The following is a 57671-nucleotide window of genomic DNA, read 5'->3' as shown; positions in this document are numbered from 1 at the left end:
GGAGGGCGTCGCGCCGCGGCGCTCTGTATCCGACGGGACTGCAATCCGCCCTGCGCGACACGCGCGACACACGGGAGCGCGGCCGTCGTCGCAACGCAACAGCGGTTGCGCGGAGCAACGCCGGCGCCTCGGAGACGCGCGAAACCCGGTTTCCGGTCAGCCCGAGCGCTGGCCCGGCGCTTGAAAGGCTGGGGCGCGGACCATGGCGGACGCGCGTGCGATCTTCGAGACGAGCCGGGCGCTCCAGCGGCTGCTGCAGGAAGAGCTCTCCGTTCTCCCCATCTCGGCGGCCCAGATCCGCGTCGAGTCGCTCGATCTGCTCCCGGATCCGGTCCCACCGCCCCGGATCACGATCTTCCTCTTCAACCTCCACGAGAACCCCTACCTCATGAACCAGCCGCCCGCGAGACGCGCGAGGGCCACAGGGCAGGAGGACATCGTGCAGCCGCCCCTGGCGATCGATCTTGATTACATGATCTGCGCCTGGGCCGCGACCGCGGATGAGGAGCAGCAGCTGCTCGGAGACGTCCTGCGCGTGCTGAACGACGCCTCGGAGCTCACGGCTCAGCAGCTCGGCCCCGCTTGGGAGCGGGGCGAGGCGGTGGAGATCGCGCTCGTGAATCCCCCCATCGAGGATCAGGCCAGGATCTGGTCGGCCTTCGGGTTCAAGCGCTTCAAGCTGGCCCTCTATTACCGGGCCCGCAGCGTGCCTATCGCGTCGCGCCGGTCGACCCGCGAACCGCTCACGCGCGAGCGGCGCATCCGCGCGGAGGTCAAGTGATGCCTTACCTCGGCTTCCGAATCCGCGATTACTCGACCGGGGCACCGCTCGGAGACGAGCCGGCCCTCGCGGTGCTCGTGCCCAGGCAGGACAGCGGGCTCCCGCCCGCCGATGCGGCGCCGCCGCCCCCGTCGGTGACGGCGACCGAGCCGAGGTTCTTCGCGACCACCCGCAACAGGAGCGGCGACGTCGTCGTACTCGACGTGCCTCCCGGCATCCATCGGGTCGAGATCCGCGCCGCCGGCTACGTGCCTCGCCGCGCCCGAGCGCGATCGCCCGGATCGTGGCCGATCTGCGTGCACCTGCAGCGGAGCGTCGAGTACCGCTTCGCCGTGGACGACACCCTCATCCTCGGCACGGTCGTGCGCAGTTCGGGAGTGCAGGGCGCGGGACTTCATGTCAGGCTCGTCGACCCGGATTCCGCGGTGCCGAGCCACCGAGTGCCGGTCGACGCGCACGGACGATACGTCATCTACGTCCCCGAGAAGCGGTCTCGGAGCGCGATCAGGCTGGCTGTCGCGCACGCATCCGGCGTCGCGCACGTCGAGGTGAAGGACGTCGTTCCGCGCAGGACTCACGTGGCGCCGCTCATCGTGGTGCCCTGAAGGAGCAATATGCCTGAATATCTCGCGCCTGGTGTCTACGTTGAAGAACAGCCTGGCCCGCGCGTCATCGAGGGCGTGTCCACGAGCACTGTGGGCCTCGTAGGGATGACCGAGCGCGGCCCCGTCGGCGGCCCGCCGATCCTCATCACGAGCTTCGGCGAGTTCGAGCGGCGTTTCGGCAGCTACCTGAGCCCGAGGGAGAACGAGCGCGGCCTCCACGGCTACCTCCCGCTGGCCATCCGCCATTTCTTCGATAACGGCGGCAAACGCGCGTTCGTCATCCGGGGATTCAACTGGGCTTCGGACAGGAGCAACGATTACCGACGTCTGACGCTCGGCACCGGCGCCGTCGCCCGCCTCCGCGCCTCCGCGCCGAAGGGCGCAACGCGGGTCTACCTGACGTCGCTGCGCGGGTACGCAGCGGATAGCGGGCGAGTCCTGCCCGACGCGGCGCGGACCGGCGACGACGCCGGCATCCGGATCGCCGCGGCCGACCCGAGTGCGGGCGTCGTGGATCTCGCCGCGCCGCTCGGGGAGGATCTGCGGGTCGAGAGTGCCTTCGTCAGGCTGACGGGGGACATCGGGGCGAGCGCGACGACCCTCTACGCGCGCGAGCCAGGCGTGTGGGGCGAGAAGGTGCGCGTCCAGATCCGCCCCGTGAGCGGACCGCGTGTGGCGGTGAAAGGCCCGCTCACGACAGGCGAGGGCGGTCCCCGGCTCCGCGTGGCGTCGGCGGCGAACTTCTATCCCGGCGCCGCCATCGAGATCACCTCGGCGCCCGCGGGCGCGGGGGGCGCGGCGAGGCCGGGCGGCGCAGTGACGATGAGGTACGCCACCGTCCGCCGCATCGACGGCGACACGCTGATCCTCGAGCCGATCGAGGGGGACCTCAACATCGCGGAGGGCGCGAAGATCACGGCGGCAGTCGCGGAGATCGAGATCCTCGTGTCGTGGCGCACCGAGCTCGAGCGGTTCCGCGGCTCGTGGTGGCACATGGATCCAACGCAGGATCCGCCGTTCGGGATGACCCCCGCGCAGCGGGACGAGTTCAACACGACCCGCTCGGCGTGGTGGGCGCTCCAGAAGCGCTCGCGGCTCGTGATGCTCACGCCCCCGGCGTCCGAGGACACGCCGCAGTCCGACCAGATCCCAGCGCCGGCCTACGACCCACGCAACCCGATGGCGTCGCACCCGACCACCGCGACCGGCGCCGCCGAGCCCCTCGCGCCAGCCGCGGACGCCACCGGCCAGCCGGGCGCTGCCGGCCAGGCGGACAGGCTCCCGACGGACGTCGATTATATCGGCGAGCCCGCCGGCAAGAACCGCACGGGCATCGCCGCGCTCGCCCTGGAGGAGGAGATCGCCGTCGTCTGCGTGCCCGGCGTCACGAGTACGAGCGTCGAGGCCGCGCTCGTCCAGCACGCCGAGCTGCTCAAGTACCGTGTCGCCGTGCTCGATGGACCGAAGGACGCGGACATCGCGGCGATCCGCGAGCTCCGCGGCAACTTCGACTCGTCCTACGCCGCCCTGTACTTCCCCTGGGTGCAGGTCATGGACCCGCGCTCAGGCGATTCGATCCTCGCGCCGCCGAGCGGAATCGTCCTCGGCGTCTACGCCCGCAATGACGCGGAGCGGGGGGTGCACAAGGCGCCGGCCAACGAGATCGCCCGCGGCGCGACCGGCCTCGCCGCGCAGGTCACCCAGGGAGACCAGGAGATCTTGAACCCCGAGGGGATCAACGCCTTGCGCGACTTCCGCGCGCAGGAGCGCGGCATCCGCATCTGGGGCGCGCGCACGCTCTCGAGCGATCCGCAGTGGAAGTACCTCAACGTGCGCCGCCTGTTCGCCTTCCTCGAGCGTTCGATCGAGCGGGGGACGCAATGGGTTGTGTTCGAGCCGAACGGGCCCGATCTCTGGGGCCAGGTGAAGCGCACCGTGGAGACCTTCCTCGACGCCCGGTGGCGTGAGGGCGCGTTGCTCGGCGCGCGGGCCGAGGACGCTTATTTCGTGAAGGTCGACCGCTCCACCATGTCGGACGAGGACATCGCGAACGGGCGGCTCGTCTGCGTGATCGGCGTCGCTCCGAGCCGACCTGCGGAGTTCGTGATCTTCCGCATCGGCCAGTTCACGGCCACCGCACCTGCGACCTAGCCAAGAGGGGGGATGGGAACATGCCGACGAGGGCGCCTTTCAACGCATTCAATTTCAAGGTCGAGATCCAGGGCGGCGGCGCGTCCGTCACGGGAGGTTTCTCCGAGGTGAGCGGGCTCGAGACCGAGCAGGACGTCGTCGAGTACCGGAGCGGAGACATGAAGCCCGATGATACGCAGAAGATCCCGGGGCTCTCCAAGAAGCCGAACCTCGTGCTGCGGCGCGGGGTGCTCAAGATGGGGCTCTCCGATCTCTTCAGCTGGCGCAGGCGGGTGATCGAGGGCCTCACGGAGGCCGACCGCACGGGGGCTTCCGTGACGATCCAGCTCATGGACGAGAAGGGCACCGCCCCCGTGACGACCTGGAAGCTCATGCGGGCGTGGCCAGTCAAATGGTCCGGGCCCACCCTGACGGCGAACCGCAGCGAGACGGCCGTGGAGTCGCTCGAGATCGCCTACGAAGAGATCCAGCCCGGTTGACGTATGCGCGCCCCGGGAATCGAGTTCGTTGGACCGGCGCGAGCGCCTGACCTCTCGCTCGCGCTGCGGGCCGATATCGCCGGCTTCGCCGGGATCTTCGAGCGCGGCCCGGTGCTGGTGCCGCTTCGTGTCGAAGACTGGGGGGAGTATCGCGCGATGTACGGCGGGTTCGTCCCGATCCCCGGCACCCCGGGGCGCCAGGCCCTCTCGCCGCTCGCCCTGCACGGCTTCTTCCAGAACGGCGGCGGGCCGTGTGTGCTGTTCCGTCTCGCCTCCCCGCGGATGCGGGCGGCGACCGCCGCGCTCACCGATCCGGCGACCGGCCGCCGGGTCGACCTCGGGGCCTCATCCCCCGGCGCCTGGGCCAACGGCGTGACCCTGCGCGTGCCGCTCACGGTGCGGCGGCGCGCGCGCCGGCTCGGGGGGCTGCCGCTGCCCCCGTCGAGCGGCTTCCAGGCCGGGGACCTCGTGCGCATCACCGGGGCCGACGGGCGCACGGCGACGGGCCTGCTCGCCGAGGCGCCGTACGGGCAGGGCCTCACCCTCCCGGAGGCACGGCCGCCGCGGCCGCCGCTGCTCGTCGAGCGCCTCAACGACCTCGTCGACGTCACCATCGAGGGCGCGGGCGTGCGCGAGCGCTTCCGGAACCTCTCGCTCCTGCCGACGGACCCGCGCTACCTCTGGCGCTTCTTCGCGGTGCGCCGGCCGCTGTCCTTCTGGTGGACGCCGGCCATCCCGCCCTCCTGGCAGCCGATCGCCCCCGACCTCGCGCGGGCGCTCGCCTTCCAGGGGCCCGCGGCGTCGGCGCTCGTCCGCAGCGAGCTCCCGGCGCCGGACGAGCTCCCTTCCGCGGAGGACCCGGCCGAGGCGCCGCTGGGTCGCGTGGGGCGCAACGAGCTCGTCGCAGTGCTCTCCAGGGGGCGCGACGACCTCGGGGGCGTCGACGCGCCCGCGTTCCTCGCCGCGTTCGAGGCGCTCGCTCTCCACCCGGCGCCGAGCATCGTCTGCGCGCCCGAGCTGATGCTGCCGCTCGCGCCGGGCCAGCCGGCGTGCCCCGATGACCGGCGGCCTGACGTGCGGCTCGAGCCCGAGCCGCCGCCACCCCCTCCCTGCGCGCCGCGCCGTGCCCCGCCGCCCCGGCGGCACGCGCAGGCGGTGACGCGGCCGCGGCCGCCGTACCGGCCCGTGCAGGCGGCCAGCCAACGCGTCCTCCTCGCCGGAGGCCTCTTCCGCGCCGGAGAGGCCGAGCCCGGCGGCTCCGACGCGCCGGAGCCCGCCTCGGGGCTGCCCGGCTACGGCGCCGCCGTGGCCGAGCTCCAGCGGGCGCTCGTGGCCGCGCTGGCCGGCACCGCCGACGGACGCGAGCGGATCGCCCTGCTCGATCCAGAGCCCGGCATGGCGGTGTTCGACGCGATCGACCGGGCCAAGGCGCTCGAGGACGTGCTGCTCGCGATCGAGCAGGGCAGAGACGCGCGCACCGGCGGGCTCGGGACGCTGCTCTACCCGTGGATCCGCATCCTCGATCCGCTCGCACCGGGGCGCCTCAGCGCGCTCGTGCCGCCGTCGGGGCACGTCGCCGGGCTGCTCGCGCGGAGGACGCGCCAGGGCGGCCCGGCGGCCCGCTTCGCCAACGAGCGCCTCGAGGGCGCGATCACGGTCGAGCGGCCGCTGCTCGAGGGCGACCGGGCCGATCTCAACGATTTCGGGGTCACCGCGATCCGGGTCATCGCCGGCCGCGGGGTCGTCGTCTTCGGCGAGCGCACGATGCGGACAAGCCCCGGGCCTGACCGTTACGCGCCTGGGGCACGCGTGCTCGCGTTCCTGCGGCGCGTGCTCCGGGTCGTGGGCGAGCGGCTGGCGTTCGAGCCGAACGACGATCTGCTCCGGGCGCGCGCGCGGGTCGCGCTCCACTCGGCCTTGCGCGAGCTCTTCGCGCAGGGCGCCTTCGCGGGCGCCTCGCCGGTCGAGGCCTATGCCGTCCGCTGCGACGCGGTGCTCAACCCGCCCGAGTCGGTCGCGGCGGGGCGGCTCATCGCCGAGGTGGACGTGGCGCTGGCCGTGCCGCTCGAGTTCTTGACCATCCGCGTCGCGCTGTCGCGTGACGCAGCGGAGATCCTCGACGACGTCGGGGCGCCCGGAGACCGTCATGCCTGAGCTGCTCACCGCGTTCCGTTTCCGGGTCGTGCTCGAGGGTGCAGGCGCCGCCGCCGGCGGCTTTGCCGAGTGCTCGGGCCTCGAGGTGGAGCACGAGCTCTTCGAGTACGCCGAGGGCGGCCAGAACCGCTTCGTGCACAGGCTGCCCACGCGCCTGCGCCCTGCCGACCTCGTCCTCCGCCGGGGCCTCGTGCCGGTCACGAGCGACCTCTGGACCTGGATCGAGGCGATCGGCGCTGGCAACTACCAGCGGCGCGGCGGGGAGATCCGGGTGTACTCGGCCGACAGGACGAAGTCGCAGGCGTGGCGCTTCGAGCGCGGGATCCCGGTCCGCTGGTCGGGGCCCGCGCTGTCCGCGACCCAGAGCGCGGTGGCCATGGAGTCGCTCACCATCGCCCACGAGGGGCTGCTGCGCGTGGGCTGACCCGCGACGAGGAGGGGGAAACCGTGCCGCTCATCATCGGAGACATCGACGCGCGCATCGAGCTCGACGGCGAAGCCGCAGCTCCGCACCGGCCCGGCCACGCGACGCCCACGACCGAGGACGACGCCGCCCAGCTCCGGCGGCGCTCGGCGGAGCGCTTCGCGCGTGAGCGGAAGATCAACCAGCGCGACCCGCGCCGCCTCGGGGGGGAGTGATGCCGGCCCCGCGAACCCTCACGAAGATGCGCATCACGACGAACACGTCGTTTCTGCCCATCAACGTGCTCTTCAACCCGACGGAGTACACGATCGCGCAGTCGAACCAGTACGCCGAGATCGGCGTCCCTGGGCTCGAGGCGCCGATCCTCCAGTTCGTGCGGGGCAACAGCGAGGATCTCTCGCTGGAGCTGCTCGTCGACACGACCGACGGGCGGGGGCAACGAGACGCGCGCGGGCCCGCGGACCAGCTCATGGAGCTCGCGCGCGTCGACCCGGAGCTGCACGCGCCGCCGGTGTGCACGTTCTCGTGGGGCGGCGAGGTCCTGAGGGGGGTGGTCGCATCGGCGAACCGGCAGTTTGTCCTCTTCGATCCGGACGGCACGCCGCGCCGGATCCGGGTCACGCTCAGCGTGAAGCGCTACCGGACGCTCGCGGAGCAGATCGGCGACATGAGCCGGCGGTCGCCCGACCGGACGCGCACGGTGCTCGTGCGCGAGGGCGACACGCTGCCGGCGATCGCGGCCCACGCCTACGGCGACGCGACGCTGTGGCGGCCGATCGCGGGGCACAACCGCATCGCCGATCCCGCGCGGCTCACGCCGGGCCAGGTGCTCGAGGTGCCCCCGATCGAGCCGCCCGCGGCGCGGCCGGTCGGCCCGGGGGGGAGCTGACGTGCCGCCGCCGATCGGTCGCTCGCAGCGTGGCCGGCCGGGCCGAGCGGCGCCGGGCCGAGCAGCGCCGGGCCGGGGGGTGCGGTGCCGGACGGAGCCGAAACCGAAGCCGGGTGGCGGGACGCTGACCGTCCCGGATCTCGGGCCGGAGGGGTGGCCGGACACCTCGTTTTACGTGCCGCGCTACCGGGTGCTGATCAACGGCCGGGAGCTGCACGCGGCCGGCTCGGATTTCTTGAGCGTCGAGGTGTCCGACAGCATCTCGGAGCTCTCCGGCTTCACGCTCGTGCTCAACAACTGGGACGACGGCGACGGGCGGAGGCGACCCGGCTTCAAGTACACGGAGGATTTCGCCGCGATCCGCCCTGGCAGCCGCGTCGAGATCGAGATGGGGTATGCGGACGGGCCCCCGATGGAGCTCTTGATGACGGGGGTAATCACCGCGCTGGATCCGAATTTTCCCGCGTCGGGCGCCCCCACCATCACCGTCCGCGGGCTCGATCGGCTGCACGAGATGCGCAACCAGCCGAAGAACGTGTCCTGGAACGTGAACGACGCTGACATCGCGACGGCGATCGCCGGGAGCTACGGCATGAGGGCGCGGGTGGACAGGACGCTCGACACCGGCGAGCGGTTGCCGAAGCCCGACGGGGTCGTCCCGCAGCAGAACATGGATGATCTCGCGTTCTTGGTCGAGCGTGCCAGACGCATCAACTTCGAGGTCTACGCATGCTGCGACGAGCTCTGCTTCGTTCAGTCGCGCGAGGGGCAGGACGCCGTGGCGCTGCGGCTCGAGTGGGGCACGTCGCTCGTGTCGTTCTCGCCCACGCTCACCTTCGCCAAGCAGATCTCCGAGGTGACCGTGCGCGCGTGGCACCCGTACTCGGGTGAGCTCATCGAGGTCACCGAGCGAAGGCTCGACGCGGAAGAGGTGCCTCCAGGCAAGCGTCCGGCGAACGCTCTGCTCCGGGAGCTCTTTCAGCAGAGCAAACAGGAGATCATCACGTCCGAGGGCGTGCTCTCCGAGGCCGACGCGAGGGCGCTGGCGCACTCCGTGCTTGAGAGATCGAGCGACGCGTTTCTGACCGGGACTGCGCACACCGTCGGCATCCCGCTGCTCCGCGCCGGCAGGAACGTGGAGCTGACGGGGCTCGGGAAGATCTTCGACGGCAAGTACTACATCACCGAATCGACCCACACGATCGACGAGGGCGGTTATCAGACCACGATCCACGTGAGAAAGGCATACGTGTGATGCAGAGCGACAAGCAGCTCGGGGTGACAATCGGCACCGTCGTCGATCGAAATGATCCGCAGAATATCGGCCGCGTGATGGTCAGTTATCCGACGCACGCAAACATGAAGACCGACTGGACGCGCGTGATGGTCCCCTACGGGGGCGCAGGTCGTGGGTTCAAGGCGATCCCGGAGGTGGGGGACGAGGTGGTCGTCGGCTTCGAGCAGGGTAACAGCATGCGCCCGATCGTCCTCGGCTCGGTCTACTCGCAGAAGAACCGGCCGCCCATGCAGGACGACCTCGACGTGCGCGTGCTCCAGTCGCCCAGAGGGCACCGGATCACCCTGGCCGACGCGCCGCGGGACGGGAAGATCACGCTCGAGAGCGGCGATGTCCGCCTCGGGGGCGCAAACGCGCTGAAACCCGCGGTGCTCGGCGATGCGCTGAATCGGCTCTTGACTCAGCTCTTGAATCAGCTCGCCCTTCACACACACGGATCCGCTGCGGGGCCGACGACGCCGCCGGTGAACGCTCTTGCCTTCACGGGACAAATAAGCGGGCTCGCGTCGCTTCTCTCCCAGATCGTGAAGCTCGAGAGGTGATGCGGATGCTGCGCAGGGAGCTCGGGCGCGGCTGGGCCTTCCCGATCCGGCTGGATCGGTGGGGGCGGTTCGCGATGGTCGAGGGGCAAGAGGATGTGGAGGAGGCGATCCGCATCATCCTGGGCACGAGGCTCGGCGAGCGCGTCATGCTCGCGCCGTTCGGCTCCGAGGTGCCGTCGCTCCTCTTCGAGCCGAGCACCGCGGCCACCGCGGCGCGCATCCAATCGGCCATCCGGGGCGCGCTCGCCCGCTGGGAGCCGCGCATCGACGTGCTGGACGTCGCCGTGGAGCCCGATCCCGAGGTGGAGACGCGGCTCATCGCGTCGCTGTCGTACCGGCTCCGCGAGGTCAACGCCGTGATGAACATGGTCTATCCGCTCTATCTGCACGAAGGCCCGGAGGGGCCCTGAATCATGCCCTTCGCCCTCAAGAACCTCGACGACCGCTCGTACGAAGACCTCTTCGCCGAGCTCCGCCGCCGGATCCCCGCCTACCTGCCGGAGTGGACCGACCATAACGAGAGCGACCCGGGCATCACCCTGCTCCAGCTCTTCGCCTGGCTCATGGAGACGGCGATCTTCCGGCTGAACCAAGCGCCCGACGAGCGGATGTACGCCGCGTTCCTCAACCTCGTCGGCGTCGGCCCCGCGCCGGCACGCTCGGCCGAGGCGATCGTGGCGCTCGCGATGCGCCCCGGCGCCGCGCCCGTCGAGCGCGCTGCCCACGAGGTGGCCTTCGTCGCGGAGGGCGCGGCGGACGGCGACGAGGACGTCCGCTTCGAGGCCGAGGCCGACGTGTCGCTGATCGGCGCGGCGCTCGGCGCGGTGCTCGTCGACGACGGCATGAGCCCGTCGCGGGCCGACGCGACCGAGGCGAACCGGCGGGGCGACGCGCCCTATGCGCCGTTCGGAGAGGCCGAGGGCGCGGGGCGCGCGCTCTACCTCGGGCTCGACGCGGCGGCCCCGGGGCGCGCGCCGGAGATCACCGGGCGGTTCGACAAGGCGGAGCTGCGCCTGTTCGTGCGGGTCGAGGAGGAGGCCGGGAGCCTCCTCGGCACGACGGCGCCGGGGCCGGCGACCTCGGCGCAGCCGGGCGGCGCGCGTCTCGATCTGCTCGAAGGCGGCGTTGTGTGGGAGGGCAGGGTCGGCCCGGGATCGTGGGAGCGGCTCGAGGTGGCAGGTGACGAGACGCGCGGTCTGCGCCGCAGCGGGCTCGTGCGCGTCGCGCTGACGCGCCGGCTCCAGCCCGGCGTCGAGGTGGGCGACCTCGAGGGCCGCGCGCGGATCTGGATCCGCGCGGTCCCCGCGGCGCCGGGCGCCCCCGCGCCGCTCCGGATCCGCTGGCTCGCGATCAACGCGCTGCGCGTCCGGCAGTGGCGCACGATCGTCCGCGAGCTGCTCCAGCCGGGGAGCGACGGGACACCGAACCAGGTCCGCTTCGTGCGCAGCCCCCCGATCCTTCTCGACCCCGAGCGCCCGCCCGAGGTCGAGGTGGAGGAGCCCACCGGCGAAGGCGGCGAGGGCGGCGGCGAGCGCGCGTTCCGGCCCTGGCACCTCGTGGACAACCTGGCGACGCGGCGGCCGGACGGCGGCGGCGACGTCGCACCGGAGGGCCACCCGCTGCGGGTCTTCCGCGTGCACGAGGATCGCACGGGCATCGCGTTCGGCGACGGAATCGACGGCCTCATCCCGCCGCACGGGCCGAACAACCTGCGCATCACCTACCGGTCGGGCGGCGGGGCGGTCGGCAACGGGGCGCGGCTGCGGCTCGCGCCGGGCGTGGACCTGCCGGGGCTCGCGGCGCGCGAGCCGGAGCAGCGCGAGCCCGCCTCGGGCGGGGCGGACGAGGAGCCGGCGGACGAGGCGCGCGCGCGGGCGCCGGCGCGCCTGCACGCCCTGGAGCGCGCGGTGACGCCGGCCGACTTCGAGACGCTGGCCGTGGATCGCGCGGGCGTGGCCCGGGCCGTCGCGCTGAGCCGCCGCCACCCGCTGGACCCGCGCGCGCCGGTCACCGGGGCGCTCACGCTGGTGGTCGTGCCGCCGCGCGCGGGCGACGACCCCGCGCCCGCGCCGACCCAGGACTTCCTCGACCGGGTCGCCGCCGCGCTCGAGCCCTACCGCGTCGTCACCACCGAGCTGTTCGTGGTGGGGCCGCGCTACCGTCGCGTCGACGTCACCGTAGAGATCGAGGTGGCACGCGAGGCCGACGCGGCGCCGGCGCGCGAAGCGGTGGCAGCGCGCTTGAGGGGCTACCTCGACCCGATCACCGGCGGGTACGAGGGCACGGGTTGGCCCCTCGGCGCCCCGATCGCGCAGGGCGAGCTGCGCGAGATCATCCACGGCGCGCCGGGGGTCGCCTCGATCCGGTGCCTCTCCGTGGCGCTCGACGGCGTCCAGCTGCCGCCGTGCGAGGACTTCCCCCTCGGCTCGCCGCTCGCCATGGCGACGTCGGGCGAGCACGTGGTGCACGTCCGCGCGCCGGAGCGGCGGAGGTAGGCCATGGGTCCGTACGGCGTCGCGGCAGCGCGCTTCTTCCACCTCGACGGCTGGAACGGGTGGCGCTTCGCCCGAAGCGCGGCCCCGCGGGGGGTCGTGTTCGATCGCCGCGGCCTGCACCTGCCGCCGGCAGGGCTGCCGCCCGGGGTGCTGGTGCGGCCGGGCCGCGCCGAGCCGCGCGGGCTCGCCTTCGACGCGGCCGGGGCGCCGAGCGCGGGGGCGGAGGGCGGTCGAGGCCTGTGCCTCGTCGCGGGGCGCGCGGAGCCGCCGCCGTCGTGCTGGGGGATGCCGGACGGCGCGGAGCACCGGATCGGCGGGATCGCGGCCGACGCCCGGGGGCGGATGTTCCTGTCGCTGCCGGACGCCGGCGAAGTGCGGATCGTGCGCGTGTCCCCGCCAGGCGAGATCGCGCGCTTGCCGGTGGGTCGCCCCGGCGGGCTCGCGCTCGACGGGCGCGGCAGGTTATTCGTGCTCGACCTCGCGGAGGGCCCCGGTTGCGCGCGCGCGGGCGCGGCGAGCGGCGCGGGCGTCGAGGTCGTCGCGGTGTGCGGCGCGGAGGGCGACGCCATCGCCGCCGCGGGCGACGGCCTCGTCGCCGTGGTCCGGGCCGGCGACGCGCGGCTGCGGTTCGGCCGCGGCGGCGCGTCGCTCGCCGAGATCGACCTGGGCCGCCCGGCGCTGCCCGCCGTCGCCTTCGATCGGGCCCACCTCGCGACCGGCGACGAGGCGTTCCTTTTCATCGGCGATCTTCGCTCGGGCCGGATCGTGCGCTGGCACGTGCGGGGGAGCAAGGCTGTGCCCACGGCCTGGAGCGCGGCCGTCGATGCGTGGAGCGCGCTGGCCTACCGCGGCGGCGCGCTGTTCGGGCTCGGGGCAGGCTCCGCGGTCCGCCCGGTGACGCTCGAGGCGGACGGGTTTCATGCGCGCGAGGGCCGCGTGGTGCTCGGTCCGCTCGATGCCGGGCTGCCCGAGACCGAGTGGCACCGGGTAACGGCGCTCGTGGAGCCGTCCCCCTCGGCCGCGAGCGGCGTGCGGGTGGAGGTCCTCGCCGTCGACGAGCCGGACGACGGCGAGGCCTGGGACCTCATCGCCGAGGACAACGACCCGCGCTGGACGAAAGCCGCGGAGCTCGTCGCGCCCGCACCCGGGCGCCCGGCCGAGCTCGCGCTGCGCGGCGCGCGCGGCCGGTGCGCCTGGGTGCGGCTGACGCTCCACGGCGACGGGCGGCGCACGCCGTATGTCCGGTGGGTCCGCGTCGAGCATCCGCGCGCGTCGTACCTGCGTTACCTGCCCGCGATCTATTCCGAGGATCCGCTCGGCCGCGACCTGACCGCGCGGTTCCTGTCGCTGTTCGAGGCCGCGGAGGTGGATCTCGGCGCGTCGATCGCACGCCTTGGCCGGCTGTTCGCGCCGCTCTCGGCCGATCCCGGCTGGCTCCCGTGGCTGGCCGAGCGCCTCGGCGTGGAGCTCGACCCCGCGTGGCCCATCCCGCAGCAGCGGGCGGTGCTCGCGGCGGCGATGCGTGTCCACCGTCGGCGCGGCACGCGCGCGGCGCTGGAGGAGGTGCTGGGGTGGTACGCGGGTCCAGGCGTCCGCGTGGTCGAGGCGGGGCAGCGCGGCGCTGCGTTCCTGCTCGGCGGTGCGCTGCCCCTCGGCTGCGCCACGGTGCTCCCCCACGCCGGCCGCCTGCCGAGGATCGTGCTCGGCCGCGAGCCGGCGCTCGGCGCGGCGCGCCTCGAACGCCGCGAGGGCGCGGCGGTGGCGCCGCTCCTGCCGGGGCGCGGCGAGATCCTGGTCTACGTGCCGCCGTCAGCGGGCGCCTCGCCCGAGCGGCTCGCCCGGGTGCAGCGCGTGGCGGAGCGCGAGGCGCCGGCCGGGACGCGGGTGCACGTCCTCACGGTCGCCCCGCGCGCCGCGCTCGGACTGGGGCGCCTCGGCCTCGACGCGGCGCTTGGCCGCCGGCCGCCCTTCCGCCTGCCGAACGCCGGGGAGCCCGCGGTGCCCGGCCCCCCGCTGCTCACGCGCGGGCCCGGCGAGCGCGCCGAGCTCGCGCTCGGCCTCGGTCCCCGGCTCGGGATGGACGCGACGCTCTGATCGCCACGCAAACCACGCACACCACGGAACGCAAGGAGAGCGCATGCCCACGCACGAACCCACCGACAGGTCTCGCCCGCACGAACCCGAGCCGCCTGGGCCCGCGTTCCACCCGGGCCCCATCGTCCGCAACACGTACTTCTACGGCATGCTCCTGGAGGCGCAGGACATGACCGAGGAGCAGCAGTTCCACCTCGGGAACATCCGCCGCCACCTCGCCGAGCTGCATGGCTGCGGCACGGCCGCTGGCCTCCGTGTCGATGCGGCCGGTGGCTGCGAGGCGGTGATCGTCCGCCGTGGTGTCGCGATCGACTGCCTGGGCCGGGAGATCCGCGTGGCCAAGGACGTGCGCGTCCCGCTGCGCGAGGCGGTGGCCAAGGCGGTCTCGCGACGCAAGGAGCGGCTCGGCTTGGAGGACGCGCGGCTGCCTTCGCGCGCGGGCCGCTGCGATCCCGAGCCGGTCGAGGTCTACCTGTCGCTCTGTTACGACGAGTCACCGGAGCGGCCGGTCCAGGCGCTCGGCGGCCCCGACGCCGGCGGGTGCGCGCCCGCGTGTGCGTCCTCGCGCGCGCGCCACGGGTTCCGGGTCGATGTCTCGGTCGACGCGCCCGAGCCCGGGCCTTGGTCGGTCGGCCGGTTCCTGGACCACCTGAATCAGTGCGAGCGGGAGCGGCTCGATACGCTGCTCTCCGCCTTCATCCTCGACGACGTGCCGGCGCAGGCCGCGGCGGGCTGCCGCGAGCGCCACGGCTGCGTGGGCCTGGCCCGGATCCGCGTGGTGCCCGGCGGCGAGGTGATCGACATCGACAACTGCGCGATCCGCGACCTGGTCCTGCCCACGGCGCTGATCGCGGGGCTCGCGCGGCACGCGCTCAACGTCGCGAGGAGGGGGCGATGACCGCGCCGCACTCTCGCCCTTGCGGCTGCGCCGGCGTGGCCGCCGAGGAGCGTTACCCCTGGTCCCGGCGCGCGTGCGGCTGCGGCTGCGAGGGTTGCTCGCGCTGCGCGCGCCTCGACGCCGCGTGTGCGTCGGGCACCGAGGAGGCGACGCGGCGCCCCGGTCCCCCGGCCGCGCCCTGCCTGCCGCCACGTCCACGCTTCTTTCCGGGGCAGCTCGTGACCGACGCAGACCTGCGCGCGATCGTCGATCATGCCCGCCGGGCGCAGCGCCTCGCGGCCGCGGCCGCCGGGGGCTGGGGCGTCTACGGCGGCTATGCTCTCTCGCCCGACGCCGAGGCGTGCGCGGTCCGTATCGGCCCCGGGGTGGCGTTCGACGCGCGGGGCCGGGCGCTGGTCCACGGCGGCACCGCGCGCCTCGCCAGGCCGGAGCGCGCGCTTGTCGGCGATGCGCGCCGCGCCTCGGGCGCCGAGCCCGCGCACGGCGGGGATGTGCGCCGTACCCCCGGCGCCGAACCTGCAAGCTCGTCCGACGACGAGACCTTCGTGCTGGCCGCGGTCTACGATGACCACCTCGCGGCGCTGCAGCCCCGGTACGGCGGGGGTTGCGGGCCGGGCGTGGAGCCGGGCGGCGACTACGCGCGCGTCGAGGAGCGGGTGCGGTTCGTGTGGCTCGCGCGCCTGCCCGACGACTACTGGGTGTCGGGCTGCCTCCACGATCCCTGCGCCGAGGCCCCCGAGGCGCCGGCACGCGAGGCGCGGGCGTCCGAGGGGCCCAACGATCCCTGCGGCGCTGCGCCATCCCGGCGCCGCGAGCCGCGTCTCGACGTCTGCACGCCGCCGAACGGCGTGCGCGGCGGGGCCGGGGCGCAGACGTACGCGGACTGGCTGGCGCGGCGCTGGAACCTGCCGCGCAACGCGGCGGCGCTCGCGGGGATCGGGGCGGCGGCGGAGCACGGCCCGCCCGACGCCGGGGTGGGAGCGATCCTCGACGTGATCGCCGGCATGGCGTTTCCGCAGGCCCGGGGCGAGGCGATCGTCGCGCTCGGCGAGGTGCGGTTCGCGCGGGCCGACGGCAGGTCGATCGTCGAGGTCCGGCCGCTGCGGCGGCCGGTGCTGTCGAACGCCGACCTGACGTACCTCGTCGCGTGGATGCTCGAGCGCCTGCTGCGCGGCGCACCCGGGGACGTGCGCGCGGAGCTGGAGCCCGCGCCGCCGGCCGCGTCCGCGCCGTGCGCGGCGCCGGAGGTCGGCCGGGACGAGTCGCGCGGCAGCGCGCCGAGGACGGACGACGAGGTCGATGCGCTGAGGCGGCGTGTGAGGCACCTCGAGGCCGAGCTGCGATCGCGGGGGGGGTGCTGAGCCATGGCCGATCGCGTCCGTGTCGCCTACGAGGACGGGCAAGTGCTCGGAGCCGAGCACCTGTCCGCGGATCAGGCTTACTTCCGCGCGGCGCTCGAGCGGCGCTCGCTCACCCGCGACATGTACGGCGTCGCGTTCGGCCTGGAGCTCGGGGTCGTGCGCACCGAGGCGCGCGAGATCCTCCGCGTCGAGCCGGGGGTGGCCTGCGGTGCCGACGGCCGGGTGATCGTCGTCCGGAGCCCGGAGGATCTCTCGGATCTGCTCCGCGGCCGGAGCGTGCGGAACGCGAGTTATGCGGTGCACCTCGCGTACGCGGAGCGCGAGGACGAGGAGCTCCGCGGTCTGCCCGGCAATCTGCCGTCCGGGCGCTGGATCGTGGAGACACACCGGTTCGACCTCGAGGCGGAGCCGAAGCCGCCGGAGGCTGCAGGTCGCCGAGAGGGGCCGCGGGTCTCGCCGCACGCGACGCTCGGGGAGCAGCGCGGCCCCAGGCAGGGCGGGGTGCGCCTCGGCTATGTAGATTTCGACGGCGAGGGTCGGGTCAGCGTGCGCGCCGCGGCGCGACCGCTGCACCGCGCGGCGCCGGCGGCGGGGCCGGGCGGTGCAGCGGTGCCGGGTGGGCCCGCGGCGCGCGTGGAGCCGGAGCCAGCGGCGGGCATGCAGCACGCCGGTCTGGTCGGCGCGGCGCTCGCACACCCGCGCGCGTGGAGGGCGGCGCAGGGCGGCGAGCTCTCCGTCGCGATCGAGCTCGATCCGGTGCGTGGCGTGCACTTCCACCACGAGGCGGTGCACCACGCCCCGGCCTTCTTCGCCGGCGCGATCGTCGCGCAGGAGGGGCTTGCCTGCGAGCTGCAGGCCGAGGGCGACGCCGCGGCGCTGTCGCGCCGGGCGGTGACATGGGGAGAGACGGGGGTGCGTCCGGCCCGCAAGGACGAGCAGTCCAGGGTGATCGGGGTCGTGGCGAGCACCGACGGGACGAGGGCCAGGGTGGTGGTGTCCGGCGCGGCGCGGGCGCGGGTCGCCGGCGCGGTGCGGCCGGGGGAGTGGCTCTCGATCTCCGAGGAGGCAGGCGCGCTGTCGCGCACGGAGGAGCCGCGGGTCGGCACGCTGGTGGCGAAGGCGCTCGAAGCGGCCGAGGGGGGCGGAGAGATCCGCGTGCTGGTGTGCCTCGGGTGACAGCGGGCGGGGCGGCGGCGACGGCGCCGGAGGGTGAGGATCGCCGCGGCGGCGCGGCCGGTGACAGGGAGGCCCTCGCCTGCTCGAGGGCTCGACGAGCGGGGGCATGACGACCGAGGTTGCGATTGCTCGCCTTCACCTGCACGTCCGCGGCGTGCCCGCGCCGCTGTCCTCTGCGGAGGCGTTCGTCCGGGCCGTGCTCTCCGCGCTGGAGCGGCAGCTCGACGCCTTGCCCGATCTGCCGGAGGTGGTGGTCCTTCCGCGCCTGTCGGTCGACCTCCGCGTCGCCGTCCCGCGGGGCGTCTCCCCGGCTGACGCAGTCGCCCGCGCGCTGGCGGACATCATCGCGCGGGCGGCGCTCTGCGCCCCCGCCGCGGCCCCGCTGCGCGCCGGTCTCGAGTGCGCGACCGCCCCGGCGCGCATCGCCCCGGCGCGCATCCCCGCCGCCCGCGCGCGCCTGCTCTATGCCGCCGCACAAGCTGCCCGCGCCGCACAGCCCACCGCCGTGGTCGCCGCGATGCTCCGGCGGGCGACGGCGGCGGTGGACGGTATGGATGCCCGTCTGGACCGCTGTTCGGAGCTCGACGCGGTGGGTTCGCGCTCGGCCCTGGCTTCCGGCGGAGCGTGGGGTTTCGAGCCGCGGCGGGCCGCGGCGGTGGAGGGCTCGCCGGAGGTCGCGCCCTTTTCCACGGGCGCGCTCGTCGCCGCGGCGCTCCGCACGCCCCGCCCGCTATCGCTGCTCGGCCGTCTGGCCCGGGCGCGGCTGCTCGGGAGTCTGGCCGAGGCCCTCGTGCAGGCGAGGGGCGCCGACGCAGCGGGGCTGTCGGGGAACGCGGGGTGGCCCTCGGCGGGCGCAGCAGCCGCTTCGGGTCGCAGGGGTCACGGGTCTCGTGCCCCCGGTGCCGCGGCAGCCTTGTCCTTGCTGAGGCGCGTCGTCGAGGAGCTCGCCGATTGCAGCGGCGCTCGCCCAGACGATCCACCGCTGGGCGATCCGTCGCTCTGCGAGGAGGCCAGGGCGCGGATCGAGGCGGCCAGGGCGCGTGCCCTCCGCGTGATCGCGCGGGCCAGCGAGGCCCTTGCCGCGCCGGTGCAGCTCGTGCTTGCCCTGGCGGAGCTCTGCCGGACGGGCCGGGGCGCGCTCGTGCGCTCGCGCGCCGGGCGAGCTGCCGTGCTCGACGAGATCGCGCGCCATGAGCTCGACAAGCTCGATGCCATGGATCCCACGGACATCAACGCAGCGTGCGATCCCGTCGCCCCGAGCAGCGTCCCTGGCGCAGGGGGGGCCGTCGGATGCGCTGACGGGAGCCTCGCGCCTGCCGAGCCCAGCCAGGGGGGTTCGCCGGAGCAAGGCGCCTCACCGGTCGAGGCTGCGCCTGGCGGGCCCCACCCTCTGGTGCCCGGGGCCAAGGAGCATCGGGCCGGCGCGGATGCGGGAGCCGCCGTCACGGCGGACCGCGCTTCAGCATGGGCAGCGTGGGATCCCCAGCGCGCAAGCACTTCGAACGCCACAAGAACGAGCCCTGGTACCCACGTCGAGCCGCACCCGCCGCCGGTACCGAGCAGGGAGTCGCGTGTGTCGAGCAGGGAGCCGATCGCCCCTTCGACGATGGCCGACCGTCCGCGGCGCAGCGCCGTGCTCCTGGCTGCCCGTCCTCTCGCCGATCTCGGCCGTGCGGCCCGCCGCGGTCGCCTGTCCGAGCTGGTCGTGCAGCTCGATGAGCCCGCCGCTCGAGCGTTGCTCGGCTGCATTCATGCCGAGCTACTCGAGGCGGGTCCACGCCTCACCGCCGCGCAGCTGCAGGCTGCCGACGCACTTCTCTCTGCCGAGGCGCGCGCGCTGCGTGCTCTGGCCGTCACGGCGAGGGTCGGCACGACCGACGACCCCAGGCAGGGTGCCCTCAGCATGTCCGCTGCCGGCTGCTCCGGCCTGGAGCTCGACCCCGCTCTCCTGGCACCGGCCGTGAAGCTGGTGCTCGCCTTCGCCGAGCTATGCCGCGCCACGCCCGCGGCCCTGCTCCATGCACCCTCCCTGCGCGGGCACGCGCTGACCACAATCGAGCAAATCGTCGGCGCCGCTGCCTCAACACCGTCGCAGGCAGCTCCAGCACCTCCGCAGGCCGCCTCGACGTCCTCGCAGGCAGCTCCAACCCCTCTGCAGGCCGCCTCACCCCCCTCTCCCGCACCGCCCTTGGGCTCGACGCCTTCGCCCACGCGCCCGCCAGCTGCTCTCGCGCCTCTCTCGACAGCAGCGGATCCGCCCGTGCCCTCGCCGTTCGCGGCACCCTCCCGCGTTTCGCTGGTGCTCCCGGATCTCCCGCCCGAGGACACCGCGCTCTGCTCCCGGGCTGCCGGCCTCGCATTCCTGGTCCGCCCGCTGATCGACCTCGGCTGGGCCCACGCGCTCGAGGCCGTCCAGCCAGAACCCACCCTCGCCCTCCATGGGGTCCTTCGCCAACTCCTCGCCGCCGAGCTCGGCGAGGCGTGGGCCGACGATCCGGCCGCGTGGGTGCTCGCCGGCCTCCTCGACGCCCCAGCCCCGGAGGAGCGCGAGGCCGACGCCGCCTCGTGGACCCCGGACCGCTGCGCTGCCCTCGCCCGCGCGGCTCTCGCGAGCGCCACGGCCTACGACGCCGCGTGCGCCGCCTGGGCGCGCGCCGCCGTCGAGGAGGCGCGCCGACGGTTCGCGGATTTCCCCGCTGGCGTCGAGAGCCTCCCGCACGACGTCATCGCCATCCCTGGCGTCCTCCAGCGCACCGAGACGGCGCTGGAGGTGCACCTGCCGTTCACGCGGAGCTACGAGGCGCTCCTGCGCGCCGGGCTCTCCTTCGACGTCCCGCAGGTCCCCTGGCTCGACGAGGGCCCGCTCCGCTTCGTGTTCGGCGAGCAGGGCTGAGGAGAAGACCCCACGATGCCCCCTTCCCAGCACCGCCTCGACAGCGCCCTCCTCGCCCCCCCTGACCCCGGCGCGCTGGCCTCGCCGCTCGCGCGCCCCGCGCTCGCCCTCGCCATCGGCTTCACCGCGCAGGCGATCGCGGAGGCCCTCGCCCGCCGTCGGCACGACACCTCTCGCGACGTCTCCTACTCAGCCACCGAGGAGGTCGCCCGGACCGTCGCCCAGCTCGCGGCGCTCGCCTCGCCCGGTGCCGCGCGCGCGGGCCTCGATCCCGAGGGGGCCGCGGCGCGCGCCCGCGCCGCCCTCGACTGCCTCCTCGACGACGAGCCCGACGAGCCGCTCGGGCGCATCGAGCGCGGCCTCGGCCTCGACCGCGCCGAGCGCGATCTCCTGCGCTTGCTCGTCGCCTGGGCGAGCGAGCCGCGCGTCGGCGTGCTCGTCGGCCACGTGCACGACGCGCTCCAGCGCACGCGCCCGACACACGCCGCCGCCGCCGAGATCCTCAACGACCCGACCGGCGTCGCCCTCGCGCTCGACGCGTCGCGCCCCCTCCGCCGCGGGCTCGTCGTCGAGCTCGACCACCCAGGGCCCGACGGTGCGCTCTCGCTCGACCCGCGCATCGCGATGTTCGCCGCCTCCGCACGCTGGTCGCCGCTCGCGACCGCCGCCGGCGCGTGCGCCCTCGTGCTCCCCGGCGAGGCGCCGCCCACCCTCGCGGCCCGCGTCGAGGGAGTCGGCCCGGACACCACGCTCGTCGTCTGCGGCCCCATCGGCTCGGGCCGCCGGACGGCCGCGCGCGCGCTCGCCGCGCGCGAGCAGCGCCCCATGCTCCTGCTCGAGCTGCGCGCCGGCGACGCTGCGCCGCTCCTGACCCTCGCGATCCGCGAGGCGCGGATCCTCGGGGCCCGTCTCGCGATCCGCGGCGAGCTCGGTGACGTCGCCGCCACCGAGCTCGCCGCCGCCGCCGACGTGCCCCTCGCCCTGCTCCTCGACGCCGGCGCTCCGCTGCCCGAACCCCTGTCCGCGCGGCCCCTCGCCCTGCTGGAGCTGACCACGCCCTCGGCGGCCGAGCGCGCGGCCATCTGGCGCGCGGCGGCCGGAGGCGCGCTGCCGGACGCCGAGATCCAGCGGGCCGCCGAGCGCTACGCGTTCACTCCAGGCCGCATCCACCGCGCCGCCTTACTGGCGCGCTCCCTCGGGGTCGAGGCGGCGTGCCGCCTCGCGACCCAGAGCCGCCTGCGCGACCTCGCCGCTCTGCGTCCGGCCAGGCCGGGCTGGGATCGCCTGGTTCTGCCGCCGCCCGCGCTCGAGGCCTTGCGCGCGGTCGCCGCCCACGTCGCACACCGCGCGCTCGTCGACGAGGACTGGGGCTTCGCGCAGCACAACGGGCTCGGGCGGGGCGTCAAGGTGCTGCTGTTCGGCAAGCCCGGGACCGGCAAGACGCTCGCGGCCGAGGTGCTCGCCGGCGAGCTCGCCATGCCGCTCTTCCGGATCGACGCGTCCCGGATCCTCTCCAAGTGGATCGGCGAAACGGAGCAGCACCTCGCGCGCCTGTTCGACGAGGCGGACCGCGCGCACGCCGTCCTGTTCTTCGACGAGGCTGACGGCCTGTTCGGCCGGCGCACCGCGGTCAGCACGGCCACGGACCGCTACGCCAACCTGGAGACGAACTACCTGCTCCAGCGCATCGAGGAGCACGAGGGCGTCGTCCTGCTCGCCACCAACCTGAAGGGCAACATGGACGAGGCCTTCGCGCGCCGGCTCCACCATGTCATCGAGCTCCCGGAGCCGGACGCCGCCGCGCGGGAGCGGATCTGGCGGCTCTCGATTTCGCCGCGCGCTCCGGTCGACGCGGGCATCGATTTCGCGGCGCTCGCCCGACGGTTCGAGCTGCCCGGGGGTGCGATCCGCAACGCCGCGCTGTCCGCGGCGCACCGGGCCGCGGCGGACGGCGCGCCGATCCGGCGGGCGCACCTGGCCGCGGCGCTCCTCGCCGAGTACGCGAAGCTGGATCGGCTCTGCCCGCGCGCGGACCTCGACGCGCTCGTCGCCGTCGACGCGCCCGCCGGCAGCCCCATCCGATGAGCCGCCGCCGGCCTCGCGACGCGGCCGGCCGCCACACGCTTCTGCCATCGCAACCTGGGTCGACTCGCCTCATCTCCTGACCTCGGTATCCGGCCCCAAAGGATGTTGCAGAGCGCCACGTGGTACGTCGCACGCTGCAACATCGCGTCGAGCCCTGGCCCTGCGCTCGCCGAGGATCTGCGGAGGCGCGCTCCTTGCGCAGTCGAGCGCGGGAGGTACTCGCATGGACTCAGCGTTCCGTGAGAAAAGAGAGAAAGCCGCCTCGACCGCGCCGCTACCGAGGCGCAGCGAGGGGATCGCTCACCAGCCTTTCGGGAGCAGCGCCGGCCTGGCATCGGGCGAGGGCAGATTCTCCTCACCTCTCGGACGGATGACCGCGAAGGAGGCCGTGGGCATCGCGCTCCAGCGGCGAACGGTGCGCGTGGCCGCGCACCACGCGGCCGGCGGCGCGGTGCCGAGGGGTGTCGAGGGGGCATCGACGCCGAACCGCACCGGGCTGCCAGATTCGCTCAAGACCGGTATCGAGCGTCTCTCTGGCCTGCCCATGAACGACGTCCGGGTCAATTACAACTCCACCGCTCCCGCGCAGCTCCAGGCGCTCGCGTACACGCAGGCGTCGGAGATCCATGTGGCGCCCGGACAGGAGCGGCATGTGCCGCATGAGGCGTGGCACGTGGTGCAGCAGAAGCGGGGGCGGGTGCGGGCGACGGCGCAGCTCTTGGGGCGCCGGCTCAACGATGAGCCGGCGCTGGAGCGCGAAGCGGATACGATGGGGGCTCGGGCAGCGCAAGGGGAGGTACATGCGCCTCGAGCGTCGGCCGCGTCGGGTCACGCTGGTAGCGCGTCGGAAGAGCTGGCGGGATCCGATGTACCCCGCTTCGATTTCCTGTTCCCGCCGCACCCGGCGACGGTCGTGCAGCGGCACGCACCGCACCCGGCGACGGTCGTGCAGCGGATGGCCCCGGAGGAGGAGCTGACGCCGGAAGGCATGCTGGAAGACATGCGGGGCGCGGGAATCGGCAACGTAGATGTGCTTGAACAGTCCTACAGAGACGCCGCGGGAGGCGCGTTCAAGGCAGGTTACGAATATCAGATCGAAACGACGCACAGGCTCATTGTGCAAGTGAAGGCGGTAGAGTATGTGTACAACGAGAAAAATAGTCGCGCGGACATCCTATTTGATGATGGATCTCTTGGTGAATGCAAGAAAACATCAAACTGGGGAGCGGCGTGGAAGCAATTTGACAAGGAGCTTGCTGCCTACGCTCAGTCGGGGCGTGATATGCAATTCTACATGAATCCATCTCCGCCTAAAGAAATCAATGAGATGATTCTGTATTATTTTGACTATTCCGCTTCTGAGAATTGGCGTCTGAACGGTGCGAGTCTAAAGAAGCCAGGTGTATACAGTGCGCTCCGTTTCGATTCGCCCAAGGGGTTCGATAATCCGTTGGATTGGGTCAGATATTTGGATAGGGAAAAGGCCAGTTTGGTGGCGATGGTCGATTCGCCCGAAGGTGCCTTTGGCGAAGCAGGCGAAGACTTGTAGGAGCTCGGGCCGGATGATCCAAGCCGGCTGAGCTGAGGTCCCGCCCGAGCTGACAACGTCAGCTGTCGAAGTGCTGCTCAAAAAGAGCCGCCACGACCACGGCGCGCTGGCGATCCTGCGCGGACAGCGCCGCGCGCGCACGCGGAGCATGCCGCCACGGAGCCAACCGCAACGACTTTATGTGGGCGCGCGAGAGCATCAGGAGCATCCCGGTCGAACGCCCTCGTCCGAGGCGCCGCCGGCTCCGTGGCGCGCTCAGGTGAGCCGACGCCGGCTCCGCGAAGGGGGCGCGTCCGGCGAGCTGTCGCGGTCGGCCTGTCCTCCGGGAGCCGGCGACGGCGCGCCCTCGCCGGGCGCGGTCATCCGCTTCAGCCGCCGCCACAGCGTTGTGCGGTGGATGCCGAGCGCCTCGGCCACCTGCCCGCGCGCCCCCCCGTCCCGCAGCACCTCTAGGATCCGCCGGCGCTCGAGATCGGCCAGCGTCCCGTCGGCCGCGTCCCGCTGGCGCGCCGCGGACAGCTCCGGCGCGAGCCGCAGGAGCTCGTCGATCCCGACCTCTCCATCGCCGGCCAGCGACAGCACCCGCTCGATCACGTTGTGCAGCTCGCGCACGTTCCCTGGCCATGCGTAGGCGTGGAGCGCCTGCTCCGCCTCCACCGAGAGCGTCACGGCGCCGCTGCGCTCGTGCGCGGCGGACAGCTTGCGCGCGAGCGCGGCCAGGTCTCGCGGCCGCTCGCACAGCGGGGGCACGTCGATCACGAACGTGGCCATGCGGAAGTAGAGATCGGCCCGGAAGCGTGACCGCTCCACCTCGCGCTTCAGGTCCCGGTTGGTGGCCGCCACGACGCGCACGTCGACGGTCGTCGCGCGCGCGCCGCCCACGGGCCGCACCTCCCCGTGCTCGAGCGCGCGCAGGAGCTTGGCCTGGATCGCGGGGGCCAGCTCGCCGAACTCGTCGAGGAACAGCGTGCCCTGCTGCGCCTCCACGAACGCCCCAGGCAGGGTGGACACCGCGCCGGTGAAGGCGCCGCGCACGTGCCCGAAGAGCGTGCTCTCGACGAGCCCGTCCGAGAGCGCCGCGCAGTTGATCGCGACGAACGCGCCCGGGCGCCCCGAGCGCTGGTGGAGCCGCCGCGCGAGCAGCTCCTTGCCCACGCCGGTGGGACCGGTGATCAGCAGGCTCGCGCGGCGCGGGGCCGCGATCTCGATCACCCGCAAGGCAGCGCGCAGGGGCGGATCGACGGCGACGATCTGCCCGTGCTCCGCGAGCTCCAGCGCGGCCAGCACGGCGTCGCGCAGCCGCCCGGGACCCAGGGGCTCCTTCAGATCGCGGCCGAGCTCGAGCACCGGCGCCTCGTCCGCAAGCGCGCTCCGCACGTCCTCGGGCAGCGAGCCATGATGGACGATGACGAGGTCCGCGGCGGGCCACGACGCCGCGAGGTCTCCGGGCGCGATCAGCGCGACATCCAGCTGCGGCTGCCCGTCATCGAGCGAGCGCAGCGTGCGCGCAACGTCCCGGCCGAGCTCCCCCGGGATGGCGACGAGGACGCTCGACAGCCGCGCTCCTCGCAGCGCAGCGCGATGCACGGGCTGCTCGGGCGCTCCGTCTGAGCGGGCAGATCCACCCCTGATAGCGGGCATCGTGGCTTTCCCCCTTCGACCCACGACTTACCAACCGCGAGAGCCGGTTTCTAGCTCGCTCCATCTGGAATCGCAAGGGAGTCCAGCGGTGAAGTCCGAACGGTGATGGGAGAGGGACTTCACAAACACCGTGTCGACGACAGACCGGCGCTTCCCACAGAGCGCATGAATCGAGCCCCGACGTCAGCGCGCGTCGGCCCTGTGACAGGCGCTTACTCGATGCCCTGAGCGCAAGAGCAGGGCCTGTGGATTCGGTGTCGACCGGCACGGTCTCGCTGGCCGACGCGCCTGCGGCGCTGGCAGGGGAGATGCCCTGAGCGGCAGAGCCACGCGAGCGCCGCTTCTTGCGCCGGGCTATCTTGTGAATTGTCCCCGAGCGCGCCGTGTCCCCCGCCTGACGCTGGCCGCGCTCCACGCGACGAGCGCTAGGCGGCGCAAACTCCCTGCGGAGCCGGCCCCCTGGACTCGCGCTCCTTGATCTCCTCGGCGAGGCGCTGCTGCTCCTTCCTCGCCTCGGCGACAGCCTTCGCCCTGGCGAGCTCGGCCTCGGTCATCTCGCGGTGGATCCGCGCGTTCACTCGCTCGAACTCCGCCGAGGCCAGGCGATAGGCGCTCTGCGCCTCCCGCTCCTTGATCTCGGCTTCTTCGCGCGGCCGCTTCGCCGCGTCCCACTTCTTCTTCGCGTCGTCGAAGGGCTTCCTGGCGTCCTCCAGCGCCTTCTCGGCGGTCTGGCGTCGCCTGATCTCCTCGGCCTCCGCCTTGTTGACCTCGGCCTCGAGCTGCTCGATCCGGGCCTTCAGCTCGTCCACGTCTGCTCGCATCTGCGCCTCTTCTCGCTGTGTCTCCGCCTTCTTGAGCCGCTCTTCCGCCGCTCGCGCCAGCTTGGCGTGATCTTCTCTGTTCGTGGTCCCCTCGCATTGCATCGACTTTTCGGCCACAGGTCACCTCCGGCTCGCGTGTGCGAGCGCATCCTCGACGACGTCGCTGTCACGAGTCGTGCCGGGGGATGAGCCGCGAAACGCGCGCGACGTAGGGCCGCGCGCCGCCGCGGCGTGGCGATGTGCAACGTCGGCTGTTGCACAGCGCATCGCCGCGCGGGGCCGGCATCGCGCGGCGCCGAGGAGGCAAGAGGTGTGCTTCTTGAATGGGCTCGTGCCGGAGGGATTCACATGGAGTCGGAGTTCCGCAGGGAGTCGAACCTGGAACCGCACGGCGTTCGCCGCGAGCCTGGCGCGGGCGGTGCAGTTGGGCCGGCCAGGAGCGCGAATTCCGCTGTCCTGGAAGGCTGGAGAGCGGGAGTTCCGGGCGTGCGGATGACCGCCAAGGAGGCGGCGTCGCTCGCGCCGGCGCGGATGACGGCAAAGGAGGCCGCGGGGGTCGCGCTGCAGCGGCGAGCGGCGTTCTCGTCCGGCCGCGACGGGGCACGTCAAGACCGGGGCGAACCAGGGCAGCGAGCAGGGGCCGGCGTGCCCGCGCCGACCGCGGGGCGCGCGATGCCGGAGGCGGTGCGAGAGCGGATGGAGAGCGCGTTCTCGGCCGATTTCTCGGATCTGCGTATCCACCCGGGCTCGGCGCGCGCGACGGCGCTCGGGGCTCTGGCGTACACGCAGGGGAGCGACATCCACGTCGCGCCCGGGCACTGGGCGCCGGAGACGGGGCGGGGGCAGGAGCTCCTCGGCCACGAGATCGCTCACGTGGTGCAGCAGCGGGAGGGGCGCGTGCGGGCGACGGCCCAGACGCAGGGCGTGGCGCTCAACGACGAGCCGGCGCTGGAGCGGGAGGCTGACGAGCTCGCGCAAAAGGCCGTCAAGGCCAGCACGGAACCAGCGCAACGACGGACGACCGCCGGCGGGTGCTGGGACGTCATGCAGCGGACGGAAGCGTGGGGCCACGATCCGCCTGACGCACAGCTAACCGCGTTCGTCAAGGCGCTGGACACTCTTGTAAACCAGGCTGCCCGGATGATCCTGCAGGACCCGCTCTCTATTCCGGAGACCGATGGATACATCGCGCGTTGGAAGGCGGTTATGACATCTTTCATGGACGAGTTCCAAGGCACGGGAGATCTGAAAAAGGCACTCGAGAGAGAGAAATTCATCTACGCGGCCTACGGCTACGCCGTCGAATCGCTCACCAACGTCCAGATCGGCGTTCTCAACCCCCATCTTCCCGCGGGCGCCGTGGTCTCGGTGCAAGCAACCCGCGGCCATACGCGCCCGGACGTGGTGGTCAGGCGTGGCGACGGCACGGATGTTGGTTGGTTCGACATCACCGCATCAAATAGCAAGAATCACATTAACGGCAAGACGGGCAGCGGCTGGAAGAATCAGCCCTACGTCGCGGAGGTCACATACCGCTCGCTGGACGACGCCGCACTGATGACGCTGGTGCAAAATGCGCTCACAACCAGGATGTCGTCGGGTGAGCTGGAGAGACTGAGAAAGATGGCCAGAGAGAACAGGCAACGGCAGGAAAGGCATCTCAGATCTGTCGGCCGGTCAGTCAAGAAGGCCATCGAAGCTGTTCAGCATTTTACAAACATGACCGTCCGAGCCAACGAATTCGAGTCCGTGCTCGCCACGGAGCTCGGAATCGATGGGAAGTTGCCGCCGCAGACCGCCAAGGGGGTACTCGCTGAAGTCTCGGAGCAACTCCGAGAGAACTACGGCACACTCGCTGGTCGGGCCGGTTACCGGAGGACGCGCGCATTGGGGCGGAACAGCGAGGCGGCGAGGGACCTGATCTACGGAGTGCAGGGCTCCCCTACACCCGCAACGCAGTGATGTAGCGAGCGCCAGACATCCAACGTCGCCCCGTCACCCTCACACAGGTCGCCAACAGCCGGCCCGCGCAACGTGAGGAGCGGCCGCTCGAAGCTCCAATCCTCGATGCACCAGGTGCACGGCGCCGGTGAGAAGCATTCATCGACTTCTCCGGCAACAAGCCGAGCATCGGCGACCCTGTGACCGGCGAGGCGACGGAGGTCGAGCTGTTCGTGATGGTGCTCGTCGCGAGCAACTACACGTATACACGTATGTGGAGGCGATGCGCACGCAGAGCCTCGAGGTCTTCGTGGGCGCGACGGTGTGCGGGCTCGACTACTTCGGCGCGGTGCCGGAGATCCTGACGCCCGATCCGCTCCGGAGCGCGGTGAGCACGCCCCACCGGGTGGATCCGGACATCAACGCGACGTACGCGGAGATGGCGCAGCACTACGGTACGGCGGTCGTGCCGGCGCGTCCGCGTAAGCCGAAGGAGAAGGCCAAAGTCGAAGGCGGCGTGCTGATCGCGCAGCGCTGGATCCTGGCGTGCCTGCGCCACCGCCGTTCCTTCAGCCTGGTCTCCTCTGTGTCCGTCCGTCGGTCGTCGTGCAGCCGTCACAGGCGCTCCCAGTACCGCGCCGGCGTACCGGTGAAGGCCTCCAGCTGCCGCGCAAGGCCGGGCGTCATGGGGAGGTCGCTCCTCAGCAACCGCTCCGCCTCCCTCGGCGGTAGCCCCGTGGACACAAGGCAGATCTCGGCCCTGTGCTTTCCGACGACATCACTTGCGTCACCGCCCGCTGGCTGTCGGAGGGACGTCGAGGACTCAGCGAACTTGCGTCAGGAGCGCTTCACGCTCCGCGGCGAGCTCTCCTTGCGGGAACTCCCGTGCATGTCTATCAAGCAAGCGGCGCGCCTCTGCCTCTGCGACCGCGTTATGCTCCTCGATGGCCCTTCGGGCCTCGTCGATGAGGCTCTGCTCGCGCTCGCTGACGGCTGGGACCACGGCGCGGACGGGGAGCGAGGTACGACGAACCGGCGCGCCTGACGGAGCAGGCACCTGTGCGTCTCGGTCCTGCGCCGGCTGCGCGATCTCCTGGGCGGTCGGCGCGGTCGGCGCGGCGGCCGCGCGCATGGGAACTTGGACCGGCGGCGGCGCGATCTCCTCCACCGCCAGTGCGGGCGCAGGAGCGCGCACCGCCGCTGCCCGCAGCCACGACTCCGGGCTGAGCGAGTCCGGCAACGTCGCGACGACGGCGCCGGTCAGCACGACGACCGTTCCCTGCACCAGGATCTTGATGCTCAGGCGGCCTAGCTTGCTCAGCCACCCCTCGCGGTCCCGCAGATCGAAGGCGAACGGGACGCATGCCGCGTCGTCCCATCCGCGCGAACGTTGCCGCGCCCTCCGGCGTTTCACCGCCGCGGCGAGGTCCTCGAGCGCTCGGAGGTAGTGTGTACTCACCGTCTTCGGGTTGAGCCCCAGCTCGGAGGCGATCTCGATGAGCGGCACCTCCTCGAGCGCGTGCCTGATCAAGACGTCGCGGTAGTTGGGGTCGACCTGGTTGATCAGGTCACGGAGGAGCGCCTCCCGCTGCTGCCTGCGGAGCATCTCTTCCGGGGTCGGGCTCTCCGCCTGAGGCTCGTGATCGTCGAACGAGGTCAGGACCTCCCCCCGACGGCGCGCGTTCCGGACGTGGTTCCGCGCCTGGTTCCGGACGATGGTGGCACCGTAGGCCGCCCGAGCCTCCCCCAGCTCGATCCGCTGATTCGCTTCCAGCTCCCGCAGCAAGGCGTCCTGCGCGAGGTCCTCCGCGTCTCGCGCAGGGACACCGAGACGCCGCGCGAGGCGTCTGAAGAACTCGAAGCCGGTAGGGGTGCGGCCTGGCTCGCCCATGACCGGTAAAACACCTGAGCCGTATGGAGGGCTTCAAGAAAATGCAGGGTGGCTCCAGTATCGGTCGGAGAGAATGCGACATGTCGCCCTGAGGGCCTGCGACTGCAGAAGCAGGATCGCCGCATTCCCCGAACGAGCGGGATTTTCTCATCGGAACGTTCAGGTCACGACACTTTCAGCGCCGTTGACGCGCCACGGCTAGCGTAAGTACTGTTCCTGCATGCGTTTTGTTACGCAATCGCTCTGGATATGCCTGATGCTCGGCGTCGCGACGGGCACGGCGCATCCGGTCCACGCGGAGGACCGCAATCCGGCCCTCGCACGAAGCGACGATTCGATCGTAAAGGACCATCTTCGCCGCGCCCGACGAGCTCGGGCATCGGGAGTGTGGACCGAGGCACACGCCGCGTACAAGGCGGCCTTCGAGGCGATCGACTCGACATCTGTGACAGCGCGAGAATCCGCTGAGGTCGCTGGAGAGCTAGGCCTTTGCGAGCTCAAGTTACGCAAGTTTCGTGACGCAGCGGAGCACCTGGCTTGGAGCCTTGAGCGGCGCAAGGCGCTTTCTCCTGAGCAGCAAAAAGGATTCGCGGACGGACTGGCCAAGGCCGTCCCGTTCGTCGCGACGCTCTATCTGTCGGTGGATCCGCCGGATGCCGAGGTGCTCATCGACGGCAAGCCCATCGGCTTACCCAGGCGGACCTACAGACTCTTCTTCGAGCCTGGCAAGCACATGGTGCGGGCCCGAGCACCGGGTCGCGAGGAAGGCTCCCAGACGCTGGACGCGCAGCCAGCGACCGAGCCGACCATGACGATCCAGTTACCACGTGCGGCCGAGAGCAGCGCCAAGGACACCGCGCCCGCGGTGCCCAAGCCCCTGAGCGCATCGCCCCCTGCGCGCCCGCTGGCTCCCGGGCAGCCTGCGTCGTGGCCGACAACGCTGCGTATCGCGGGGATCGCCGTCACGACGGCCACCCTGTCCGCGGGCAGCCTGCTCATGATCCGGGCCACGAATCTTGACGGCGATCTGAGCGAACGCCGCGACGGGCTCAACGGCGGTGCGACGGCGAGTGGGTCCAGGTGCTGGCAAGCGGCGGACCGCCCGGCGTGCGCTGACCTGCTCCGCCTCCGAGACGAGCGCAACCTGTCCGCGGGCGTGGGCACGGCCATGCTCATCGCCGGCGGTGTGATCGGGGCAGCGACTGCCGCGTCCTTCTTCACGGACTTCTCCTTCCTGGGGCTCACGCCGGCTCAGGATCGGATCCACGCCTCGCCCGTGGCGACCGGCAGAGAGGTCGGCGTGATGATCGAGGGGCTGTGGTGAGGACATCGGGGGCCGAGCAGATGCGCTCGAAGGAAGGCCGGCGCGTGGCGAGGTATGTCGTCGCTGTCGCGAACTTCATGTGCGGCGCGAGCATGCTGACAGGGTGCCCGTACTCCGACCCTTGCTGGGAGGTGGAGGCGTGCGAGCCCGATCCGGTGCCTCCGCCCGGTCCGTGCGAGGGAGCGCCCGGCACGGCACCGGCGCTGGATGAGTGCGGGGTGTTCGTCAGCGAGCAGGGCGACGACAACAGCCCCGGAACGAAGGGCGCGCCGGTGAGGACGTTGCAACACGCGATCGGGCTCGCCGCGCACGGGCGAGGCCACGGCGAGGCAGCGACCCGGCGCGTGTACGCGTGTGGCGGGGAGTTCGCGGAGACGATCACGTTGCCCTCGGGCGTCGACCTCTGGGGCGGGCGTCGGTGTGACGGCGGGGATTGGTCGTACGAGGGCTCATTCGGCGGGCCGGATCACCCGACGATCATCGCTCCGCCGGGGGGGATCCCGCTGAGGGTCCTCGGGGTGGAGGGTACGGCGCTTGCGGGGGACAACGCGACGTCGGTGATCGCCGGCGTACGCGTCGTGGCGGCGGACGCATCGGCGCCGGATGGGAAGTCGTCGATCGCGGTAATTTTGAGCACGGGGGCCACGGCGATCGTGCAGGACAGCGTGATCGTCGCGGGCAACGGCAAGGACGGGGAGCCGGGAGAGGACGCGGACACCGAGCGGGCCAACGACGGCCTTGAGGGCAACGACGGGGTGTCCGCCTGCACCGCGGACTCCCCGACGGGCGCCCTTCCGGTGGTCACCGTGTGCGACGATGGCATCGAGTCCGTCGGTGGATATGGGGGCGACGGCGGGCTCGAGTCGGGGAGCGACGGGACCTCGGGAATGCCGACACCCGCGGAGATTTCTGAGCGCGACGGCCACGCGGGGCTCGGCGCGGATCTCGCGCGATGCAGCGAAGGGGGCGATGGCGCAGACGCTCCCGACGCCGGTCGCGCGGACGGCGCGGTGGGCGTGGGCCACCTCGGCAAGGACGGATGGCTTGGTGTTCGGGGCGAGGACGGGAAGCCGGGCGGCACCGGCCAGGGGGGCGGCGGCGGTGGCGGCAGCAAGTCGCGTGGGGACATGGTCGCGTGTCGGGCAGGCCTGCCTCAGGGGGGCGCCGCCGGCGGCTCGGGAGGGAGCGGCGGCTGTGGCGGTCGGGGCGGCTATGGCGGCGGCTATGGCGGGGCGAGCATCGGAATCGTTGCGCTCGACGGCACGGATCTGACGATCGGGGCCACCGACGTGATCACGGGCAAAGGCGGCCGTGGCGGCGTGGGTGGGAGGGGTCAACCGGGTGGCTTCGGTTGGACTGGTGGCCAAGGTGGCGGAGCTATTGGTGAGATGTGGCCTGCGTGCCCTGGAGGCCGAGGAGGCAACGGCGGTCGCGGAGGCGATGCCGGCGGCGGGCTCGGAGGTGCATCCATCGGCATCGCCTACGTCGTGCCGAACTTCGCCATTCGACCCGGGACCTACATCAAGGTCGGAGACCCCGGTGACGGCGGCTACGCGGGGAACGCCAGCGTCGGTGATGAGGTGGGCCGAGGGCGGCAGGGCCCCAGGAGTGAAGTCCATGCGTTCAGCGTGGGGAACGAGATGCCCCATTGAATCGTGACCTGCGAGACGTCGCCATCGAGGGATGCCCATGGGCCTGAATTCCACGATCTTGCTGTTCTTTACGCTCACGCTCGCCGCGGTCGGCTGCGGGACCGCGCCGGGGGTGGACGGCCCTGGCGGCGCGCCGCCGTGTGCCGGTTCATCGACGTGTACAAGTGATCCCGTCCCCGAGTCGGTCTGCCTGGAGCATCTTGCGGCGGGTCGGGCGATGGATGGCTGCGGGGTGTTCGTCATCAATCCGTTTTTCGGCGGTGACGACGCGAATCCCGGCACGAAGGACAGGCCGGTTCGTTCCGTCCGGCGCGCGATCGAGCTTGCGCGCACCGGGCGCGGTCGCGTGTTTCTTACCGATGATGGGTTTGAGGAGGCCATCACGCTCCCCTCCGGGGTGGATATCTACGGAGGCTTCGAGACCGCCATCGGATGGGAACGCCTTAGGGACCTGGAAAACCCGGTGCACATGATGGCCAAGGTCGGTCCCGGCGATGCTGGGCTCATCGTGCTGACCGTCGAGCCGGCGCGCGCTGGCGACACCGGGGCTGCGGACGGCGTCTCGATCATCGACCACGTGAGCCTCGTCAGCACGACGTATGTCGGGATGCTGGTTCGGTCGGGCACCGCGGTGGAGATCATCGGAGGCGAGGTCAGAGCCGCCATCGCATCGGGGGGCCGCCATGGGGAGAAATGGCCGGGCCGGGCAGCGACGGGGCCGGACGGGGAGTATGGGGAAGACGCGTGCTCCGCGGCGACGGTCCCGGGCGGGGCTCGGGCGGTGAACTCCTGCGAGGGAGGGATCCCGAGCGTCGGTGGCAAGGGAGGCGACGGGCTCGCGGACGGCGCTCGAGATGGGGAGGACGGCGAGCCCGTACCCCAGCCGAACCCCAACTACGATGGGGATGGAGGACGTGGCAACCGGGCAGACGGTGGTTGTACCAACGGCGTCGCCGGGAGAAGCGGTATGTGGGGTATCGCCGGTGCACCGGGCAAGGGCCGCGGGCGACTCGATGAGACCGGATGGCACGCCGACAGGGCCGGCGACGGCGCCCGGGGGATGCCGGGCCAAGGCGGCGGCGGGGGCGGCGGCCGCAGGGGCGGGCTCGCGGTGTGCGACGTGGCCTCCAAGGGGGGCGCCGGTGGTGGCTCCGGAGGCGCGGGCGGCTGCGGGGGGCGGGGCGGCCGAGGGGGCGAGAACGGCCAGCCGAGCATCGGCATCCTGGCGCTCCATGCCAAGGTGACGGTGCGCGATAGCATCATCACCGCCCGCGACGGGGGCCAAGGCGGCGACGGCGGGGAGCCGGAGCGAGGCGGCAAGGGCGGCTGGGGCATGCCAGGCGGCGCCGTGGGGGACGGCACGTGGTCCTGCAAGGGTGGCAGCGGCGGCCTGGGAGGCGACGGCGGCTACGGCGGCCCCGGGCGTGGCGGCGACTCGATCGGCATCGCCTACCTCGACGAGGACCAGCTCACCCTGGAGGGGGTCACCTTCGATCTGGGAGTGCCGGGCGTGGGCGGCACCAGCTGGAACCACGATGGCAGCACGACGATGGGGCCGAGCGGCGAGGCCCACGAGACGCTTCGCTTCGTCGAGCCCGAATAGCCGCGGTTACGTCCGGGGGGACAGCGCGGATCTCCACGCCAGCTAGCGCGAGATTGCGCCCCGCCTGCGAGCCGCGAGCGCTTGTCAGCCGCCTGGCAGCGGTGCCGCCATCGAAGCGTTGAGCAGGACAGTTGGTGAAGATCTCTCGAGGATCGCCCCTTCGAGGAGCGGTAACCCTCGGTAGGAGAGCTGAGCGCGCTCGATGCTTGTGCTGAGGCAGCGCTGCGTGGAGGGCGGTTCGTGCGGCTCGATCAGGATGGGGAGCACGAACAAGGGCGCCGGCGAGGCCAGGTTCGAGGCGAAGCGGAGGGGACCGCTCGTGGCGGAGTTCGACGGGTTCAATGTGCAAGCTGCGGTACGGATCGAGAGCTGGGACGATGAGGGGCGGGAGCGGCCCGTCTTCCTGGCTATGACGTCGAGCAGACCGTCGAGGTTGTCGTTGGCCGAGCCCTCGAGTGCTCCATCACCGCGCGCACACCTCGGCGGCCGCGCGCACGCGCGACACCGCAGGCGCACGCGTCAGCGCGAGGACCTCGTCGACCGACCACTGATCGCCCGCGTGCTCGCCGTACTTGCTCGCGAGCACGCAGCCGTCGGGCGCGACGAGGAAGTCGGCCGGGAGCCCGAATCGACCGCCGGTCGGGATCAACGCAGGCGGCCGCTCGCGTCCGCGCAGGATCGCGATCGCGCTCCGCGCCACCGAGCGGACGATGGTGGGCCACACGCGCGGATCGAACACCGAGAGGAGCGACGGCTCGGCGCCGAGCTCCGCGTACAGCCGCTTCTCGGGATCGGGCACCACAGCGAAGGGGAGCCCGTCGGCGTGGAGCCGGAGCTCGTCGGCGCTCGAGTGGAACACGACCACCTCGCGGATCCCGGCCGCCGCGATCTCGTCGTGTCGGACGGTGATCGAGCGGAGGTGGAGGTTGCACACCGGACAGCCCGCGAAGCGACGGAGCTGGAGGTGCACGATCCGCGTGGGATCGGGGATGCGGATCCGCTCGCCGTGGACGCCCACGAGCTCGCGCGCGCCGAGCACGGCCCCGGGCGCGAGCCTCGTGACACGGCGGCGCAGGTCGCCGATCAGGCCGAGGGCCGCGATCGCGGTGATCGCCGCGGGGACGATCTGCCCGACGCCGGTGATCTCGAAGAAGGCATCGCCGGGGAGCTCGTAGGTGGGCGGCGGGAACATCCGGAGGAGCAGGTCGCGAGGCGCGCCCGCGAAGAAGAGGACGTTCTTCGCGAGGTGGTTGTATGCGCCCTCGAAGAGCCCGATCGACGTCACCGGGAACGCGAGGGCGAGCGCCGCGAGCGAGCCCCCGGAGACGCGGCCGGCGCGCGTGCCCGGGCTCCGCCGGTACCCCGCGTACGCCAGCGCGATGGGGACGCAGAGCGCGAGCGCGACGGCGGCGCCGTGGAGGCGCCATGGCGTCGCGTACCGAACGCCGCCGTAGACGTGGTGGATCGCGGTCGCGACGAGCGTCGTGATCGCTCCGAGGATGACCGCCCGGGCGCGCGGGCTGGGAGAGGTGGCGCCGACGTTCACGGTGCTCATGCAGGGCACCGTGGCTCGTGCGCGCGGCGCAAACCATCGCCGAAGGCGAACAACTTTCGTGCATGATACGCATCAATCGAGGTGCGACATGGACCGGCTCGCAGCGATCGAAGCGTTCGTCGAGGCCGCGGAGCTCGGGAGCTTCACGCTCGCCGCGCGCCGGCTGCGCGTCACGCCGTCCGCGCTCAGCCGCCGCATCAAGCAGCTCGAGGGCGAGGTCGGCGTGCGGCTCTTCCACCGCACCACGCGCGCGGTGACGCTCTCCGACGAAGGGCGCGCGTTCTTCGAGCGCGCTCGCGCCGCGCTGCGCGAGCTCGACGACGCGCAGCGTGCCACCTCGGGTCTGCGCGAACGACCGGCCGGGCTCCTCCGCGTGGAGGCGCCGACGGTGATCGGCCGTCACGTGATCGTGCCGGTGCTCGCGCGCTTCGCCGAGCGCTACCCCGACGTCGACGTCGAGCTCGTGCTGCGCGACGACCCCGCCGATCTCGCGTCGGAGCGGATCGACGTCGCGGTCCGGCTGGGCACGCTGCCGGACTCGGGTCTGATCGCGCGCCCGGTCGGCCGCTCTCGGATGCTCGTCTGCGGCGCGCCCGGCTACCTGCGCGAGCACGGCCGGCCTCGCGCGGTCGACGACCTCGAGCGCCACGTGCGCCTCGGGTACGCGCTGCACGGCCGGCTCCTCCCGTGGCGCCTCCGCGACGGCGTGAAGGTGCGCGAGATCGCGCCCACGCGGCGCATCGTCGTCGACGACGGCGAGGCGCTGATCGAGCTGGCGATCGAGGGCGCCGGCCTCGCGTGGCTCTGCGACTTCATGCTGGCGCGCGCGGGCAAGGCGCGGAAGCTCGTCGAGGTGCTCCCGGACACCGCGTGCGATGCGGTCGCGATCTCGGTCGTATCGCTCCCGACCCGCCACGTCCTGCCGAAGGTGCGCGCCTTCACCGATCACCTCCGCCGCGCCCTCGCGCCCGACGGCGCGGCGAAGCGGCGCTCTACGCGATGATCCGGCGACCAGGTGAGGGGTGAGCGCGGTTCGGCGACCTGGGTCGTCTGGGTAGCAACGCACGCTGCATTCGGAGAGGAACGCTCCGCTTGCTACGTTAGGGGCATGCGCTCCTGGCTCCTCCTCTTTGCGTTGAGTGTTTCAGCGGCCTGCGGATCCTCGAATCTCAGCGGTGAAACGACAAGCGGCGCTGGCGCAGCGGGCGGCTCCGACGGCGCGGGCGCGGCGGGCGGCGCGGGCGCGGCGGGCGGTTCCGGCGGCGCGGGCATGACGCCCAGCTCCAGCGGCGCGGGCGGGTCGGGCGGCGTGGGCGCGGCGGGTGGTTCCGGCAGCGCGGGCGGCGCGTGGTCCTGCACGGCGCCGGCCGCGTGTCAGCCCCTCGTGTGCCCTACGGACAGCGAGGAGCTGCTCATGCTGGACGGCACGGCGTGTCCGGAGCACGTCGGCCTCGAGTGCCCCAAGGCGCCCGGCTGCACCTCCGTGCGCTGCACGTGCGTGCTGAATCCGGAGACGGGAACAGCCTTGTGGCAATGCCTCACGTTCCCCTGCTGAATGAGCCGCGATGCCCCATGGAGTCATCGGCGGCTCAAGGAGCACGCGAATCGCCGCAAGCGCGTCTATCAACTCCTCGTTGCGGAGGACTCCATCCGTCGCCACCACGCAGTAAAGAGCGCGCCGGCGGCACGGCGGTGGTGCTCAGCGAGTTCGGCCTCGTGCTGGCCCATGCTGGCGGGCCGCCCCAGGCGTGAGTGCGGCCGTGAATCGCGGTAGAACAGGGGGGGCGCCATGCCCCGCAAGCCCACCGGATCGCTCTTCCGCAACGACGCTGGGCGGCTCTACGTCCGCGTCTTCGTCGCCGACAACGACCGGGAGCGCTTCCCGCTCGACCCCAAGCTGACCGAGCAGCAGGCCGAGAAGCGCACGGAGCTCGCCGCCGACCTGGCCGCCCGGCTGCGCGCCTCGCCCAACGTCACACGCGACGCGATCGTCGCGCTGCTGGAGCATGCCGCGGTACACGAGGGCAGGGCGCTCCGCGACGTCATCGCGGCGGTCGACGTCATCTGCAAGGGTGGCGCGCAAGCGAAGGTCGTCCCCGGCGGCAGCTCGGTCCCCAAGCAGGTCACCCTCCAGCAGTTCGGCCAGCTCTGGACCTCGGGCGAGCTCGCTCGCATGTACCCCGACCACGTCAAGCCAAAGCGCAGCGTGGAGCAGGACGTCTACCGCTTCGACCGCCACATCTACCCGATCGCCGGGCACGTCCCCGTCGCGGCCTTCACGCTGAACGACGCCGAGCGCGTCATGCGTGCGCTCCCGCCGATGTCCCCCGCGTCGCGCCGCCACATCGCGCAGCTTCTCCACCGGCTCATGTCGATGGCCGTCTTCCCGTGCCGTCTCGTCGCGACCAACCCGCTCCCCCGCGGCTTCCTCCCGAAGCTCGGCCCCGCGAAGGCGAAAGCCTGCCTCTACCCCGACGAGGACGCGCGCCTGCTGGCCAGCACCGCGATCCCGCTGTGCTGGCGCGTCCTCTGGGGCTTCCTGAACCGCGAGGGCCCGCGCATCAGCGAGGCGGCGCGCCTGCAGGTGCAGGACGTCGACCTCGAGCGCGGCGCGCTGCGCCTCGAAAAGAACAAGACGAACGACCCTCGCGCTTGGGCACTCTCGCCCGGCGTGCCACAGGCGTTGCGCGCCTGGCTCGCGCTCCGCGGCAACCCATCACCATCCGCCCCGCTCTTCGTCAACGAAGATGGCGAACGCTTCCGCGTCGAGCACGCCGCCGAGCGACTTCGTTCCCACCTCCAACTCGCCGGTATCGACCGCCCAGAGCTCTTCGAGGACTCTGACGAGCGCCAGCATTCCGCGCCCACGACACGCGCTCAACCTTCATCACAGTCGCCCTGGCGAACGGCCGCAGCGAGACCTGGGTGGCCGACAGAACTGGCCATCGATCGAGCGTGATGATCCAGAGAACCCGCCGAGCCGCCAGGACGTTGCAGAGCTGGGCCTTGGCGAGCTAGCTTCCCTCGCCCAGGCGATCCCCGAGCTCGCCGGAAACGGCACAGACGAAGGCGAGCGTGGATCCCCAAAAGTAAAAATCAAAGTAATATCAGCATCTTGGCCCCGTGGCGAAATGGCAGACGCGGTGGATTTAAAAGGCGCTCTGGGGCGGGGGAACGGGGGCGAACTGGCGAAATTGCCGGGGAAATCGGAGGGGGGGTGGCGACGGATCGACACGGTTGGAGCGGGGGTGTGACGATTCGGAGGGGGCGCGTGCCGATTCGATCGGGGGGAGTGGGGCGGGGGGAGAGCGCTGCCCGGAGGGGGAGGGGGCGAGAGGGGCGTCGGTGCGGGCGACGCTGCTTGTGCAACTCGGAGAGGGGCTGCGAGCGGCTATTGTGGCGGGTGATGTAGAGACGGCGCGGGTCGCGCACGAGGCGATCGGGCGGCTGCTCGGAGGGGCAGCCCCCCAAAGCGAGGCCGCAGCCGACGTACTCGACCTCGCTCGCGAACGTGAGCGGAGGGGTGTTGACGCTCCCGTTAGATGATGGGTGGGGGCCGCTTTTTGCTCACGCAGGATGATGGCTCGCGCACGCGCGCGATGGCCATCGCCCGCCCATCCGGTGCCCGGAGCCCCCGGCGGAGGCTCCGTCCGCCCATCGCCCGCGCGACGTGGCCGCCGGGGCGCGCAGGGCGCGTCAAGGGCGGCGCAGCCGCCGAGCCCTGCGAGGGAACCCTTGACGCGTCCGAGCACCCCGGCACGCTCAGGACGCGATGAGCCGACCATCACGCCCGTGACCGGGGCCCGCTCACCGTCGCGATGGTCATCAGCCAGCCCGAGCGAGAAAGCATCAACCAGCTTGATTCTCAACAAGGGGACGATAATGCCCGGCGCACCGCTGCCGCAGCAGTCTCTCAGCTATTGGCACGCAGTACACTAGGAGGAGCAGCGTTGTGACCAGGTCCTCATCAGAATCAGGGCGGCGACGGCGATCATGGCGGCCTGAAAGCGCGCACCCGAGGCGCTCACTGGTGCTTCGCCGACGAACGATATCGACCCTCCGGTGTCCACAACCCGTTCGGAGGGAAGCGGAGCTCGCCGGCGCTCGCCACGAGGCCGGCGCGTACGTAGCGCGCGAACGGCGCCTCCTCGAATGAGCCGCCCTTGCCCATGCCAGCGCGGAGCGGGCCACCGAGCTGCCGGTCCTCCTCGATCGTGACAAGCACCGGCGGACATCGATCGAGCACCTCGGCGATTTCCGCGAGGGCCGTGTCCTCGTCGACGTCGCTCCATCGCACATGGAGCGACGTCAGGTGTTCCCGCACGATCTTCCGCGGGACGGCGTGCTCGTGACGGAGCTCGCTCGGGCTCAACACGCGCGCCGCGGCGGCCGTGTGCGGCAGCGCCGTTACGTCGCGCTTCACTGCGTCGCGGACGTACTCGCCCTTCACCAGCGCGTCCGCCGTCCAGAACCAGAGGGTACGGTCGAGCAGGAAATGACCGAGCCTTCGGAGGTGCGGCGTCTCGGCAAGGCACAGACCCCGAAGCGCGAGCAGGCAGATCTCGCGCCGCGCTGCGAAATCGAGCGGTTCGAATGCGGCGCGACCTTCTTCCGCGTGGCTCATCGTAGCGATCGGCGCGCCGGCCTGCTCAACGATGCGCTCGCCGGCTCTGAGGCGGAACTTCTCGACAACGTTCGTTGCGGTGGGCACGGCGCCCGCCGCGCGCGCTAGCGATCTCGCGATTCGGTACGCCTCGGCGAGGTCGCTCGCTTGAAAACGACGGATGCTCGTCTCGGTTGGTGCCTTTAGGCGGGTGAGGTACTCGGGCATGAGGGTCGCCCTTGCACCACTACGTCAGTTAGAGGCGCGCTTCAAGGGAATGGTCGAGGTTGAATCGACGTAGAGGGTCGTGCGAACGCCTCGCCATCGGCTACATGCTCCGCGGCTCCTGTAGGATGATGGTGCCAACCTGCTCGTCTGGGCGACAGGCGTCATCGGTAAGTTGCAGGCGGGCTGGACTGGTTGGACGAGCTACTGACCGACGCCTGGGCGAAATAGTCGCGCGCTACTCCGAGCGCCGGCGACGCCGACGCGATCTGAACAACGCAAGCCTCGGCCGGCGACGCTGGCGGATGCCGCCTCGCCGGGCCGTCTTTCAGGACCGCCTGTGCCCGCGCCGAGTCGTGGGCCGACGCCGCCCCGCGCTAAGCATCGTCAACCCCCACGACAGCCGCAAGGGGGCCGTGCCCTTGGCGATGGCCAGGAGGTTACCTCCCGTCGACGATCGCGGAGAGGGCTGCGAAAGCCCCCTCAGCCCGCAGCTTCCAGCGCCACCAGTACAGCTGCTTGGGCTTGTACGCCTCGCGCCGTGCGAACTTCTCGGCACTCAGCCCGCTCTGCTCCCATCGCTCCACCCGCTCGGCCCACTCCACCTTCGTCGCCATCGCTTTCTCCTTCGCGATGGAGACCGACAACGGGTGCCGCGCCGAGGATAACGATGGCGTTGGTCGGGCGATTACGTTACGACGGCATCGCCCGAGCGTCTCTCTGCTGGGCAGGCCTGTACGGATGCCATATCGCCGAGCCGGTTGCGAAGAGAGATTGCTGATGACGAGCAGCAATTCGCTGATCGATGTCCTTGTCCGCATGCTGCCGGCCACGACCGCGCAGCGTCAGCAGTTCACCACCCTGCCTACATCGACGGTGGACGAACTGCTCGGTACGCACGCCCACAGGCGTGCGCTGCGACTCATCGGGAGCGCTGGGAGGCTGGACATCCACCTATGCCCGTCTTAATCCGTCAGTCGTCCGTTGCCTCTGTATCCAATTTGCGAGATCCTCTCCCCAACAAATCGAATCCTCACGAAATACGCTTGCGCCCGTTGATGCTCGTCTCGCAATGAGACTGCTAAGCGTCGTCTTTAGGTCGTTCAGGCGCTTGCGCAGATTTCTGCGATCCTCATCGCTCAGCTCCGAGCCGTCATCGTACCGTGCGTTTTCGGCCATAAGGCGGTCGAACTCGTCTTCTGGTGTCAATTCAAACGATTTGTACACAAGTCGGCGTACAGGACTGTTGAATCTTTGCGGTGCTTCCTCCCTCAGGACCTCCAAAAAAACGTCGCCTCTGATCATGTTTTCGATCTCGAGTCCCGGTGTGTTCAATATGTGCACCTGCTCGGGGGGCAGCTTCTTCGCGCATTGCTGTAGGCGAACTGCCAATTTTCGGATCTCTTCGTCGGCCCTGCAATCACGGTCAAGTATGATGGCTGATCGCGGGCTGATCTTGAGCACGCTTACGACCTTGTCATCGTCATTCTGATCGAGGTCGATGTGCGCCGCCGATGCGCCGCCGTAGAAGACAAACGCATAGTCGCGTCCGGGGATTAGTGTCTTTGCTACATGCTGAAGCAGCGCCTGAATGTAATGCGCATCTGATGGTCCTTCTACCCAGATCGTGCAATTGGCTAGAAAAAGTTGCGACGGCCTGATGCCGAGATCCTCGAGAACAACGAGACGTCTGGCATCGGTAGGAAGTTTGTCTATGACAGTTCCGCCGCTCTGAAGTCGGCGCGCGCGATAGAGTTTCCAATCGCGTTTGGTGCCGTCTACAAGTGCCGTAGAATGTGAACAGATGAGAAGCTGATGATGAGGCATCTCTTCTTGGATAATTCGTACAAATTCGAGTACTGCAGCAGGGTGGAGATGAGCCTCCGGTTCCTCAATGAGGACCAGGTGTGCCTGGCCCTCATGAAGTCGCATAAATGCTAGCATCATCATGAGTTCTGCGACGCCTGAGCCAAGGTCATCCAGGTTGCATAGAAGCTTGGATCGGCTCGCGCGCCCGCGATCAACATCTTGACCCCGCTGCAGCTTCAGACGAAGAGCATTGGACGTCAAATCAAGCTCAACCCGCTCGTCAAGTAGAGCGCTGAACCAGCGCTCAAGATCGTATTCAACGGCACTCCAGCGACTCGCTTGATTGTTGTCGTCATGTAGCGCGCGCAACTCGTCTAACAGTTTTCCGCCGTCCGTGGAAAGAGGACTATCCGTCTGACCCTCGCGCTGGTGGTGTCGAAGCGCTCGAATTTCGAGGATGGAACGAGCAAGGAGGCGGCAGATCGCCAGTCCCACTCCCCGCTGAAGATGGTCGTTCTGAACCAATCCGGTGTACGTTCCATTTGCTAATAGGACGCTGGGGCTCCCGTTCTCGTTCCGCACGATAGGGGTGCCGTTCGGGGTAACTGGGATGACCTGCAGCAGATATTTGCCTTTCGATCCGCTACGGCCTTCGGAAGCAGACCTCTCAATCGTACATTCGGCTCGCAGCTTGCCATCGGGACACGCAAATTTTGCTACGTCTTCAGGGATATCGCATGATTCCGCGGAGAGCTCTAGAGTTGCACTTATCTTGCCTGCTTCGCGGAGCCAAAGGTCTGCTTCGTCGATCGAAATGTTGATTCCTAATGTTTTCTTCCAGTCCTCTCCCTTGCGCCATGGATCCATGTTTGCCATGCCTGTCAAGGATTCTCGCAATCGAACCAGGAATCGTGTAAGGTTCGATTTTCCGACGTTGTTTGGGCCAATTATAACATTTACTTGATTCAATTCTGCGAGACCGACTTGAGACGTTGGATCGTATGAGCGCCAGCCACCAAGGCGAATGCTGTGTAGAATCATCTAGTGGCGCTCCTGCCGAAGCCATCGGCGTGCGATCTCAACGGGAGAATAGTCGCTAGGTGGACCGGCAACCCAGGCCTGATGAAAGCGGATGTCGGCGCTCCCCGGCTTGGGGTCGGCAAATTTGAAGCGGATTCTACCCGGCAGCGTGACGCCGTCGCCGGAGACGATGGCCTCCCCATCACGCAGCGAAGCAAGTACGCCCTTCTGACTGCCCAACGTGTCTGGTAGCAGACGAAGCACCTTGTCTTGGTCGGTGTCCGAGGTGAGTCGAAGAGCAACAAATGTTCCGCATTGTGAAAGAATGCTGGGTGATACGCTGGAGGGACGCTGTGAGACAACCACGAGGCTCAGGCCGTATTTCCGTCCTTCTTTGGCAATGCGCTCGATCGATTCGAGGCTCACACGGTAACGGCTGTCAGACTCGGCCGGTATATATGTGTGCGCCTCTTCGAGAACGAGGGCGATTGGGAGATTGTTAGGGTCAGGATCCCAATATCGATAGTCAAATATCAGGCGACCGAGTACGCCGATTGCGGTTGACCTGACCTCTGCTGGGAGCCCGGAGAGGTCGAGGACGGTAATGTGGGTGTCACCATCGACCAAGCCGAATAGTTTCGCAAAGAAGGCACCGGCGGCGTCCGTATTCTCGGCCGAACGAAAAAAGAATTCGAAGCGTGGATCCTGTCGCCGGACATCCATCTTTTCAAGCATTGCTGGGAGGCTACCTTGCTCCGATGCCTTCTTGGAATTTATCGTACTTTTTAAGTTTGAGTATAGGTCGTCCCAGGAAAATGGAATAGGGGAATCGGCAGAGATGCGAGAGTCGTCCTTGCCGAGAACGTTGTGTGGGCTTTGCCGTCGTGCAGCTTGCAGGGCGTCCGTGAGCACGGCTTTTTGAGTTGAGCCGAGATTGCCGCCGCCGAAGATATCTACGAATTCGTCGAAGGTGAGCATCCAGAACGGGAGCTTGAAGCTGCTCCAGGGTATGCACCGAGATCGCGCTGAGAACTCACCTTGGAACGCAGGAGGATATTCGTTGTGTATATCAAAGAGTATTAGTCGTGGGCGCGAATAGGATCGGAGGACCGCTTGCCCCAGTGCTGCGACCGTGTAGCTCTTACCGGAACCAGTGGTGCCCAGAATGGCGGCATGACGGCCGAAGAATCGATCGAGATCAAATCGAGCACTGCCGGAACCAGTCCCGACACGTTCTCCTACCGGAAACAGTCGCAATCGCGCTGTATGGTCTAGAGAGCGCTCCAGAATCTCCTCGAAGGCGCTGCCAGTAACGAAAAATGCGCTCGTTCCAACGGGCGGAAGCTGATCAACTCCCCGCTCGAATCCTCGTTCGTCAGATACCGTGCCAACCACGATGAGATCGACCTTTCGCACGGTGATGATTTGCCTCTGTCCTTGAATCTCACGGTTAGGGCGTTCAACTTGTTCCTCATATACCCGGATTACTGCGCATAGTACGTCACCGTGTGTGCCGCCGCAATTAATGAAAGATCCAATTGTTACGTGTACTTCGATGTTGTCGCTTAGTTCGAGCGACAGTCGCTCGGCCTCGACGACTATCGCTGAGCCGTCTACGGATGCGACCTTGCCGATGAGGTGCCCAGTGTTGCGGATGTCCATGAGATTCGTCTCCAGATGAAGAGGAAATCCGAACTAGCTTGACAATGTCAAGCGCGTAGTCGTAGCGACTCGAACTGAATTGTTGCGCATTGCGTCAGTGGGCGTATGCCTCTGCACTAGCGAAGCGATATGCTCACGCGTGCGATGGTCTCCTCGGTACACCCATGCCGGCAACGATGGCGAGGGCGTCGGCTCGCGAATTCTGCCGGTTTTGTTGCAGACAGAATCCGACACGGCGTGTAGGTCGGCCCTGGCTTGCTCGCCTCCCCGGTGCCGGGGGGTAGCTGACCGACCGCCTTGTAGACGACGACCCGGAGGCCGCCGCCTCGTCCCCGAGTACGACAGCACGGGTGAGGGCCTCGGAGAGCGTGGCAACCAGAGCGGTCCGGGGCGACGGATCGGTTGCGCGAGCTCCCGAAGCCTGACGCCCGTTGGGGGGCGACCGGCCGCCAGCATCGACTCCTCGGCCTCGACCGACCAGCCTACGTGCTCGCGGCTGTAGACGTCCGCTACCAAGTACAGAAAGTAGTACTCTGTGCGCCGAGCGCGACCAGCGCGCAGACCGGAACCCGGAGCTCCGGGAGCTTGGCCGCGACGTCAGCGCGACGCGCGACGACGTGCATCGCGCGTTGGAGGCGATCGCGTGCGGCTCGATGGGCTGACCACTGCTCGCTCCCAGCGCTGCTGGGCCGCGATGGCGTCGTCTGCGGCCCGGACGCCCTCAACGAAGAACTCTGCGTGTGCTGGATCGTCCAGGTCGAGGCCGAAATAGAGCAGCACCGCGCGGTCGCGTGGCGGCACCGTGCGGAGGATCTCGGCGGCAGAGCGGCGCACGGAGGGCATGGGGGTAAAGTAGCAGCCCGGGGCAGCGGCGGGGCGCGCCCGCGAACGAGACGGCGCTGGTCCACCCCCGTTCGACCGCTTGGATGCTCGAAAGCGCCGGCGCCCTTGGGCGCTACGTCGGCTGCCAGGTCGAGCGGGGCGCGTTGCCAGCGACGAACAACTCGCCGGCGAAGTCGGTGTCCCCTGCCGCAGTTGCGACGCAGAGGCCGTCTGCGCACCGTGTGGGCTCGGCGGCGCCGCTGTCCCTGGCGCCCTCTGCGGCGGTTTCGCTGGCACCTACATCGAGGCCCCGTCGTCACGCAGAAGCACGTCGATCTTGTCGAGCAGCTCTCGCTTGACCCGCTGGCGGTTCAAGTCGTCCTCGTAACCAGCTCCGACGGGCGAAACCTTGACGATCCCTTTGATCATCCTAAGCGCGTCGAGCGTTCGCTCCGTCTCATGCTCGTCCAGGTCGCGCAGGAAGTGAACAGCCAGGCCTTTGATGTTCATTGTAAGCCAGCTCTCCGGGGGGAGTTCTCCGTGGCTTCCCGAAGCCTGATGACGTCGCGCAGCGCGCCGATGGCCCTTGTGCGCCGCTTGTAAATCGTAGAGAGAGGTACCCCTACGTCTTGGGCTATCTGGGCCATCGAAAGTCCGTTCAGATCATGGGCCACGAGAACGAAGCGCAGATCAGGATCGAGCTCGCTCACCGCGTCGAGGGTGTCGGTCCTGATGTTGTCGGACTCCATCGCAGCGGCAGCATCCGGCGCTGGATCGAGCACCTCGATCTCATCGACCAGCTCCTCCCTGCGGTGTCGCGCACGCTCGTGGTAGTGTGCAGCGACGTGTACGGTGATCGCGTTCAACCAGCGTTCAGGTCTACCGCGCTTCGGATCGAACCTGGGCCAGCTCTCGCAGGCGTTGACCCAGACTTGGCCTGCGACGTCACAACGATGGCACCGTGGGACCCCCAGCCGCTCCAACCAGCGCAGCACGGCACGAACCAGCATCGGGCAAAACAAGCGCGCGTGCGCGGCGGCGCGCTTGCCATCATTCGGTAGATGACACATGGCCTCACCCCCCCCGCTGGAAATCTCCCGCCCAATGATAACGAGCCGCTCATGTCGTGGAGTCGACCACGGCTGATCCAGACCAACCCGACATGCGACACTCCACCGAAGCTCAGCTCGATGACAGTGCTGAGCTCAGAGGCTCCGAGCGCGACTCAGGTTACGCATGTTCGTGACTACCTACGCCTGGAAGCGTCGTGTTCAAGGGGGATCGCTCGATGTCCTCCCAATCGGAGCCTCGTTCGAGGCTGGATCCGCCGTCGTCGCGCTGTACCGGAAAGCTCGTCAGCGCGGCAGCGCGACACGCGAACTCAGCTCCCGACATCGTGCGAGCAGGGAGCGGTGAGCGAAGCCGCGGTGGAGGAGGTGCGGGGAGCTTGGCCCGTGGGCTCTTGGCGGCCTGATCGGAAGGCGGCACCACGGGCGGGGGAACATCAGGCGCCCGCGGAGGAATCGCGGCCGGGCTCGTGGACGTCGGGCTTGACGCTGAGGACGCTGCCGCACGCGCCGAGCGTTCGCGCTTGCTGGTGGGCTCACCGAGCTGGATCACCACCGTGTCCTCCGCGTCCGTCCGGTAGTTGTCGTGCAGACGCCATAGGCGCTCCCAATAGCGCGCAGGCGTACCCGTGAAGACTTCCAGCTGCCGCGCGAGACCGGGCGTCATCGGGTGGTCGCTGCTCAGCAGCCGTTCCAGTTCCCGTCGTTCTAGCCCGGTGTTCTCGGCCAGCTTTCGCTGCCACGAGGGGATCGTTGCACAGAACGATTCGAGGACCCTGCCTGGCGACGGAACGGGGCGCGCGCGGGCTCCTCTCGTCTCCGCGACGACCGCATCCACATGGCAGTCCAGCAGGCGCCGGTGTCGCTCCAGCTCCCGCTCTGCCTTTTCCTTTGCTTCGGTGAGCGCCAGTTCCTCATCTTCGTGCGCCTGCTCGCGTGCCTCGCGGAGCCCTCGCTCGCGGCCCAGCGCTTCGCGCGCGGTCACCGCGAACCCGATCGCAACACAGGCCATCATCGCGAGAACGATCGGCGAGATGAGCCACATCGACTCTAGTACTTCCTTCATGTGTTCCTCCTCTCGGACGTGGGCATCCTTGCCCGATGCAAGACGGATCTCGGCCTTGTGCTGTCGAAGACACCACCGGAGTTGCCGCCTGTTAGCTGTGAGTGGACGGCCGACGGATCAACGAATCTGCTTGAGTAGCGCTTCGCGCTCCGCAGCGAATTCCCCTCGCGGAAACTCCTGCGCGTGGGCCTCAAGCAGCCGGCGTGCCTCGAGGTAACCGAGAACGGTGTTGGCCTCGATGGCCCTCCGGGCCTGATTGACTAGGTTCCTCGCTCGCTCCCGGGCGGACGGGCGCACGGCGCTCCCCGACGAGGCGGGACGGGGAACCGTCGTCACCGCGGGGGCCGGCGCGCTGCTCACTACGACCGCGGCGCCCGCGTTGCCATGTCCCGCCGACCCTGAGATCGCATGCGCCGCGATGGCGGCGCCGTCTGGTACGGCGGGCGCCACGACGTCCTGGGCGGGTGGCGCGGTCTCAGGCGAGTGGACCGCCGCCGGCCGCAGCCACGATTCCGGGCTGGGCACGGGCGGTACCGTGGAGACGAGAGCGCCCGCCAGGACGACGAACGCACCCTGCACGAGGATTCTCACCCACAAGCGGCGCAGCGTGGCCGCCCACGACGCGCGATCGCGGCGCCCGACGGCGAGCGCCACCGGCACGCATGCCTCCTTGTCCCAGCCGTGAGAATCCTGCTGCGCGTCCCACCGTCGTTTCTGCGCGTCCAGTTCCTCGCGCGCCCGCCGGTGTTGCGTCTTCACCGTGTCGACGTTGAGCCCGAGCTCGGCCGCGATCTCGACAAGCGGCGTCTCCTCGAGATCGTGCCGGATGAGGAGGTCCCGGTACTTGGGGTCGACCTGCGCGATCAGGCGCCGCAGGATCTCTGCCCGCTGCCGCAGGCGGAGCAAGTCTTCCGGCGTGGGGCACCCTCCATGGGGCTCCCGCTCGTCGAAGGACGTCAAGACCTCGCCCCGGCGGACCGCGTCGCGCACGCGATTGCGCGCCTGGTTGAGGGCAATCGTGACGCGGTAGGGAGCCGGATCCCCTCCCGGTTCGATGCGCCGCTCTGCTTCCAGGCTCCGCAGCAGTGCCTCTTGCGCAACGTCCTCAGCGTCGCGCTCCGGGACACCGCGACGGATCGCCAGGCGCCGGAAGAGGTCGAAGCTGGCGGAGCGGTCCGATGGCTTGGCCACGGCGGTAGCACACCTGAGCTGGCCTGCAGGGTTCAGGAAAATGCACAGGCGGTTAAATTTTGTAGGATAACGTGCGCTTTTGTGGACATGGTGCGCCTTTGTGAACCGTCGCGACGGAACAGACCGATGCATTGTAGTCTTGGTCTGCTGTTTCTCGGCCAAAGGCCAGCTGACGGAAATTCCTGAGGGTTGACGCGACGAAGCCGGCGTAAGTACCCTCGCCATATGCGTTGCGTTCCACTTTCACTGTCAATTGGCTTGCTTGGAGCCGCCACCAGCCTTGCGAGCCCGGCCAACGCTCAGGGCAGCCATGCGACGCCACGACGAAGCGATAGTTCGACAGTGAAGGACCTTGTACGCGCTGGGAAGAGAGCTCGTGCAGAGGGAAGGTGGACCGACGCCTATGACGCCTATAAAGCAGCCCTGGAGGCAATGGTGCCAGCAACGAACACGGAGCAAGAGCGCGCGGAGATCGCCGGGGAGCTCGGGCTCTGCGCGCTTGCGTTGAGCAAGCACCGCGACGCGGCCGAGCACCTCGCATGGAGCCTCGAGCAGCGCGAGGCGCTTTCTGTGGCGCTCCAGCTGCGCTTCGAGGAAGGGTTGCGGAAGGCAGCGAAGCACGTCGCGACGCTCTTGCTCGCGGTCGATCCGCCGGACGCCGAGGTGGTCGTCGATGGCAAGCTCGTAGGCAGGACCGCGCGGACCCACAAGCTGTTCTTCGACTCCGGAGAACACATGGTGCGGGCGCAAGCGCCTGGACGCGAGGAGTCTTTCCACGTGTTCACAGCCGTGCCGGGAAAACAGCACCAAATGTCGATGCAGTTGTCGCGCTCCTCAAGCAGCACCAGGGAGGTGGCGGCGGTCGCACCGAAGGAAGCACCCCGGGTGCCGAGCGCTAGGCCCGCTGTTCGGACGCAGGCCCGCAGTCCATGGGCTTCGTGGCCTGGGACGCTGCGTATCGCGGGGATCGTCGTCACGACGGCGAGTGCCTCGGCAGGCAGCGTCCTGATGATCCGGGCCAGCAGGCTTGACGGCGACCTGAGCGAGCGGCGTGACGGGCTGAGCAGCGATCCCTCGACGAGCTCGTCCATGTGCTGGCAAGCGCCACGACACTCTGCGTGCGCTGACCTGCTCCGCCTGAGAGACGAGCGCAACCTCTCCGGAGCCGTGGGCACAGCCTTGGTCATCGCGGGTGGCGTCATCGGGGCGGCAACCGCCGCGTCCTTCTTCACGGACTTCTCCTTCCTGGGACGCACGCCGGCTCAGGAGCAGATCCACGTCTCGCCCGCTGCGATTGGGCAAGGGATGGGCGTGAGGATCGAGGGGCTGTGGTGAGGAGACCGGGAGCCTCAGAGACGCGTTTGCAGGAAGGCCGGGGCATCGGGACGTCCCTCGTGGTGCTCACGCTCTGGGCGTTGAGCGCAAGCACGCTGACGGCGTGTACGTACACCGATGCCTGCTGGGAGGTGTATGCGTGCGCCGCCGATCCGGAGCCGCCGCCCGGACCGTGCGAGGGGCAGCCCGAGACCGGGCCGGCACTCGACCAGTGCGGGGTGTTCGTCAGCGAGAGCGGCGACGACAGCGACCTCGGCACGAAGGGCGCGCCGGTGAAGACCCTGCAGCACGCCGTCGGGCTCGCCGCGAGCGGGCGAGGCAACGGCGAGACGCCGACCCGGCGCGTGTACGCGTGCGCCGGGGAGTTCGAGGAAGCGATCACGCTGCCCTCGGGCGTCGATCTCTGGGGCGCCCGGGTCTGCGACGGCGGCGATTGGTCGTTCGGAGGGCCCAATCAGTTGACCACCATCGCGCCGCCGGCAGGCATCCCGCTGCGCGTTCTCGCGGCAGAGGAGGACGCGACGGACGCCACCTCGATGATCTTCGGCGTGCGCGTCGTGGCAGCTCATGCCTCCGCGAGGGATGGCAAGTCGTCGATCGCGGTGATCTTGAGCTCCGGCGCCAGGGCGATCGTGCGTTCGAGCCAGGTTCAGGCCGACGACGGCAAGGACGGGGAAGCGGGAGAGGACGCGCATGCGTACCGTGCGAAGAACGGCGCTCTGGGCAACGACGGCGCGGACGCCTGCACTGCGGGTGTCGTGGAGGGAGCCCTACCGGTAGTGACCGATTGTGGCGATGGCACCAAGTCGACGGGGGGATATGGTGGCGATGGTAGGATTGATAGGGGTGGTGATGGCACTTCAGGATTGCCTACACCCGCGGACAATCCGGAAGGCAAAGGCCTTGGAGGGGCCGGTGCGGCGAGTGAGAGATGCAAGCCGGGCGAAGACGGAGCAAAGGGTGACGACGGAGGTCGTGCTGCCGGCGCGGTTGGTGTCGGTTACCTCGATTTCGACGGTTGGATCGGCGTTCGGGGTGACGACGGAAAGAAGGGTGGCGTCGGCCAGGGCGGGGGCGGCGGAGGCGGCAGCAAGGCGCGCCGTCCCATGGTGGCTTGTCGCGCTGGTCAACCGCAGGGCGGCGCGGCCGGCGGCTCGGGGGGCGGTGGCGGCTGCGGGGGCCTGGGAGGCTGGGGGGGCGGCTACGGCGGCGCCAGCATCGGGATCGTTGCCTTGCAAGGGAGCGTTCTGACCATCGAGGACAGCAAGGTCCTCGCGGGCAGCGGTGGTCGCGGTGGGATCGGCGGAACGGGCCAACTGGGCGGCGCCGGGGAACATGGCGGTTGGCCGGGCAAAGGCTTGGGTGGAACAGAGATGTGGGACGCGTGCGGCGGCGGCTATGGCGGCGAAGGCGGCCGTGGCGGCGATGCCGGTGGCGGCCTCGGCGGCCACTCGTTCGGGATTGCGTCGGTAGGCGCCACTGTCACCCTTGCCTGGGATGCGACCGTCACCCACGGCAGCGGCGGCGAGGGTGGGCTCGCAGGCAACGCAGCCTCGGGGGACGGCAGGAGCCAGGGCGCTCCAGGACGTGCCGATTTTTGGTATCGGTTCGATGCCCCCGCGCCGGAACCGCCGCAATGAACCGCCCTGTTCCGGCGACCCACGACAGGAGACGCCCATGAGAAAGACGATCGCTGCAGCCCTCTCCCTCACGCTGGCGCCGTGGGCGATCGGCTGCGGGACTGCCCCCGGTCCAGGCGATGCTGGCGGACCGCCCTGCGATGGCGCCTCGTGCCAAGGCGATGAGCCGCCGGAAGCGGTCTGCCTGGAGCATATCGCCTCCGACATTCTCGACGACGGTTGCGGCGTGTTCGTCGCCGGGTTCTACGGGGGCGGGGACGACGGGAACCCTGGAACGAAGGCGAAGCCCGTATTTACCGTTAAGCACGCCATCGACTTGGCGCGCACCCGACGAGGGCGCGTGTTCCTCTGCAACGGTAATTTTAGCGAACACGTGCGGTTGCCTTCTGGCGTCGATCTCCTGGGAGGCTTCCACTGTCGGCACTGGGGCCGCGACGACAGTAGGAAGGTATCCACACTGGACAGCGCAAGCACGCACTACGCCGGTCCGCTGGTGTTCGTCGAACCGGCGAGCCCGAGCGATACGGGGGCCGCGGATGGCGTATCGACGCTCGCCGACATGTTCCTGGACGGGGAAGGGCCGATCTCGATGCTCATCGAGACGGGCACGGCCGTCGAGATCGTCCGGAGCGAGATTCTGGCCGACTACGGACCGAGTGGCCCTGATGGCGAGGAGTGGCCCTGGCCGAACCGAGCAGCGACCGGGCCCGACGGGCTGTACGGCGGGGACGCGTGCACCGCCGCCACCGTCGCCGGGGGTCCGGCGGTGGTGAACCCCTGTGAGGGCGGCGCGCCGAGCACCGGCGGCAAGGGCGGCGATGGGCTGCCCGACGGCGCCGAGGATGGCGGCGCCGGTGCCCCGGCCCCGACGCCGGACCCCACGAACTCAGGGCGCGGCGGTCATGCGGACCGGGAAACCATGGGCTGCCATGGCGGGTCTCCCGGGAGTTCCGGAGCCCTGGGCACGGTGGGGGCGGGCGGCGAGGGCATCGGGCGTATCAGCGAGACGGGGTGGGAGGGCGACACGGCAGGCGAGGGCGGCAGGGGCATGCCCGGTCAAGGTGGCGGCGGAGGCGGCGGCCGTCGCGGTGGGCTCGCCGTGTGCGGCGTGGCCTCGAAGGGGGGTGCCGGCGGCGGATCCGGAGGCGCCGGCGGCTGCGGCGGACGAGGCGGACGAGGGGGCGCGAACGGGCACCCGAGCATCGGGATCGTCGCGCTCCACGCGAAGCTCACCGTGCGAGACAGCTTGATCACAGCGCGCGGCGGGGGACCGGGTGGCGACGGGGGCCCGCCTGAGCGAGGTGGACCAGGTGGTCGAGGAGCGCCGGGGGGCGCCGTCGGTGACGGCACCTGGTCGTGCGGCGGAGGCGGGGGCGGCTTCGGAGGTGAGGGGGGGTTCGGCGGCCCAGGGCGCGGCGGCGACTCGATCGGCATCGCCTACCGCGACGAGGACCAGCTCACGCTGGAGGGGGTCACCTTCGAGATTGGACCGCCGGGCAAGGGCGGCATCAGCTGGAACAATGACAGCAGTACGACATCGGGAGAAGATGGCATTGCCGTCAAAACGCTTCGCTTCCCTGAGTAGGAGCAGCGCGCATGAATCCGCATATTTATGAGGCCGCCACCGTCGAGGGAGAACCCTCCGAGCCTTACCTAGCAGCCCCAGCCGTTGGGCGGGCGGAGGAGCGCCGACGATGAAGATCGAGCGCGTGCGAGCGCTGTCCTTCGAGGTAGATGCGGTGGACGTGGCGTTCTGGGACGAGGATACCCTTCTCGTGACCACGCCGTCGGCCGAGCTGTGGCGTGTTGCGGTGGAACCGCGGATACAAAAGGCCGAGCTGGTGTTTGCTGCTGACCAGATTTTGGGCCCTGTATCGCGTGCGCTCGGTACGGCGGTGGCGAGCCCGGCGAGCGGCGGGTATCCGCGGCTGGCGGTCTCGCGCGAGGCCGGAGTGGCCGCGGTCAACACGCACGACATGGTCCTCCTCGCATGCCCGCTGCACGGCGAGGGCGGCCCACGGCTGGTGTCGTATGGCTGGGGCCAGTATTACCCTCGCATGGCGTTCTCTCCCGACGCATCTCGGCTCGTGGTCTGTGCCGATAGTGTGGTCGTCTTCGATACGGGCTCGTGGCGCTGGTACAAAATGCAAGGAGACGCGAACATCTGCGCATGGCATCCGCGGGAGCCATGGCTGCTTGGTCTCGAACCGACCACCGGGAAACTTCGCTGGTCGGACCTGCAGGACATGGACAATCCCCGAACTTGGTCCGCGGGCGCGCTCGAGCCCACGCAGTGGGATGACGACGTCGTGGGCATCGCCATCGACGCCACAGGGGAACGACTCGTCGCGGCATACCGCCATCCGGATCGGATCGAATGGTGGGAGCTCGATCCGCCTCATCGAGTCGACACCCGTCCCGTGCAGGCCGGAGAGGTTCTTGCCCTGGAGCACGGCGGTGAAGCTGGCTTGTTCGCGGCGGTGGCCGAGCTCGGCGTTCAGCTCTGGGGCTTCGAGTCACGAGAGCCCATCTCCGACGTGATCCCAAACGTCTCCGAAGTCAGATTCAGTCCTTCCGGTCTTTGCTTTGTGACGCTGAGCCGAGCGTCGACCAATCCGTACCCGGTTGCGTCTAGCCGGGTGGAATGTGCGTCGATCCTCTGGCGGGCTTCGATATGACGAACGAGGAATCCGATTATACATGACCGAACTCCTTTCAAGGTCGACGGGAGTGGATTCGTTGGTGCGATGGCCCAATGATGCATGATGACATTGCTGGGTCGAGTCTGCTGGTGCGCTCGGCAGCACTGGTCATCTCGCTAGATGTCCGGTGGTGGTCAATGGCTCGTCGCCTCTGGGTTCTCTGTTGGGGCGGGCATCACGAGGGGCGGGGCGATGGGAGGAGGAGCAGGCGCTGAGCCGGGCGGTCCATTGGCAATGATGTCTTCGTTGTATACGCAGCTCGGGCACGGATTCATGTCACGGCTGCCAGGTTCAGTAGGATAACGATTTTTGGTCGGGTCGCCCCAGTGACGCACAGTTATGCCATCTGCACCCTTCTGCAGGGCCGGACTCAGCTTTGGCTCAACGCAAGGGGCGCCGCCCAAGAACGTGTCTCCGCTCATATTCAGCGCTTTTTCGAGAGGTACCAGTGAATGGTCTGCATAGTTGTACTCAGGCGGCAGATTCGGGCGAATGCGATTGTAAATCTTCTGTGACTGCGGCGGTTCCCCAGACACGGCAACGGTCACGTTTCCGTCGCGATCGACGACCACCCCGACCGCCTTGCCCTTGCCTACGCCCGCCTGCTCCATGGCGCTGAACACCCTGTCCATCGCCGCATCGCTCCTCTCCGACGGCCCCGGGTAGCCGCGCCGACGCGGCGCTGGCTGCTGGCCCAGGCGCGAGCCTAGCAGCCCGCCGATCATGCCGCCGGCGACGCTGCCGACAGTCCCGCCGATCACCTCGCCGATGCGCGCGCCGAGCTCGCCGCCGTAGTGCCGGCCGACCTTGCCGCCGGCCCAGCCGAGCCCCGCGCCGCCTGCGACCGAGCCGCCGAACCCTGCGAGCGCAGCGCCCCAGCCCACCGCGGCGGCGGCGCCACCGGTGGCGACGATCGCGCCGCCCCACATCACCACGGTGAGCGTTGTCTTCACCCACGGCGGCACTTCATCCGCCACCGCCATGCCCGGCGCCAGCGCCGTGTCGCCGCCGATGATCACCGTCGCGATCCCCTCGCGCAGGATCGCGCCGCACTCGGTCTTCTCGGTGCTGCGCGCCAGCGGCTTGCCGTTGACGAACGTCGTGGCGCTGCCCTGCGCGATGCGCACCACGCCGTCGTCAGCGCACGCGACGATGTCGAGCCCGGCGCGCACGGCGCTGCGGCGTTCTTTGCCGAAGAACGTGTCCGGCGAGCCCGTGGCCACCGTCCCCTTGACGTCGCCAGGAATGAGCTCCCCGATGTACGCGCCGGCGAGACCGCCGCCAGCGCCCGCCGCCGCGATGCCCGCCCCGATGAACACGGCGGCCACACCGCCGGTGCCGACGACGGCCACGGCCGTCGCTGCCAGCGCGACACCGACGACGGCGCCGGTCAACAGACCTGACCACGCGCTGCTATGTGCGATCGAATCTCCGAGCCGAGCCGCTTCGAGCGCCGTCACCGTGAGCCTCGCCCTCAACTCCGCTCAGTCATCGGTCGCGCGTGCTCAGCGCTTCTCGTCCTGCGCGAATGCCATCGCGTCGGTCTTGGCCCCCGGCGCGCCGCTGTGCTCCGCGTCCGCGCCGACGCCGCCTGCGCCGGCCTGGCCTACGGCAAACGTGACGCCCTCTGCCGGCGGCGCCGCGCCCACGTGCGCGATGCCGATCGCGTGCCCGCCACGCCCGCCGCCTCCGGTGCCGCCACGCCCGCCGGTGCCGCCCGGGGCTCCGGCGCAGCCTGGCTGCAGCGCCGTGGCGCCGTCCGGCACACCGCCACCGGGGCCGCCCGCACCCCCCATACCGCCGTCCTGACCAGGAGCGCCCGCGCCGCCGTCTCCGCCGCGTCCGGTGGTGATCGTCACGTCCTGGAACACGAGCGTCGCATCGAGGCTCAGCAGTGCGATGCTCGACCCGCCCGCGCCGCCGCCCTTTCCGCCGGCGCCACCGCAGCCGCCCGCGCCGCCGGAGCCGCCGCTGGCGCCTCCGGCCGAGCCGGCCGTGCACTGGCCCGCAGCGACGCCACCCTTGGCGCCGCCGCCACCGCCGCCGCCCTGCGCGGTGGTCCCGGGCGCGCCGTCGCTGCCCGCGACGCCCGTGTATCCGCTCGCTGCAATCTCGCCGAGGCCCTGCGCGCCCGCACCGGGGTCGCCGTTGGCACCGTTGTCGCCCGTGGTGCCCGGCGTGCACGCCGCGGTGAACTCGCCAGCGCCGCCGTTCATCGTGCTACCTGG

The 57671-nt window shown here is 70.4% G+C and carries 46 protein-coding genes and 1 pseudogene (1 of these 47 only partly in view); 32 read left to right on the top strand and 15 right to left on the bottom strand.

Annotated features, from left to right (window positions below; all coding sequences use genetic code 11):
- The first annotated feature begins 202 nt into the window (after positions 1–202).
- From WMF27_RS30595 to WMF27_RS30505, 19 genes are all read left to right on the top strand, one after another.
- A complete protein-coding gene (locus tag WMF27_RS30595) occupies positions 203–781 on the top strand; it encodes a DUF4255 domain-containing protein (protein ID WP_437765338.1) in 579 nt (192 codons plus the stop codon).
- Entirely contained in the window at positions 781–1386 is a 606-nt protein-coding gene (locus WMF27_RS30590) for a hypothetical protein (RefSeq protein WP_437765339.1), read from the top strand. The genes WMF27_RS30595 and WMF27_RS30590 overlap by 1 nt, the downstream gene beginning before the upstream one ends.
- A 9-nt stretch (positions 1387–1395) precedes the next feature.
- The gene (locus tag WMF27_RS30585) at positions 1396–3537 is read left to right on the top strand and encodes a phage tail sheath family protein (RefSeq protein ID WP_437765340.1); all 2142 of its coding nucleotides are present in this window, start codon (positions 1396–1398) and stop codon (positions 3535–3537) included.
- Positions 3538–3557: 20 nt separating this feature from the next.
- Complete coding sequence (locus WMF27_RS30580; protein WP_437765341.1) at positions 3558–4016, top strand: phage tail protein; 459 nt, start codon at positions 3558–3560, stop codon at positions 4014–4016.
- Between the two features lie 3 nt (positions 4017–4019).
- The gene (locus WMF27_RS30575) at positions 4020–6170 is read left to right on the top strand and encodes a phage tail sheath subtilisin-like domain-containing protein (protein WP_437765342.1); all 2151 of its coding nucleotides are present in this window, start codon (positions 4020–4022) and stop codon (positions 6168–6170) included.
- Positions 6163–6594 (top strand): phage tail protein, encoded by a 432-nt coding sequence (locus WMF27_RS30570; RefSeq protein WP_437765343.1) that lies wholly within the window; start codon positions 6163–6165, stop codon positions 6592–6594. The genes WMF27_RS30575 and WMF27_RS30570 overlap by 8 nt, the downstream gene beginning before the upstream one ends.
- Positions 6595–6617: 23 nt before the next feature.
- Positions 6618–6809: a hypothetical protein gene (locus WMF27_RS30565; protein ID WP_437765344.1), complete on the top strand. Its 192-nt coding sequence runs from the start codon at positions 6618–6620 to the stop codon at positions 6807–6809.
- The gene (locus WMF27_RS30560; protein WP_437765345.1) at positions 6809–7483 is read left to right on the top strand and encodes a CIS tube protein; all 675 of its coding nucleotides are present in this window, start codon (positions 6809–6811) and stop codon (positions 7481–7483) included. Before WMF27_RS30565 ends, WMF27_RS30560 begins: the two co-directional genes overlap by 1 nt.
- Positions 7484–7562: 79 nt before the next feature.
- Positions 7563–8738, top strand: coding sequence for a phage late control D family protein (locus WMF27_RS30555; RefSeq protein ID WP_437765346.1), 1176 nt, complete (start codon positions 7563–7565; stop codon positions 8736–8738).
- Positions 8738–9322: a phage baseplate assembly protein V gene (locus WMF27_RS30550; protein WP_437765347.1), complete on the top strand. Its 585-nt coding sequence runs from the start codon at positions 8738–8740 to the stop codon at positions 9320–9322. Before WMF27_RS30555 ends, WMF27_RS30550 begins: the two co-directional genes overlap by 1 nt.
- Before the next feature lie 5 nt (positions 9323–9327).
- Positions 9328–9732: a GPW/gp25 family protein gene (locus WMF27_RS30545; RefSeq protein WP_437765348.1), complete on the top strand. Its 405-nt coding sequence runs from the start codon at positions 9328–9330 to the stop codon at positions 9730–9732.
- A 3-nt stretch (positions 9733–9735) separates the two neighbouring features.
- Entirely contained in the window at positions 9736–11817 is a 2082-nt protein-coding gene (locus tag WMF27_RS30540; RefSeq protein ID WP_437765349.1) for a putative baseplate assembly protein, read from the top strand.
- Positions 11818–11820: 3 nt separating this feature from the next.
- Positions 11821–13911: a phage tail protein gene (locus WMF27_RS30535; RefSeq protein ID WP_437765350.1), complete on the top strand. Its 2091-nt coding sequence runs from the start codon at positions 11821–11823 to the stop codon at positions 13909–13911.
- Positions 13912–13954: 43 nt separating this feature from the next.
- Positions 13955–14809, top strand: a complete 855-nt coding sequence (locus WMF27_RS30530; protein WP_437765351.1) for a hypothetical protein — start codon at positions 13955–13957, stop codon at positions 14807–14809.
- Positions 14806–16170: a hypothetical protein gene (locus WMF27_RS30525; protein ID WP_437765352.1), complete on the top strand. Its 1365-nt coding sequence runs from the start codon at positions 14806–14808 to the stop codon at positions 16168–16170. The genes WMF27_RS30530 and WMF27_RS30525 overlap by 4 nt, the downstream gene beginning before the upstream one ends.
- Before the next feature lie 3 nt (positions 16171–16173).
- Positions 16174–17346 (top strand): hypothetical protein, encoded by a 1173-nt coding sequence (locus WMF27_RS30520; RefSeq protein ID WP_437765353.1) that lies wholly within the window; start codon positions 16174–16176, stop codon positions 17344–17346.
- Between the two features lie 106 nt (positions 17347–17452).
- The gene (locus WMF27_RS30515) at positions 17453–20239 is read left to right on the top strand and encodes a hypothetical protein (protein WP_437765354.1); all 2787 of its coding nucleotides are present in this window, start codon (positions 17453–17455) and stop codon (positions 20237–20239) included.
- A 15-nt stretch (positions 20240–20254) separates the two neighbouring features.
- Positions 20255–22324, top strand: coding sequence for an AAA family ATPase (locus tag WMF27_RS30510; protein ID WP_437765355.1), 2070 nt, complete (start codon positions 20255–20257; stop codon positions 22322–22324).
- Positions 22325–22712: 388 nt separating this feature from the next.
- Positions 22713–23873 (top strand): eCIS core domain-containing protein, encoded by a 1161-nt coding sequence (locus tag WMF27_RS30505; RefSeq protein WP_437943189.1) that lies wholly within the window; start codon positions 22713–22715, stop codon positions 23871–23873.
- Positions 23874–24128: 255 nt separating this feature from the next.
- Here the strand turns inward: WMF27_RS30505 and WMF27_RS30500 are convergent, their stop codons facing one another.
- Together WMF27_RS30500 and WMF27_RS30495 are read right to left on the bottom strand one after the other, a co-directional pair.
- On the bottom strand, positions 24129–25460 hold the full coding sequence (locus tag WMF27_RS30500; RefSeq protein WP_437765357.1) for a sigma 54-interacting transcriptional regulator: 1332 nt from the start codon (positions 25458–25460) through the stop codon (positions 24129–24131).
- Positions 25461–25939: 479 nt separating this feature from the next.
- Complete coding sequence (locus WMF27_RS30495) at positions 25940–26452, bottom strand: hypothetical protein (RefSeq protein WP_437943188.1); 513 nt, start codon at positions 26450–26452, stop codon at positions 25940–25942.
- 231 nt (positions 26453–26683) lie between these two features.
- Here WMF27_RS30495 and WMF27_RS30490 point away from each other — a divergent pair, with 231 nt between their 5' ends.
- Both WMF27_RS30490 and WMF27_RS30485 read left to right on the top strand, forming a co-directional pair.
- Positions 26684–28297, top strand: coding sequence for an eCIS core domain-containing protein (locus WMF27_RS30490; RefSeq protein WP_437765359.1), 1614 nt, complete (start codon positions 26684–26686; stop codon positions 28295–28297).
- Positions 28298–28652: 355 nt separating this feature from the next.
- Positions 28653–28850: pseudogene (locus WMF27_RS30485) on the top strand (IS21 family transposase); the annotation flags it as partial.
- Between the two features lie 249 nt (positions 28851–29099).
- On the opposite strand, the gene WMF27_RS30480 reads toward WMF27_RS30485, so the two are convergent.
- The gene (locus WMF27_RS30480; protein WP_437765360.1) at positions 29100–30167 is read right to left on the bottom strand and encodes an RNA polymerase sigma factor; all 1068 of its coding nucleotides are present in this window, start codon (positions 30165–30167) and stop codon (positions 29100–29102) included.
- Between the two features lie 220 nt (positions 30168–30387).
- On the opposite strand from WMF27_RS30480, the gene WMF27_RS30475 reads away from it, so the two are divergent.
- The 3 genes from WMF27_RS30475 to WMF27_RS30465 are packed head-to-tail and all read left to right on the top strand — an operon-like array spanning position 30388 to position 34746.
- A complete protein-coding gene (locus WMF27_RS30475; protein ID WP_437765361.1) occupies positions 30388–31491 on the top strand; it encodes a hypothetical protein in 1104 nt (367 codons plus the stop codon).
- A gap of 20 nt (positions 31492–31511) precedes the next feature.
- Entirely contained in the window at positions 31512–33143 is a 1632-nt protein-coding gene (locus WMF27_RS30470) for a hypothetical protein (RefSeq protein WP_437769985.1), read from the top strand.
- Between the two features lie 37 nt (positions 33144–33180).
- Positions 33181–34746: a hypothetical protein gene (locus tag WMF27_RS30465; RefSeq protein ID WP_437765362.1), complete on the top strand. Its 1566-nt coding sequence runs from the start codon at positions 33181–33183 to the stop codon at positions 34744–34746.
- A 463-nt stretch (positions 34747–35209) separates the two neighbouring features.
- On the opposite strand, the gene WMF27_RS30460 is transcribed toward WMF27_RS30465, so the two are convergent.
- Entirely contained in the window at positions 35210–36301 is a 1092-nt protein-coding gene (locus tag WMF27_RS30460; RefSeq protein ID WP_437765363.1) for a peroxiredoxin-like family protein, read from the bottom strand.
- An 88-nt stretch (positions 36302–36389) separates the two neighbouring features.
- Here WMF27_RS30460 and WMF27_RS30455 point away from each other — a divergent pair, with 88 nt between their 5' ends.
- From WMF27_RS30455 to WMF27_RS30445, 3 genes are all read left to right on the top strand, one after another.
- A complete protein-coding gene (locus tag WMF27_RS30455; protein ID WP_437765364.1) occupies positions 36390–37304 on the top strand; it encodes a LysR substrate-binding domain-containing protein in 915 nt (304 codons plus the stop codon).
- Between the two features lie 267 nt (positions 37305–37571).
- Positions 37572–37856, top strand: coding sequence for a hypothetical protein (locus WMF27_RS30450; protein WP_437765365.1), 285 nt, complete (start codon positions 37572–37574; stop codon positions 37854–37856).
- Between the two features lie 234 nt (positions 37857–38090).
- Positions 38091–39260, top strand: coding sequence for a tyrosine-type recombinase/integrase (locus WMF27_RS30445; RefSeq protein WP_437765366.1), 1170 nt, complete (start codon positions 38091–38093; stop codon positions 39258–39260).
- Between the two features lie 1065 nt (positions 39261–40325).
- Here WMF27_RS30445 and WMF27_RS30440 read toward each other — a convergent pair.
- Positions 40326–40724 carry a hypothetical protein gene (locus tag WMF27_RS30440; RefSeq protein ID WP_437943187.1) on the bottom strand — a complete coding sequence of 133 codons (399 nt, stop codon included), beginning with the start codon at positions 40722–40724 and terminating at the stop codon, positions 40326–40328.
- A gap of 72 nt (positions 40725–40796) precedes the next feature.
- Here WMF27_RS30440 and WMF27_RS30435 point away from each other — a divergent pair, with 72 nt between their 5' ends.
- A complete protein-coding gene (locus WMF27_RS30435) occupies positions 40797–41033 on the top strand; it encodes a hypothetical protein (protein WP_437765368.1) in 237 nt (78 codons plus the stop codon).
- Between the two features lie 536 nt (positions 41034–41569).
- On the opposite strand, the gene tnpA is transcribed toward WMF27_RS30435, so the two are convergent.
- The 8 genes from tnpA to WMF27_RS30395 form a co-directional block, all read right to left on the bottom strand.
- Positions 41570–41746 carry an IS66 family insertion sequence element accessory protein TnpA gene (gene tnpA, locus WMF27_RS30430; protein WP_437765369.1) on the bottom strand — a complete coding sequence of 59 codons (177 nt, stop codon included), beginning with the start codon at positions 41744–41746 and terminating at the stop codon, positions 41570–41572.
- 337 nt (positions 41747–42083) lie between these two features.
- The gene (locus tag WMF27_RS30425; protein ID WP_437765370.1) at positions 42084–43814 is read right to left on the bottom strand and encodes an ATP-dependent nuclease; all 1731 of its coding nucleotides are present in this window, start codon (positions 43812–43814) and stop codon (positions 42084–42086) included.
- Between the two features lie 165 nt (positions 43815–43979).
- Positions 43980–45620, bottom strand: a complete 1641-nt coding sequence (locus WMF27_RS30420; RefSeq protein WP_437765371.1) for an ATP-binding protein — start codon at positions 45618–45620, stop codon at positions 43980–43982.
- Positions 45621–46217: 597 nt separating this feature from the next.
- Positions 46218–46463 (bottom strand): hypothetical protein, encoded by a 246-nt coding sequence (locus tag WMF27_RS30415; protein ID WP_437765372.1) that lies wholly within the window; start codon positions 46461–46463, stop codon positions 46218–46220.
- Positions 46464–46739: 276 nt separating this feature from the next.
- Complete coding sequence (locus WMF27_RS30410) at positions 46740–46952, bottom strand: hypothetical protein (RefSeq protein WP_437765373.1); 213 nt, start codon at positions 46950–46952, stop codon at positions 46740–46742.
- Positions 46949–47452, bottom strand: coding sequence for a sigma-70 family RNA polymerase sigma factor (locus WMF27_RS30405; protein WP_437944545.1), 504 nt, complete (start codon positions 47450–47452; stop codon positions 46949–46951). The genes WMF27_RS30410 and WMF27_RS30405 overlap by 4 nt, the downstream gene beginning before the upstream one ends.
- Before the next feature lie 220 nt (positions 47453–47672).
- Positions 47673–48575 (bottom strand): helix-turn-helix transcriptional regulator, encoded by a 903-nt coding sequence (locus WMF27_RS30400; RefSeq protein ID WP_437765375.1) that lies wholly within the window; start codon positions 48573–48575, stop codon positions 47673–47675.
- A gap of 117 nt (positions 48576–48692) precedes the next feature.
- Positions 48693–49766, bottom strand: coding sequence for a sigma-70 family RNA polymerase sigma factor (locus tag WMF27_RS30395; RefSeq protein ID WP_437765376.1), 1074 nt, complete (start codon positions 49764–49766; stop codon positions 48693–48695).
- A 342-nt stretch (positions 49767–50108) separates the two neighbouring features.
- On the opposite strand from WMF27_RS30395, the gene WMF27_RS30390 reads away from it, so the two are divergent.
- From WMF27_RS30390 to WMF27_RS30375, 4 genes are all read left to right on the top strand, one after another.
- Positions 50109–51101: a tetratricopeptide repeat protein gene (locus WMF27_RS30390; protein ID WP_437765377.1), complete on the top strand. Its 993-nt coding sequence runs from the start codon at positions 50109–50111 to the stop codon at positions 51099–51101.
- 59 nt (positions 51102–51160) lie between these two features.
- Positions 51161–52741, top strand: a complete 1581-nt coding sequence (locus WMF27_RS30385; RefSeq protein WP_437765378.1) for a hypothetical protein — start codon at positions 51161–51163, stop codon at positions 52739–52741.
- Positions 52742–53234: 493 nt separating this feature from the next.
- Positions 53235–54326 carry a hypothetical protein gene (locus WMF27_RS30380; protein ID WP_437765379.1) on the top strand — a complete coding sequence of 364 codons (1092 nt, stop codon included), beginning with the start codon at positions 53235–53237 and terminating at the stop codon, positions 54324–54326.
- A gap of 109 nt (positions 54327–54435) precedes the next feature.
- Positions 54436–55419 (top strand): hypothetical protein, encoded by a 984-nt coding sequence (locus WMF27_RS30375; protein ID WP_437765380.1) that lies wholly within the window; start codon positions 54436–54438, stop codon positions 55417–55419.
- Positions 55420–55577: 158 nt separating this feature from the next.
- Here WMF27_RS30375 and WMF27_RS30370 read toward each other — a convergent pair whose 3' ends face one another.
- Together WMF27_RS30370 and WMF27_RS30365 are read right to left on the bottom strand one after the other, a co-directional pair.
- Entirely contained in the window at positions 55578–56903 is a 1326-nt protein-coding gene (locus tag WMF27_RS30370) for a PAAR domain-containing protein (protein ID WP_437765381.1), read from the bottom strand.
- A gap of 45 nt (positions 56904–56948) precedes the next feature.
- Positions 56949–57671: the 3' portion of a PGRS family protein gene (locus tag WMF27_RS30365; protein ID WP_437765382.1), read on the bottom strand. The gene runs 870 nt beyond the window's last position; the window shows 723 of its 1593 coding nt (coding positions 871–1593); its start codon lies beyond the right edge, outside the window; its stop codon occupies positions 56949–56951.

Source organism: Sorangium sp. So ce281, from assembly GCF_051527395.1.
GTDB lineage: Bacteria > Myxococcota_A > Polyangia > Polyangiales > Polyangiaceae > Sorangium > Sorangium cellulosum_B.
Note: the sequence above shows the minus strand (reverse complement) of the source record. Positions and strands in the feature narration are given on the sequence as shown.

What these genes read in the sequence shown, in the direction of transcription:
- WMF27_RS30595 (WP_437765338.1), top strand. Translation starts at nt 203, where the DNA reads ATGGCGGACGCGCGTGCGATCTTCGAGACGAGCCGGGCGCTCCAGCGG.
- WMF27_RS30590 (WP_437765339.1), top strand. Translation starts at nt 781, where the DNA reads ATGCCTTACCTCGGCTTCCGAATCCGCGATTACTCGACCGGGGCACCG.
- WMF27_RS30585 (WP_437765340.1), top strand. Translation starts at nt 1,396, where the DNA reads ATGCCTGAATATCTCGCGCCTGGTGTCTACGTTGAAGAACAGCCTGGC.
- WMF27_RS30580 (WP_437765341.1), top strand. Translation starts at nt 3,558, where the DNA reads ATGCCGACGAGGGCGCCTTTCAACGCATTCAATTTCAAGGTCGAGATC.
- WMF27_RS30575 (WP_437765342.1), top strand. Translation starts at nt 4,020, where the DNA reads ATGCGCGCCCCGGGAATCGAGTTCGTTGGACCGGCGCGAGCGCCTGAC.
- WMF27_RS30570 (WP_437765343.1), top strand. Translation starts at nt 6,163, where the DNA reads ATGCCTGAGCTGCTCACCGCGTTCCGTTTCCGGGTCGTGCTCGAGGGT.
- WMF27_RS30560 (WP_437765345.1), top strand. Translation starts at nt 6,809, where the DNA reads ATGCCGGCCCCGCGAACCCTCACGAAGATGCGCATCACGACGAACACG.
- WMF27_RS30550 (WP_437765347.1), top strand. Translation starts at nt 8,738, where the DNA reads ATGCAGAGCGACAAGCAGCTCGGGGTGACAATCGGCACCGTCGTCGAT.
- WMF27_RS30545 (WP_437765348.1), top strand. Translation starts at nt 9,328, where the DNA reads ATGCTGCGCAGGGAGCTCGGGCGCGGCTGGGCCTTCCCGATCCGGCTG.
- WMF27_RS30540 (WP_437765349.1), top strand. Translation starts at nt 9,736, where the DNA reads ATGCCCTTCGCCCTCAAGAACCTCGACGACCGCTCGTACGAAGACCTC.
- WMF27_RS30535 (WP_437765350.1), top strand. Translation starts at nt 11,821, where the DNA reads ATGGGTCCGTACGGCGTCGCGGCAGCGCGCTTCTTCCACCTCGACGGC.
- WMF27_RS30530 (WP_437765351.1), top strand. Translation starts at nt 13,955, where the DNA reads ATGCCCACGCACGAACCCACCGACAGGTCTCGCCCGCACGAACCCGAG.
- WMF27_RS30525 (WP_437765352.1), top strand. Translation starts at nt 14,806, where the DNA reads ATGACCGCGCCGCACTCTCGCCCTTGCGGCTGCGCCGGCGTGGCCGCC.
- WMF27_RS30520 (WP_437765353.1), top strand. Translation starts at nt 16,174, where the DNA reads ATGGCCGATCGCGTCCGTGTCGCCTACGAGGACGGGCAAGTGCTCGGA.
- WMF27_RS30515 (WP_437765354.1), top strand. Translation starts at nt 17,453, where the DNA reads ATGACGACCGAGGTTGCGATTGCTCGCCTTCACCTGCACGTCCGCGGC.
- WMF27_RS30510 (WP_437765355.1), top strand. Translation starts at nt 20,255, where the DNA reads ATGCCCCCTTCCCAGCACCGCCTCGACAGCGCCCTCCTCGCCCCCCCT.
- WMF27_RS30490 (WP_437765359.1), top strand. Translation starts at nt 26,684, where the DNA reads ATGGAGTCGGAGTTCCGCAGGGAGTCGAACCTGGAACCGCACGGCGTT.
- WMF27_RS30480 (WP_437765360.1), bottom strand. Translation starts at nt 30,167, where the DNA reads ATGGGCGAGCCAGGCCGCACCCCTACCGGCTTCGAGTTCTTCAGACGC.
- WMF27_RS30475 (WP_437765361.1), top strand. Translation starts at nt 30,388, where the DNA reads ATGCGTTTTGTTACGCAATCGCTCTGGATATGCCTGATGCTCGGCGTC.
- WMF27_RS30470 (WP_437769985.1), top strand. Translation starts at nt 31,512, where the DNA reads ATGCGCTCGAAGGAAGGCCGGCGCGTGGCGAGGTATGTCGTCGCTGTC.
- WMF27_RS30465 (WP_437765362.1), top strand. Translation starts at nt 33,181, where the DNA reads ATGGGCCTGAATTCCACGATCTTGCTGTTCTTTACGCTCACGCTCGCC.
- WMF27_RS30460 (WP_437765363.1), bottom strand. Translation starts at nt 36,301, where the DNA reads ATGAGCACCGTGAACGTCGGCGCCACCTCTCCCAGCCCGCGCGCCCGG.
- WMF27_RS30455 (WP_437765364.1), top strand. Translation starts at nt 36,390, where the DNA reads ATGGACCGGCTCGCAGCGATCGAAGCGTTCGTCGAGGCCGCGGAGCTC.
- WMF27_RS30450 (WP_437765365.1), top strand. Translation starts at nt 37,572, where the DNA reads ATGACGCCCAGCTCCAGCGGCGCGGGCGGGTCGGGCGGCGTGGGCGCG.
- WMF27_RS30445 (WP_437765366.1), top strand. Translation starts at nt 38,091, where the DNA reads ATGCCCCGCAAGCCCACCGGATCGCTCTTCCGCAACGACGCTGGGCGG.
- WMF27_RS30435 (WP_437765368.1), top strand. Translation starts at nt 40,797, where the DNA reads ATGACCGAGCCTTCGGAGGTGCGGCGTCTCGGCAAGGCACAGACCCCG.
- tnpA (WP_437765369.1), bottom strand. Translation starts at nt 41,746, where the DNA reads ATGGCGACGAAGGTGGAGTGGGCCGAGCGGGTGGAGCGATGGGAGCAG.
- WMF27_RS30425 (WP_437765370.1), bottom strand. Translation starts at nt 43,814, where the DNA reads ATGGCAAACATGGATCCATGGCGCAAGGGAGAGGACTGGAAGAAAACA.
- WMF27_RS30420 (WP_437765371.1), bottom strand. Translation starts at nt 45,620, where the DNA reads ATGGACATCCGCAACACTGGGCACCTCATCGGCAAGGTCGCATCCGTA.
- WMF27_RS30415 (WP_437765372.1), bottom strand. Translation starts at nt 46,463, where the DNA reads ATGCCCTCCGTGCGCCGCTCTGCCGCCGAGATCCTCCGCACGGTGCCG.
- WMF27_RS30410 (WP_437765373.1), bottom strand. Translation starts at nt 46,952, where the DNA reads ATGAACATCAAAGGCCTGGCTGTTCACTTCCTGCGCGACCTGGACGAG.
- WMF27_RS30405 (WP_437944545.1), bottom strand. Translation starts at nt 47,452, where the DNA reads ATGCTGGTTCGTGCCGTGCTGCGCTGGTTGGAGCGGCTGGGGGTCCCA.
- WMF27_RS30400 (WP_437765375.1), bottom strand. Translation starts at nt 48,575, where the DNA reads ATGAAGGAAGTACTAGAGTCGATGTGGCTCATCTCGCCGATCGTTCTC.
- WMF27_RS30375 (WP_437765380.1), top strand. Translation starts at nt 54,436, where the DNA reads ATGAAGATCGAGCGCGTGCGAGCGCTGTCCTTCGAGGTAGATGCGGTG.